Origin of the sequence: Amycolatopsis mongoliensis (assembly GCF_030285665.1) — a bacterium.
Lineage (GTDB): Bacteria > Actinomycetota > Actinomycetes > Mycobacteriales > Pseudonocardiaceae > Amycolatopsis > Amycolatopsis mongoliensis.
Genome location: NZ_CP127295.1, coordinates 282,159 through 338,022 on the forward strand (window position 1 = coordinate 282,159; position 55,864 = coordinate 338,022).

Below are 55,864 nucleotides of genomic sequence, written 5' to 3' on the forward strand. Positions count from 1 at the left end.
CGCCGACGGCAGCAGGTAGTCGGCGAACGTGCCGGTGGTGAGCGTGCCGGTCTCGTCGTGCTCGGTGCCTTCGAACAGCGCCTGCGCGATGCCCTGCGCGAGCCCGCCGTGCACCTGGCCCTCGACGATCAGCGGGTTCACCGCGACCCCGACGTCGTCGACGCAGACGTACGAGCGCAGCTTGATCCGGCCGGTCTCGGTGTCCACTTCGGCCGCGCAGAGGTGCGTGCCGTGCGGGAACGAGAAGTTCTCCGGATCGAACGTCGCGTCCGAATCGAGCGACGGCTCGACGCCGTCGGGCAGGTTGTGCGCGAAGAACGTCGCGAGCGCGACGTCGCCCATGGTCGTGGACGTGTCGGTGCCCTTCACGGTGAACTTGCCGCCGGCGAACTCCAGGTCGTCCTCGGCGCACTCGAGCAGGTGGGCCGCGATCGGCTTGGCCTTCGCGACCACCTTCTCCGCGGCCTTGATGACAGCGATCCCGCCGACCACCAGCGAGCGTGAACCGTAGGTGTCCAGGCCCTTGTGCGACGACTGGGTGTCGCCGTGCAGGATCTCGACGTCCTCGAACGCGACGCCCAGCTGGTCGGCGACGATCTGGCTCCACGCCGTCTCGTGCCCCTGGCCGTGCGCGGACGCGCCGGTCGTGACCTCGACCTTGCCGGTCGGCAGCATCCGGATCGACGCGTACTCCCAGCCGCCGGCACCGTAGTCCAGCGAGCCGAGCACCCGCGACGGCGCCAGCCCGCACATCTCGGTGAACGTCGAGATGCCGATGCCGAGCTGGACCTTGTCGCCCGACTTGCGGCGCTCGGCCTGTTCGGCGCGCAGGCCGTCGTAGTCGAAGAGCTGCTTGGCCTTCTCGGTGGCGGCCTCGTAGTTGCCCGAGTCGTAGGTCAGCCCGCACACCGTGGTGAACGGGAACTCCTCGTGCTTGATCCAGTTCTTCTCGCGCAGCTCCATCGGGTCCATGCCGAGTTCGACGGCGAGCTCGTCCATGATCCGCTCGATCGCGAACGTCGCCTCCGGCCGGCCGGCGCCGCGGTAGGCGTCGGTCAGCGTCGTCGTCGTGTACACGTTGGTGCACGCGAAGTGGTACGCCGGGAACTTGTAGATCGCGTTGAACATGAACGCGCCGAGGATCGGCACACCCGGACCGACGAGGCCGTTGTACGCGCCGAGGTTGGCGAGCAGCTCGACCTTGAGACCGGTCACCTGGCCGTCGCGGGTCGAGGTGATGGTGATGTCCTGGATCTGGTCACGGCCGTGGTGCGCGGCGAGCATCGTCTCCGACCGCGTCTCGTTCCACTTGACCGGTTTGCCGAGCTTCTGCGCGACCAGCAGCGACATCATCTCTTCCGGCAGGACGCCGATCTTGCCGCCGAAGCCGCCGCCGACGTCCGGGGCGATCACGCGCAGCTTGTGCTCGGGGATACCGAGCGTCAGCGCCGACATCACCCGCAGGATGTGCGGGACCTGCGTGGCCGCCCACATGGTGATCTGGGTGCTGGTCGGGTCGACTACGCAGGCGCGCGGCTCCATGAACGCCGGCACGAGGCGCTGCTGCCGGAAGCGGCGCTTGAGCACGACCTCCGCCGAGCTGATCGCCTCCTCGACGTTGCCGCCGGTCCCGGCCTCGGCCGAGTCGAACTTCCAGACCGCGCTCGTGTTGGTGCCCAGGTCCTCGTGGACCAGCGGGGCGCCGTCGGCGATGGCGGCTTCCATGTCGAGGATGACCGGCAGCTCGTCGTACTCGACGTCGATCTCCTCGAGCGCGTCGTGCGCTTCGGCGGACGTCCGCGCGACGACGACCGCGACGCCTTCACCGGCGAAGTTCACCGTGTCGGCGGCGAGCACCGGGCGGCGTGGCGCCTTCATGTCCGGCGTGATCGGCCACGCACAGGGCAGGCCGATCGCGCCCTCCGGGTCGAGGTCCTTCGCGGTGTAGACGGCGACGACGCCGGACGCGCCCTTCGCCGCCGACGTGTCGATCGAGACGATCTTGGCGTGCGCGAACGGGCTGCGCAGGACCGCCATGTGCAGCATCCCGGGCAGCGAGAGGTTGTCGGTCCACCGGGTGCGGCCGGTGATCAGCCGCTCGTCTTCCTTGCGGCGCCGTGACTTTCCGACTTCCGGTTCGATCGTGGCGGTCATCAGTCACCACCCACGCCGGCGTGCTTGGTCTCGGCGATCCGCTCGGCTTCGGGGCCGGCGCCGGGGCTCATGTGCTGGGCGGCGTCGCGGACCGCGCGGACGATGTTCTGGTAGCCGGTGCAGCGGCAGAGGTTGCCTTCGAGCCCTTCGCGGACGGCCTGCTCGTCCGGGTCGGGGTTGTCGGCCAGCAGGTCGATCGACTGCATGATCATGCCGGGCGTGCAGAACCCGCACTGCAGCGCGTGGTTGTCGTTGAAGGCCTTCTGCACGGGGTGCAGCTGGCCGTCGCGGGCGAGACCTTCGATCGTGGTGACCTCGCAGCCGTCGGCCTGCACGGCCAGGACGGAACAGGACTTCACGCTGTGTCCGTCCAGGTGGACGGTGCAGGCACCGCAGTTGCTGGTGTCGCAGCCGACGACGGTGCCGACCTTGCCGAGTTTTTCGCGCAGGTGGTGGACCAGCAAGGTGCGGGGCTCGACTTCGTCGGTGTACTTCGTCCCGTCGACAGTGACGGTGATGCGCATCAGGCCTCCAAAAGCCGGTTCGGGAACGGCCTGCCCGACCGTGATCGGGCTCACAGACTCCCGAGCGTGCTACGCGACCTTCGCGCGGACAAGTCCTGATGTCACACGTTCAACTATCTATTCCGCAAATACGCACTGCTCGCAGATTTGGCGCCGCATCTGCGGAAGTCCGGATGGGTGAACTTTTGTGGGCCACCCGGAGTATTCAGCCGTGGATGCGTCCGGTCAGTTCCGCGAGGCGCTTTCCGCCGCCGCCCCACCGCAACGCGATGATTTCCGCCGCGATCGAAACAGCCGTCTCTTCCGGCGTGCGGGCACCCAGGTCGAGGCCGATCGGCGACGACAGCCGCTCCAGCTCCGCCTCGGTGATCCCGGCTTCGCGAAGGCGGGCGAAGCGGTCGTCGTGCGTCTTGCGGGAACCCATCGCGCCGACGTAGCCGACGTCCAGGCGCAGCGCGACCTCCAGCAGCGGCACGTCGAACTTCGGGTCGTGGGTCAGCACGGCGATGGCCGTGCGCTGGTCGATCCGGCCCGCCGCGGCTTCCGCCTCCAGGTAGCGGTGCGGCCAGTCGACGACGACGTCGTGTGCGTCCGGGAACCGGCTGCTGGTGGCGAACACCGGCCGCGCGTCGCAGACGGTGACCTGGTAACCGAGGTAGGCGCCCATGCGCGCCATCGCGGCGGCGAAGTCGATCGCGCCGAACACCAGCAGCCGGGGCGGCGGCTCGAAGGAGTTGACGAACACCGCCATGCCCTCGCCGCGGCGCTGCCCGTCCGGGCCGTAGTGCAAGGTGCCGGTGCGGCCGCTGGCCAGCAGGCCGCGGGCGTCGTCGGCGACGGCGTCGTCCATCCGCGACGACCCCAGGGAGCCCGCGGTCCGGTCCGGCCAGACGATCATGTGCTCGCCGACCAGGCCTTCGCGCTCGTGTTCGATGACCGTGACGACTGCGACGGGCTCGCCGCTGCGCACCGACGCGACGACGTCACCGAGCTCCGGCATCGACGCGCGGTCGACGTGTTCGACGTAGATGTCGATGATCCCGCCGCAGGTCAGGCCGACCGCGAAGGCGTCGTCGTCGGTGACGCCGTAGCGCTGCAGCACCGGCTTGCGCTCGGCGACGACCTCCTGCGCGAGCTCGTAGACCGCGCCTTCGACGCAGCCGCCGGACACGCTGCCGGCGACGGTGCCGTCAGGGGCGACGACCATCGCGGCGCCGGGCGCGCGCGGAGCGGACGAGAAGGTGGCGACCACGGTGCCGAGCCCGACCGTTTCACCGTCGGACCAGCGGCGGAACACGTCGTCCAGTACGTCACGCATCGGAAATCTCCCCGAGCAGTCGTTCCAAAGTGGCCAGGGTGTGCCCGGCCAGCAGCCGGTCGATGTGGGGCAGCGCGGCCACGATGCCCGACTGGACCGGAGCGTACCCCGCACGGCCGGCGTGCGGATTCACCCAGAATACGGCGTGCGCGAGCCGGCGCAGGCGGGCGAGCTGCTCGCCGAGCAGGCCGGTGTCGCCCCGCTCCCAGCCGTCGGAAAACACCGTGACCACGGCGCGGCGGGCCACGCCGCGCTGGCCCCAGCGGTCGAGGAACGCCTGCAGCGTCTCGCCGAGCCGGGTGCCGCCGGCGAAGTCCGCCACCGCCGAACCCGCCGCGAGCATCGCGCGTTCCGGGTCGCGTTGACGCAGCTGGCGCGACACGCGGGTCAGCCGCGTGCCGAGGGTGAAGACCTCGACGGACTGGGGTGCGCTGCGCGTGAGGACGTGGGCGAACCGGAGCAGGGCGTCGGCGTACGGGCTCATCGAACCCGAGACGTCGATGAGCAGCACGACCCGGCGCGGCCTGCTGCCCCGCCGGACGTGCGCGAGCTTCACGGGTTCGCCGCCGCTGGCGAGCATGGCGCGCAGGGTGCGGGAGGGATCGAGCCGTCCTCGGTGCGACGGCGTCTTTCGCGCGGCCGGTCGCTTCGGGGGCGAGGGCTTCAGGGTGGCCAGGAGTTCGCGGAGGTGTTCGCGCTCGGCGGTGGTCAGCGCGGCGAGGTCGCGGTGGCGCAGGACCTCCTGGGCACTCGCGGCGACTTTCAGCTGCTCAGGCCCGTCGCCACCCGCGGCGTCGGCGCCCTCGGCGTCGACGAGCGGGGCGATCCTGGCCTGCTTCGGCGCGGCGGACTTCGCGCGCTGCGGGGTGGTGGTTTCGATCGAGAACCACTGGCTGAAGGCTTCTTCGTAGCACGGGAGATCGTCAGGGCTCGAGCACAGCGTGAGGCGGCCCGCCCAGTAGAGCTGGGTGGGCTCGGCGGCGTCGATCTCGGCGACGGCGGTCAGGTAGGCCTGCACGCGGCGCGCGTCGCAGGCCACCCCGGCCTCACGCAGGGCAGCGGCGAACCCGGCGTACCCGGCGACGGGATCGGCGGCGGCGGCGGTCATGACTCCATTGTGCGCTCGCCGGGGCCGGAGGGTCGGCCGGCGGCCGGCCGGGGCCGCGGCGCACGGCTGTCCGGCCTGGGCGATGTCTCTCTGGGCGTCCCGGCGAGGAGTCGAACCTCGGACCTCGGCGTTCGTAGCGCCGCGCTCTGTCCTGCTGAGCTACCGGGACGGGGCGGTCTGCGCGCACGCCCCTCCCCGGACGGGCGCAGACCGCGCTCTTCGCCGCGGCCGACCCGAGGTAGCGAGGGGTGGGCGCGAAGAGCCTTCAGGAAGATTCAGCGAACGGCACGGGAGATCGTGCCGCATCGGTGTTGCCGGACTTCGGTCACGATCTCCTCCTCTCGGGGTGTTGCCTGCTGTGCTGGAAAAAGCATGCCGGAGCCCGCCGAGGCGGTCAACGCAATTAACCTCGCGGTCCTTTGTGGACCCTCAGGCGAACAGGGCGTCGAGCTTCGCCCGGACCCGGTCGAGGTCTTCGCTGTATTTCAGGACGGCACCGAGCGTCCGCGCCGCCGATGCCGCGTCCAGCTCGTCGCGGTGCAGAGCCTGCAGGGCCCGGGCCCAGTCGAGTGACTCCGCCACCCCCGGCGGCTTCAGCAGGTCCATCTCGCGGAGGCGGTGCACCGCTTCCGCGACCTGCCGGGCGAGCCGCTCGCCGATATCGGGAATCCGCCGGCGCAGGATGGTGACCTCGCGCGCCAGGTCCGGGTGTTCCAGCCAGTGGTAGAGGCAGCGGCGCTTGAGGGCGTCGTGCACCTCGCGGGTCCGGTTCGAGGTCAGCACCACCAGCGGCGGCTCTTCGGCGCGGATCTCGCCGTATTCGGGGATGGTCACGGCGTGCTCGTCGAGCAGCTGGAGGAGGAAGGCTTCGAACTCGTCGTCGGCGCGGTCGATCTCGTCGACCAGCAGCACGCACGGCGCGGTGATCAGGGCCTGCAGCAGCGGGCGCGCGAGCAGGAAGCGTTCGGTGTAGAGCGAGCGCTCGGCGGTCTCGACGTCGACGCGCCCGTCCCCGGCGGCTTCGAGGGCCCGCAGGTGCAGGAGCTGGCGCGGGAAGTCCCATTCGTACAGTGCCTGGGCGGCGTCGATGCCCTCGTGGCACTGGAGGCGGACGAGCGGCCGGTCGAGCGCGGTGGCCAGCGCGATGGCGAGCGAGGTCTTGCCGGTGCCGGGTTCGCCTTCGCAGAACAGCGGGCGGCCCATGCGGAGGGCGAGGAACCCGGCGGTGGCGAGCCCGTCATCGGCGAGGTAACCGGTGGCGTCCAGCGCGGCGGCGAGTTCTTCAGGCGAGTCGGTCACACTGCCGATCGTAGGCGGCGCGGCGGCCGGGCGCGGGTCACCGGCGGGAGATCGGGTGGCCGGCGTGCACGGAGGGGCGGGGATGGCTCGCGTAACCGGGCGGGCGACACGCGTGCCTCGATGGACGACACGCGTGATCGAGGGGTCGACTCGCCCGGTTGCCGGGGGTGGTCAGGAGGGGGGTGTGCCGGGGAGGTCGGTGCGGTGGTCGACGTCGCGGCCGCTGCCGAGGTCGCCGCACTCGATGAGGTGGAGGTCGGGGCGGCCGGCCAGCCAGTCCCGGGCCCCGCGGTCGCCCTGGGCGGTTTCGGCGATTTCGGTCCACCAGCGGCGGCCGAGGAGGACGGGGTGGCCGGGGACACCGTCGTAGGCCGCGCGGGCGACGGTTTCGGACGTTGCGCCGGCGGCGACCCGGGCGAGGATGTCGGCGCCCACCCAGGGCAGGTCGACGAGGTGCACCAGCGCGGCGACGGGGCCTGTTTCCTGGGACAGCGCGGCGAGCCCGGCTTTGAGGGAGGCGCCCATGCCGGTCTCCCACCCCTCGGCCAGCACGGCCTGGGCCGGATCGGGCAGGAGGGCGCGGACCTGGTCGGCGGCCGCGCCGAGCACGACTCGGACAGGAGTGCAGCCGGCAGCGGCCAGGGTGGCGAGCGCTCGCAGGACGAGGGGTTCGCCCTCGAGTTCGGCAAGGGCCTTCGGCCCGCCGAAGCGACGACCGGCCCCGGCTGCCAGCAGGAGACCGGCGACGGGCGGAGTGCCGGGATCGACCGAGGTCATGGGTGCGCCGGGTTTGCGTGGGGTGCAGTCGCGGACGAGCATCGCGGGGCGGCCGCCGCGGCGCGGCTCCGCGGGCGGGCGACGGCCGGCGGGCGTCGGTCGGCCGGGGGTGCAGCTGAGGGGCCCGTCGGTGGCGGGGTGGTTTCTCGCTCAGCCATGGGCTCGGCCCGGGGCGCCGACTGCCAGGTCGGCCTCGATGGCTCGGGCCGTCTCCAGCAGGGGCGGTACCAGGTCCTTCTCCACCGACTCCGCCGTTGTGCGGCTCGCGTGCGTCGACAGGTTCACCGCGGCCACCACCCGGCCCTTGCGGTCGTGGATCGGGGCCGCCACCGAGCGGAGGCCTTCCTCCAGCTCCTGGTCCACCATCGCCCAGCCCTGGGCCGTCACTTTCGCCAGTTCCGTCCGGAGGCGGTCCGGGGCCGTGACCGTGCGGTCCGTCAGGCGGTCGAGCCTCGCCACCACGAAGTACGCCTCCAGCTCCGCCTTGCTCAGGCCGGCCAGCAGGACGTGGCCCATCGATGTCGCGTACGCCGGGAAGCGGGTTCCCACGTTGATGCTCACCGTCATGATGCGCGAGACCGCCACCCGCGCCACGTAGACGATGTCCGTTCCCTCCAGGACCGACACCGAGCTCGACTCGTGCACCCCCGCCGACAGGTGCTCCAGGTGCGGTTGGGCCACCTCCGGCAGCGTCATGCTCGACAGGTACGAGTAGCCCAGCTCCAGCACGCGGGCGGTGAGGGAGAAGTACTTGCCGTCGGTGCGGACGTAGCCGAGGTCGGTCAGGGTCAGCAGGAAACGGCGGGCCGCGGCGCGGGTCAAGCCCGTCGCGCGGGCGACGTCGCTCAGGGTCAGCTCCGCCGCGTCCGCGTGGAAGGCCTTGATCACGGCCAGCCCGCGCTCCAGCGACTGCACGTGGTGGGCGCCACGGTGCGCCGGCTCGCTGTCCAGCTCGGCTTCGATGGGCCTCCCCGCGTCCATGTCCGGCACCCTATCCGGCGTCGGCCGGCCGGGCGCTCGGCTCGCCGAGCTCGGCCAGGGTGCGCTGCGCGATGGCGAACGCCGCGTTCGCCGCCGGTGCGCCGGCGTAGACCGCCGTGTGCAGCAGGACCTCGCCGATCTCCGCCGCGGTGAGGCCGTTGCGGATCGCGGCCCGGACGTGCATCGCCAGCTCGTTGTGCGCCTGCAGCGCGGTCAGCGCCGCGAGCGTGACGCAGCTGCGCGTCCGGCGGTCGAGGCCGTCCCGCGCCCAGACCGAGCCCCACGCGCCTTCGGTGATGTAGTCCTGGAACGGGCGGCTGAAGTCCGTGGTGCCCGCGACCGCGCGGTCGACGTGCTCGTCGCCGAGCACCTCGCGCCGGACCTTCATGCCCTGCTCGTGACGGTCTCCGGTCACTTCGCCTCCAGGTGCTCGAGGATCAGCCTCGTGAATTCCTCGGGCTGCTCGTAGTTGCCCAGGTGCGCGGCCTCCGGCACGACCTCCAGCCGCGCGCCCGGGATGCCCGCCGCGATCAGGTCGGCGTGGCCTTCCGGCGGCGTGGCCGGGTCGTCGGCGCCCGCGATCACCAGGGTGGGCGCCGTGATCTTCGGCAGCACGTCGAGCAGGTCCATCCGCTCGATCGCGCCGCAGCAGGCCGCGTAGCCCTCGGCCGGGACGGCGGCGATCATCGAGCGCAGGAACGCGGCACGGTCCGGGTGCCGCTCGGCGTAGCCCGGTGTCAGCCAACGGGCGACCCCGGCGGCAGCCACCGCGCCGGTGCCCTTCTCGCGGACCGTGCGGGCCCGGTCGGCCCACATCTGCGGCGGCCCGAGCTTCGCGGACGTGCAGCAGAGCACCAGGCTCGCGATCCGGTCCGGGGCGTGGGCGCCGAGCCACATCCCCGTCATCCCGCCGAGCGAGAGGCCCACCAGGTGCGCCTTCGCGACACCGAGGTCGTCGAGCATCGCGAGGAAGTCGAAGCCGAAGTCTTCGAGGTCGTACGGCGCTGGCGGCACCGGCGAAGCGCCGTGCCCGCGCGTGTCGTAGCGGACCACGCAGAAGCCGCGCTCCAGCAACGGCACGACCTGCGGTTCCCACATCCGGAGGTCGCTGCCGAGCGATCCGCCGAACACCACCACCGGGCCGTCTTCGGGCCCTTCGACGACCCGGTGCAGCCGCACGGCACCCACGCCGTCACCTCCGTTCGCGCTCGTCATACCCGGAAGAAGACCGTCTCGCCGTCGCCTTGGAGGCGCACGTCGAAGCGGTAGCCGTCGCCGGTCTTGGCCGCGATCAGCGTGCCGCGCCGCTCCTCCGGAACCGTCGCCAGCACCGGGTCGTCCGAGTTGTCCTGGTCCTCGAAGTAGATCCGCGTGACGCACCGGTTGAGCAGGCCGCGCGCGAACACCGACACGTCGATGTGGCGCGCCTGCGTGGTGCCGCCCTCGCCCGGCACCACACCGGGGAGCAGGGTGAGGATCCCGTACGTGCCTTCGGGAGTGGTCGGGCAGCGGCCGAAGCCGCGGAAGTCGCCGGACGCCTCACCGCGCGGGTCGTCGGGGTGGCGGAACCCGCCTTCCGGGTCGGCCTGCCACGTCTCGATCATGGCGTCGGGGACCGGGTCGCCGTTGCCGTCGCGGACGGTGCCGCGGATCCAGAACGCGCCGGGCGTGCCTTCGGCCACGACGTACGGGCCGTCCGGCCAGGGCAGCCCGATCGACAGGTACGGGCCGACGGTCTGCGAAGGGGTGGGAAGCAGCTTGGTCATTCGTCGTCCTCTTCCTCTTCGAAGACCGACGCGTCGCGCCCGCGCAGCACGATGTCGAACTGGAACCCCAGCGCCCACTCGGACTGCGTGATCTCGTGGTCGTAGCGCGACACCATCCGCCGGCGGGCCTTCTCGTCCGGGATGGAGTTGAAGATCGGGTCCTGGGAGAAGAGCGGGTCGTCCGGGAAGTACATCTGGGTGACCAGCCGCTGCGTGAACGCCGAGCCGAACACCGAGAAGTGGATGTGCGCGGGGCGCCAGGCGTTGTCGTGGTTCTTCCACGGGTACGCGCCGGGCTTGATGGTGGTGAAGGTGTAGCGGCCGTCGCTGTCGGTCAGCGCGCGCCCGACGCCGTCGAAGTTCGGGTCGAGCGGCGACGGCCAGCGGTCTCCGGTGTGGCGGTAGCGGCCGCCCGCGTTGGCCTGCCAGATCTCGACGAGCGAGTCCCGCACGGGGCGGCCGTCGCCGTCGAGCAGCCGGCCGGTGACGATGATCCGCTGGCCCTGTGGTTCGCCCGCGTGCTGGCGGGTGAGGTCGTTGTCGAACTCGCCGAGGCGGCCGGGACCGAGCAGCGGGCCGGTGACCTCGGTCAGCATCTGCGGCAGCAGCACCAGGTCCTGCTTGGGGTGCCGCAGCGCGGTGGAGCGGTAGCCGGCGTAGTCGAGCGGCGGGTGGGTGCCCTCGGGGTCCTCGCCGTAGTGGGGCAGCCTGAATTCGGTCGGAGTAGCCATGTCTTCTCTCCTTTACCGGCCTTCGAGGACGACGGCCAGGCCCTGGCCGACGCCGATGCAGATGGCGGCCAGTCCCCAGCCACCGCCGCGGCGGTGGAGGTCGTGCGCCAGGGTGCCGAGGATGCGGCCCCCGGACGCGCCCAGCGGGTGACCGATCGCGATCGCGCCGCCGTGGGTGTTCACGATCTCCGGGTCGAGGTCCTTCCAGTCGCGCAGGCAGGCCAGCGACTGGGCGGCGAAGGCTTCGTTGAGCTCCACCGCGGCCAGGTCGTCCCAGCCGATGCCGGCGCGCTCGAGGGCGATCTCCGCCGCGCGCACCGGGCCGATGCCGAAGACGTCCGGGTCGACGCCCGCCGCGCCACGCCCGGCGATGCGGGCCAGCGGGATCGCGTTGAGCCGGCTCGCGCTCGCTTCGTCGCCGAGCAGGAGCGCCGACGCGCCGTCGTTCAGCGGGGAGGCGTTGCCCGCCGTGACGGTGCCGTTCTCCTTGCGGAAGACGGGCTTCAGCTTGGCCAGCTTCTCGGGGCTCGAGTCCGGGCGGATGCCCTCGTCGCGGGCCAGGTCGACCCCTTCGACCGGGACGACCATGTCGTCGTAGAAGCCTTCGTCCCACGCCTTCGCGGCGTTGACGTGGCTGCGGGCGGCGAAGGCGTCCTGCTCGTCGCGGCCGATGCCGTAGCGCTCGGCGAGCTGCTCGGTGGACTCACCGAGGGAGATCGTCCACTGCGACGGCATCTCCGGGTTGACCATGCGCCAGCCGAGCGCGGTGTTGTAGAGGGTCTGGTTGCCGGCCGGGAAGGCCTTTTCCGGCTTCGGCATGACGAGCGGCGAGCGGGTCATGGACTCGACGCCACCGGCGACCACCAGTGCGGCGTCGCCGACCTGGATCGCGCGGCTGGCCTGCATCACCGCGTCGAGGCCGGAGCCGCAGAGGCGGTTGACGGTGCTACCGGGGACGCTCGTGGGCCAGCCGGCCAGGAGGGCGGCCATCCGGGCGACGTTGCGGTTGTCCTCGCCCGCGCCGTTCGCGTCGCCGAGGGTCACCTCGTCCACTGTGGACGGGTCGAGGCCGGTGCGGGCCACGAGGGCCTTGAGCACGCCCGCGGCCAGGTCGTCCGGGCGGACGCCGGCCAGTGCGCCGCCGTAGCGGCCGAACGGGGTGCGGATCGCGTCGAGGACGTAGACGTCGGTCATGCGTTCGCCTTCCGGGTCGGCGGCGCGGGGGTCGCCGGAGGGGTCGGGTGGGGACGGTTCGGTGCGGTCGCGGGAGCTTGCGCCGGGTCGGAGGGTGCCACGGCCCGGTTCGCTCGCGGCGCGGCGCGGGGGCTCGCGGGCGGGGCGACGGTCACCGGCCCACCTTGCCACGGCGGGCGTGGTGGGCGCGCGGGACGAGGGGGAAACCGGAGGGGCGCACGACCGTCACGCCTTCTCCAGTTCTCGCAGGAGGGTCAGCTCCTGCTCGGTCGGGGCGGGGGTGACCTTCAGGTCGTCCGCCACCTTCAGGGTCCACCCCGTCGCCTTGATCGCCTGCTCCAGCTCCACGCCGGGGTGGAGCTCGGTGAGGGTCAGCTCGGCCGTCTCCGGGTCGGGACGCATCAGGCCCAGGTCGGTGACGACCAGCGTCGGGCCCTGCCCCGGGAGGCCGAGCTTTTCGCGGTCGCCCTTGCCCGAGCCGTGGCCGAACGACGTCACGAAGTCGACCTTCTCCACGAACGCCCGGGGGCTCTGGCGCAGCACGATGAACACCTCGCCGCACGACGCCGCGATCTCCGGGGCACCGCCCGCGCCCGGCAGCCGGACCTTCGGGTCGTGGTAGTCCGAGCCGATCACCGTCGTGTTGATGTTGCCGAACTTGTCCAGCTGCGCGGCGCCGAGGAAGCCGACGTCGATCCGGCCCGGCTGGAGCCAGTAGTTGAACACCTCCGGGACGCTGACCACCGCGTCGGCGGTGTCGGCCAGTTCGCCGTCGCCGATCGACAGCGGGAGGTGGGACGGCTTCGCGCCCAGGCAGCCGGACTCGTAGATCAGCGTGAGGTTCGGGGCGTGGGCGCGGCGGGCGAGGTTCGCGGCCTTGCTCGGGAGGCCGATGCCGACGAAGCAGGACGTGCCGTCGGAGAGCGCGCGGGCCGCCGCGATGCTCATCATCTCGTCGGCGGTGTAGTCGGTGCTCATGCCGGGACCTCCGCGGTCTTGCGGGTGCTGGTGGTGCCAGGGCGGGGCGCCGGGGCGTGGCTCCAGCCGGTGGTCGCTGTCTCGGGGAAGGGGGCAGCGGCCACCGGCCTCGGGGGAGAGCCGGGGGCGTGCCGGCGGGGACGACCGAGGTGACTCATGCCTTCACCCCGGTCAGCTCGTTCAGCCACTTCGTGAACTCCTCGCGGTCACGGCCCACCTCGTCCCATGCCTGGTATGCCGAGTTGTCGCGCTCGTAGTACCCGGCCGCGTACGACGGCTTCGCGCCGCCCGGGACCTCGGCCACCGCCGTGACCACCCAGGCCGGGAGGACGACCGCGCCGGGGCGGGGCTCGAGTTCGTCGACGATCTCTTCCACCGTCACGATCGAGCGCTTCGCGGCCAGGACCGCTTCCTTCTGGACGCCGGTGATGCCCCACATCTGGACGTTGCCCTGACGGTCGGCGCGCTGGGCGTGGACGATCGTGACGTCCGGGTTCAGCGCCGGGACCGCGGTGAGCCGCTCGCCGGTGAAGGGGCACGTGATCGGCTTGATCGTGTCGGTCTGCGCGGGCAGGTCCGTGCCCGTGTAGCCGCGCAGCACGGCGAACGGCAGGCCGGACGCGCCGGCGACGTACCGGTTCGCCATCCCCGCGTGGCTGTGCTCCTCGATCTCGAGCGGCACCGGCCAGTCGTGCTGGACCGCGTCACGGAAGCGGTGCAGCGAGCCGACACCGGGGTTGCCACCCCAGGAGAAGATCAGCTTGCTCGCGCAGCCCGCGCCGATCAGCTGGTCGTACACGATGTCCGGGGTCATGCGCACCAGCGTGAGACCCCGCCGGCCCTGCCGGATGATCTCCTGCCCGGCCGCGACCGGGATGAGGTGCGTGAAGCCCTCGAGCGCGACGGTGTCGCCGTCGTGCACCAGCCGGCCCACAGCCTCCTCCAGCGACAGCAGCTCTGCCATCCCACACTCCGAATCCGTTCGCATCACGCACACTCGTTCTGCAACCGAACATAGCACGGCGTCCGGCCCGCCGACCAGACGTCTTCCACCCAATGGATGACGCAGGCACGACGAAGGGGACTTTCCTCGCGTGACCAGCGAGAAAAGTCCCCTTCGGGACGACCGTCAGCCGATCCGGACGAGCCGGGAGCCGTGCGCGGGGACGGCGGAAGCGGTCCACGAGCCCCGGAACCGCCCGAGGTCCTCGCGCGCGACGAGGTCACGCACCGGCCGCGCGCCCGGAACGCCGAGGTCCACCGTGATGTCCGCGGGCGTGGAACCCAGGTTGTAGACGGCCGCGTACCACCGGCCGTCCGGCGCGCGCTTCCGCCACACCTGGTGGTCGCCGCCGGTCACCCGCGTCGGGTGGGAACCCGCGTGATCGACCGCGATGACCTCGGGATTGATCAGGATCGACACGGCGGAAGCGTCCAGGAAGTAGATGTCTCCCCCGACGTACAGCGGCGAGGACGCCATGGACCAGAACGTCATCACGCTCTGCCGCTCGACGTCGGAGATCCCGTCCTGGATGCCGCTGCCGGTGTTGTTGCTGATCGGCATCGAGTCCAGGTCCGGCCGGTACTGCGGGCCGAAGACACCCTGCCAGTTCGGCAGATCCGTCCAGCGCGCCTTCACCGAACCGTCCCACGTGGACACCGTGTCGCAGTAGCACTCGACGTCGGTGTCGATCCGCACGCCGTTGGCATAGGGGGCGAGCGAAGGCCCGATGGACCGCGGCACCGGCCACGCGCTCGCCGTCAGCCACATCGGCCGCCGTGCGTGGTCGATGGCCGCGGACCACGCCTCGATGTCCGCGACGTTGTCTTCGGTCGTCCCGTCGACCTTGATGAAGTCCACGCCCCAGGACGCGAACCGGGAGACGATCGAGTCGTAGTACTTCTGCGCGCAGGGGTTCCCGAAGTCGACCTTCCAGTTGCCGCCCCAGCCGTTGGACGGCGTCAGCGGCCGGTAGGCGATGTCCTGCGCGTGGCACGAGGTCCCGAGGATGGGCGCGTTCTTGTCGTAGACCTCCTTCTCGAGCCCGGTCACGGCGTACAGGCCGAGCTTGAGGCCCAGGCCGTGGACGTAGGAGGCCAACGCGGGGATCCCCGAAGGGAAGCGGCCGGGATCAGGCGCCGGGATCCCGTTGACGTCGGTGTGGAACACCCACGACAGGTCGGCGTTCCAGCCCGAGTCGATGTTGACGTAGGTGTAGCCCGCGGACTTGAGCTTCGAAGCCATGGCCGAAGCCGCGTCACGGACGTGCGACTCGTTAAGCCACGAAGTGCCGTAACCCGCGCGGGTCGACGACTCGAGGCTCCAGCTGCTCCAGCCCATGAACGGCCGCACGAACGGCGTCCGGGCATCGGCGGAGGGCACAAAGAAGACCGAAATACCCAGGATGGCGAGAAAAACGGAAAGGAGGCGCTTCACTGAACACTCCTCGATAGGGGACCTACTCCTTGAGCCCGCTCGCCGCGATTCCGCGGACGATGAACCGCTGGGCGACCAGGAACATCGCGACCAGCGGCGCGATGGTGACCAGAGCGCCGGCGAACAGCGCCGGCAGGTTGACCGACTGCGCGGTCAGGAACGTCGAGAGCGCGATCTGCGCGGTCCACGACGACGGGTCCTGCCCGATCACCAGCGGCCACAGGAACGCGTTCCAGCTTTCGATGAACATCAGCGCGCCGAGCGAGGCGATCATGCTCCCGGAGTTCGGCAGGACCAGCCGCCGGTAGACGCCGAGGTAGCCGAGCCCGTCGAGCCGGCCCGCCTCTTCGATCTCGGCGGGGAACCGCAGGTAGAAGTTGCGGAAGAGGATCACGGTGAACGCGCTGAACAGGTTCGGCGCGATGATGCCCCACTCCGTGTTGACCCCGCCCATCGACCCGACGACGACGAACGTCGGCACGAACGTCACCGACTGCGGGATCATCAGCGTGACCAGCACGTACGTGAACACCGCGCGGCGTCCCGGCACGTTGATCCGGGCCAGCGCGTACCCGGCCATCGAGCCGAACAGCGTGCCCACCGGCGCGGTGACGATCGCGACCAGGAACGAGTTCCAGAGCGAGTGCGCCATCGGCACCGACGCGTCGGCGAACAGGTCGCCGAAGTTGACCCAGGACAGGGGGTCCGGCAGCCACGACCAGTCCGGCGAGCTGACCTGCTGGCGCGTCATGAGCGCGTTGCGCAGCATGATGTAGAAGGGCAGCAGGAAGATCACCGCGAGCGCCGAAGCCAGGACGTACTTCGGCGCCTTCCGAGGCGCGGTCAGGACGGCCATCAGTCCTTCTTCCCGAAGCCGACGAACCGGCCCTGCAGCAGCGTGATCACGACGATGAGCACGGTCAGCAGGAACGCGCCCGCCGAGCCGACGCCGTAGTTCTGATCGCCCAGCGCGGAGTCGTAGAGGTAGACCAGCGGTGGCTTCACCGGCGCGGTCGCGGTGCCCGAAAGCCCGGTGCCGAACAGGTTGTAGAACTCGTCGAAGGCCTGGAACGCGGCGATCAGGATCAGCAGCAGCACCGCCACCGACGTGTTCCGCAGCTGCGGCAACGTGATGTAGCGGAAGGCCTGCCACTTCGTCGTGCCGTCCAGCTCGCCGGCTTCGTACAGCGACGGCGAGATCGCCTGCAGCCCGGCCAGGAACAGGATCATGTACAGCCCGACCTGCAGCCACAACCGCAGCGTCACCACCGCGACCCAGTACACCGGCGGGCTCGTCTCCGACAGCCACGGCACCGGGTCGGCGCCGAACAGGCCGCCGAGGACGTTCGCGACGCCGGACGGCAGGCCGTTGAACAGTGCCATCTTCCAGACCAGCGCCGCGACGACGTACGACACCGCGGCCGGGATGAGGAAGATCGTCCGGAAGAACGCCTTGCCCCGCTTGATGCTGTTGACGAGCACCGCGAGGCCGAGCGACGCCACGAACGTGATCGGCACGATGAACACGGTGAAGATCGCGATCGTCGACAGCGACGTCAGGAAGGCGTCGTCGCCGAGCAGGAACGCGTAGTTGTCGAAGCCGGTCCAGTGCCCGAGCGTGATGGTGCCGCGGGCGTCGTTGAAGCTGAGCAGGAAGCTCCACGCGATCGCGACGTACTTGAACAGCCCCAGCCCGAGCACCACGGGCCCGGTCAGCACCACGAACGCGCCGATCGCACGCCAGTCCCGGCGACGGCGGCGCTTCTTCGCCACCACCGGGACGGCCGGCGCCTCCAGCAGGGCGGTCATCAGGCCAGCTGCTTGTCGACTTCGGCCTGTGCCTTCTTCGCCGCGTCGGCGAGCTCGGCGGCCGGGTCGGCCTGCCCGTTCGCGATCTTGGTCGCGGCCTGCAGGAACAGCGTGGCCGACGCCTTGTTCCACAGCCCCGAGTAGGACTTGCCGTCCTGTTGCGAGATCGTCACGGCGTCCTTCGCCGGGCCGCTGGAGAACTCGGTCGTCTGCGCGGCGACCGGCTTGCGCGCCGGGATGTGGAAGCCGTACTTGACGCACCAGTCCTTCTGCAGGTCGGCGTTCTTGATCCACAGCCAGTCGATGAACTTCTTGACGGCCTCGAGGTTCTGGGACTTCGCGTTGGCCAGCTGGTACCAGCCGCCGACCCGGGCGACCTGCTTGCCGGCGTCGCCGAACTTCGGCCACGCGACGACGCCGAAGTCGTCGCCGAGCGCCTTCTTGATGTCCGGCAGCGACCACAGCCCGCCCCACTGCATCGCGGTGGCGCCGTTGGCGAACGCGCCCGGGTCGGACCAGTCCGTCGGGTAACCCTGGAGCAGGCCGCCGGTGTCGTGCAGCTGCTTGAGCCCGCCGATCGCGGCGATCGCCTCGGGTGAGGCGAAGGCGACCTTCTTGCCGCTGCTGTCGAAGAAGTCCCCGCCGGACGACCACAGCAGGAGCGTCGCGGCCTCGCCGACGCCGTCCGTGCCGACGTACAGGCCCTTCTGCTTGCCGGTGTCGAGCTTGCGAGTCGCGTCGAGCAGCTCGGCGAACGTCCGCGGCGGCTGCACGCCCGCGGCCTGCAGCGCGGACTTGCGGTAGTACAGCATCATGACGTCGTCGATCATCTTGACGCCGTAGATCTTGCCGTCGACGGTCACGGTGCCCAGCGCGGCCGGGCTGAAGTCGGCCTTGGCCGGCGCGATGACGTCGTCGAGCGGCGCGAGCAGGCCGTTCTTGACGTTCTGGTACCGGAAGTCGCCGAGCTCGAACAGGTCCGGCGCCTGCGCGGTGAGCATCGCGGAGTTGAGCTTCGTCTCGTAGTCGCCGGCGATCCAGCTGACGTTGATCGCGATGTCCGGGTTGGCCTTGGTGAACTCCTGGGCGTAGCGCTGGACGGCCTGCTGCGTCCCGGATTCGCCGTACGCGTGGTACCACTGCTGCAGCGTGACCTTCGCACCGGAAGCGGCGCCCGCGTTCTTGTTCAGCGGGTCCGAGGTGCAGCCCGCGAGGGCCGCTCCCCCGGCGAACAGCACGGAACCGACCAGGAAGCTTCGACGATTCATGGGGCTCACAAGGACTCCTTAGACGCTCTCGGCGACGAAAAGGCTTTGGATGGCGACGGCGGCCGCGCCCCGCGCCCACTCCTCGAACGGCAGCGGCCGGATCACCAGGCCGCAGCGGGCGGCGCTGCCGAACGCCTGGACCGCGAAGGTCCGGCGGATCTGCTCTTCGAACAGGTCGTAGGTGGCGACGCCTTCCCCGGAGACGACGACCCGTTCCGGGCCGAACAGGTTGACCAGCGCGGCCAGCCCGAGCCCGATCGCGTGCCCGGCGGCGGCGAACACCTCGCGCAGCGGCTCGTCACCGCCGCGAGCGCGCGTCACCGCTTCGTCCATCGAGAGCCCGGGTTCGCCGGAGACTTCACGCGCGCGCAGAAGGATCGCCTCGGTGGACGCGATCGCCTCGACACAGCCACGGCCGCCGCAGTGGCAGGGCGGGCCGCCGTCGGCGACCGGGACGTGCCCGATCTCGCCCGCGACGCCGTGCGCGCCGCGGACCAGGTCGCCGTTCACCACGAGCGCACTGCCGATGCCCGTACCCACCGTGACCAGCGCGAACGACGACGCGCCGACGCCTTCGCCGAACCACTGCTCGGCGACGGCGAGGGCCTTGACGTCGTTCTCCAGCGTCACGGTCAGCCCCGTCGCCTCCCCCAGCAGCTCCGCCAGCGGCACGTCCCGCCAGCCGAGGAACGGCGAGTACCGGACGACGCCGGACGCGCGGTCGACGTCGCCGGAGACCGCGACGCCCAGGCAGTAGGCCCGCTCGCGGAGGTTGCTGGTGCCGTCCGGGGTCGGCCCGGCCAGCAGCTCGCCGACGAGGTCGGCCAGCGCGCGGACGACGTGCTCGACGTCGTGGCCCGCCAGCGCGTGGTGGGCGCTGGCGCGGACGTCGGCGCGCAGGTCGGTGACCACGCCGATGAGATCGTCGCCGGTGATCTTGACGCCGACGAAGTACTCGCGGTCGGGCCGGATGGCGAGGGGGTTCGCGGGCCGCCCGGCACCGGGGCCCGTGCGGCCTTCGGAGGCGAGCTCTTCGAGGTAGCCGGCTTCGATGAACGGCCGGGCCGCCTTGGTGACCGCGGCCGACGACAGGCCGGTGCGCCGGGCGACGTCGACGCGGGAGACCGGCCCCTCGGTCAGGACCGTGGTGAACACGGTCGCTGCCGCGGGACTGGTGATCGGCGCCCTTGCCGGTGCACTGCGAGGCATGGCCGGAAGGGTAGGCAGGATTAATTAACTTCGTCAAGAATTTATTTTTTCGCTGGTCATGCCTACGCTCGGGATCATGTCGCTCGTCGAACACGACCCCGCGAACCGGCTTTGGCTGCTGCGCACCCCCGAGAGCTCGTACGCCTTCCGGCTCGACGCCGGCGACCGGCCGCGGCACGTCCACTGGGGCCCGCCCCTGACCCTCTCCCAGGCCACGCAGGTCGCCGCGCGCCGCAACCCGGCCGACAGCAGCTTCGACGAGCCCGGCGACGAGCGGCAGGAACTGCCGGCCGAAGGCGGCGCCTTCTTCGGCGTCGCGGCGCTGGCCGTGCGGTACGAGGACGGGACGTCGGCGCTCGAGTGGCGCTACGACGGCTTCGCGATCGAGGACGGCACGCTGGTCGTGCGGCTCGTCGACCGGCACTACCCCCTCGAACTCTCGCTGCACTACCGCCTCCGCGGTGACGTCGTCGAACGCTGGACCTCCCTGCGCGCGGACCAGCCGGTCTCCCTGCTGCGCACGGATTCCGCGGCGTGGACGCTCCCCCGGCGCGAGGGCGCGCGGCTCACCCGGACGTCGGGTGCGTGGAGCGCCGAGTACGGCGTGCTGCGCGAACCGCTGCCGGTCGGCGAAACCACGCTCACCAGCCGCCGCGGCGTGTCCAGCCACCAGGTCAATCCCTGGGTGATGCTGGACGCGGGCGACGCGACCGAGACGTCCGGCGAAGTGTGGTCGACGGCGCTCGCCTGGAGCGGCAGCTGGCGGATCACCGTCGAGCACACGCACACCGGGCGAGTGACGTGGACCGGCGGCTTCGGCCACGAGAACGTCGCCTGGCAGCTGCGCCCCGGCGAAACCTGGGAGACGCCGGTGTTCGCCGGGCTCTACGCGGCCGACGGCTTCGGCGGAACGAGCCGACGTTGGCACGCCTACGTCCGCGAGTTCGTCCAGCCGCACCCGGAAGAGCTGCGGCCGATCGTCTACAACTCCTGGGAGGCCACCGGCTGGGACGTCGACGAGCGGACCGAAACCGAGCTGGCCGCGGCCGCGGCGAAACTCGGGGCCGAGCTGTTCGTCATGGACGACGGCTGGTTCGGTGCCCGCACCGGCGACACCGCCGGGCTCGGCGACTGGACCGCCAACGAACAGCGCTTCCCGGCCGGGTTGCGGCCCCTGGTCGACGCGGTCCACGCGCACGGGATGAAGTTCGGGCTGTGGATCGAGCCGGAGATGGTCAACCCGGACAGCGACCTCTACCGCGCGCACCCGGACTGGGTGCTGCACATGGCGAACCGCGAACGCACGACGCTGCGGAACCAGCTCGTGCTGAACTTCGCGCGCCCGGACGTCGCGGACTGGGCGCACCAGTGGCTCGACCGGCTCGTCGGCGAGCACGGCATCGACTACTTGAAGTGGGACATGAACCGCGCCTTCACCGAAGCCGGCTGGCCGGGCGGGGAGGCCGGCCGCGTGTGGGTGGACCACGTCCGCGCGGTGCACCGGATCCTCGGCCGGCTGCGCGCGGACCACCCGACGTTGCGGATCCAGGGCTGCGCAGGCGGCGGCGGGCGCACCGACCTCGGGATCCTCGCCCGCACCGACGAGATCTGGGCGTCCGACAACACCGACGCCGCCGACCGGATCACCATCCAGCACGGCTACGGCCAGGTCTACCCGGCCGGCACGATGTCCGCCTGGGTCACCGACAGCCCGAACCCGACCACCGGCCGCGAGGCGCCGCTGAGCTTCCGGTTCCACGTCGCGATGGCGGGCGTGCTCGGCCTGGGCGGTGACCTGCCGCGCTGGAGTGCCGCCGAACTCGGCGAAGCGGCGTCGCTCGTCGCGCTGTACAAGGAAATCCGGCCCGTGGTGCAGCACGGCGAGCTGTACCGGCTGGCGGACCCGGCGAAGTCGGCGCTCACCGCGGTGCAGTACGTGCTGGCGGGCGAGGTGGTCGTGTTCTTCTGGCGGCGGCCCACGGAGTTCGCGCGCCCGGTCACGCCGCCGCGCCTGGTTGGGCTGGCTCCGGCGGGGCGGTACCGCGACCAGGACGGCGTCGTGCACGACGGCGCGGTGCTGCTGAGCCACGGTCTCGACGTCGACCTGCCCGGGAGCGGCTACGCGAGCGCGGTGGTGCGGCTGACCAGGGTCTGAATACCCACGTCGACCGGCGTCACCAGGACGGGTGAGGCGGATTGACTTTTCACCGGGCACGGCCTGAATGTGAAAGTCCTTCACTTCGCCGCTCGCCAACGGAGGCAGCATGCGCAGGCGCCTGACCACCCTGCTGGCCGTGCCCGTGATCGCCGCGCTCGCTGCCGCCGCCCCGGCGTCGGCGAGCGCGCGCTACCACGAGTACGTCGCGCTCGGAGATTCGTGGACCGCCGACGTCTTCGTGACCTTCCCGCCCACCACCGAGTTCACCCCGCTCGACTGCGCACAGTCCACTTCGGACTACCCGCACGAGGTCGCCGGCGCGCTCGGCGTCGAGACCTTCCGCGACGCGAGCTGCGGAGGCGCGACGACGACCGACTTCACGCAGCCGCAGAAGCTGCCGCTGGGCGGGACGAACCCGCCGCAGTTCGACCGGCTCACACCGTCGACCGACCTGGTCACCGTGGGCATCGGCGGCAACGACATCGGGCTCGCGGCGGCCGTGACGAAGTGCCTCACCGTCCTGCCGGTGAGCACCTGCAAGGCGAAGTTCACCGCGGGCGGCGTCGACCAGCTGGAAAACGCGGTCGCGGCGGCCGAGCCCAAGGTCGCGAACGCGCTGCAGCAGATCCGCGAACGCTCGCCGCAGGCGCGGGTCCTGCTGGTGAACTACCTCGCCGGGCTGCCCGCGAGCGGGAAGGGGTGCTGGCCGGTGATCCCCATCGCCGACGGCGACGTCGCCTACCTGCAGGCGAAGTTCCTCCAGATGAACGCCATGCTCGCGCGGGTCGCCGCGGGCAACGGCGCCGAACTCGTCGACACCTACACCCCGACCGTCGGGCACGACGCGTGCCAGGCGCCCACCGTGCGCTACGCCGAGGGCCTGATCCCGATCTCGGCGAGCAACCCGCTGCTGCTCGCGTTCCCCTTCCACCCCAACGGCGCCGGGGCCGCCGCGCAGTCGGAGATCGTTCTCGAGGCGGTTCAGGGGGACTAGGCTGTCGGGGTGCCCAAGATCGCGGTGACCCGCTGGATTCCCGACGACGCGGTGAAGCTGCTGGCCCAAGCGGGCGAGGTGGCGGTGTCCGAGCTGGACCGGCCGCTCACGCCCGCCGAGCTGCACGAGTTCGTGGCCGGCGCGGACGCCGTGGTCGGCATGCTGCACGACCGGCTCGACGGCGCGCTCGCCGACGCCGCCGGCCCGGGACTGAAGGTGGTCGCGAACGTCGCGGTCGGCTACGACAACGTCGACGTCCCGGCCCTGGCCGGACGCGGCGTCGTCGTCACCAACACCCCGGGCGTGCTCACCGACGCCACCGCCGACCTCGCCTTCGGCCTGCTGCTCGCCGTCACGCGGCGCCTCGGCGAAGGCGAACGGCTGCTGCGCTCGCGCACGCCGTGGTCGTTCCACCTCGGTTTCCTGCTCGGCTCGGGGCTGCAGGGCAAGACGCTCGGCATCGTCGGGTTCGGCCAGATCGGCCGCGCGATGGCGAAGCGGGCCGAGGCCTTCGGCATGTCGATCGTCTACACCGGACGGTCGAAGCAGGACACGGACGCCGAGTTCGTTTCGCTCGAAGAACTTTTCGACCGCTCGGACGTCGTCTCGCTGCACTGCCCGCTGACCCCGGAGACGCGCCACCTCATCGACGCCGCGGCGTTGCGCGCGATGAAACCGGGCGCGTACCTGGTGAACACGACGCGTGGCCCGGTCGTCGACGAGGCCGCGCTGGCGGACGCCCTGGAAGCCGGGGGGATCGCGGGCGCCGCGCTCGACGTGTTCGAGAAGGAACCCGAGGTCGAACCGCGGCTGCTCGGCCGCGACGACGTCGTGCTGAGCCCGCACCTCGGGTCCGCCACGGTCGAGACCCGCACCGCGATGGCCGTGCTGGCGGCCCGCAACGTCGCGGCGGTGCTCGCCGGGCGTCCCCCGCTGACGGAGGTGAAGCCGTGACCCGTGTCGTCATCGCGCCCGACAAGTTCAAGGGCAGTCTCACCGCGGTCGAGGCCGCGGAGGCCATCGCGCTCGGCGTGCGGGACGCGTTGCCGGACGCCGAGATCGTCACCTGCCCGGTCGCCGATGGCGGCGAAGGAACCCTCGACGTCCTCGAAGCGGCGGGGGCGCGGATCGTCCGGCTGACCGTCCGCGGGCCGCTCGAAGACCCGGTCCAGGCGCGGTACGCCGTGCTGGACGGCACCGCCTACGTCGAATCGGCGCGTGCGTGCGGGATCGAGTTCGTCGAACCGAGCCCGGAAACCGCGCTGGGCGCGCACACCTGGGGCGTCGGGGAGCTGCTCGCGGACGCGCTGATCCACGGGGCGAAACGGCTCGTGCTCACGGTCGGCGGCACGGCCAGCACCGACGGCGGAGCGGGGATGCTCGGCGCGCTCGGCGCCGGCGTGCTGGACGCGTTCGGCGCGCCCGTCGGCCTGGGCGGCGGCACTCTTTCCCGGGTGGCGTCGACCGAGCTGGCACCGGTGCGGGAACGCCTCGAGGGCGTGCGTGTCGCGGTCGCGACCGACGTCACGAACCCGTTGCTGGGGCCGGAAGGCGCCGCGGCGGTGTTCGGGCCCCAGAAGGGCGCGGGGCCGTCGGAGGTGAAGCTGCTCGACGAGGCGCTGGGCCGGTGGGCACACGCGCTCCAGGTGGGTGGCGCTCCGGACGTCTCGCGGATCCCCGGCGCGGGTGCCGGCGGCGGGGTCGCGGCGGGCGCGATCGCCGGGCTGGGGGCGACCGTGGAGTCGGGGTTCGCCCTCATCGCCGGGCTGACCGGGGTCGACCGGGCCCTCGACGGCGCCGATCTCGTCATCACCGGTGAGGGTTCGCTCGACGAGCAGAGCCTGAACGGCAAGGCGCCGGCCGGGATCGCGGACCGGGCGCGGCCGCGGGGGGTGCCGGTGCTGGCGCTGGCCGGGCGGATCCAGCTCGACGACGCCGGGCTGGCCCGGCTCGGAGTGGTGGGGAGCAGCGCCCTGATCGACCACGCGCCGTCGCTCGACCATGCGCGGGAGCACGCGGCGGAGCTGCTGCGGGCGCGCGCCGCGGAGCTCGTCCGCGACTGGGCAGCCCGCTAGCGAACGGACCTTCCGCGCCGCTGCGAAAGGCCCGTCCGCCGCGGTCAGCTCGTGTGCTGCGGAAGCACGGCGAAGGCGACTCCGCCGGCTTCGTCCTCTTGGACGTCGAGCACCTTGTCGTCGAGCAACGCAGCGGCCTGGGGCTCCAGGAAGACCTTCGGGCCTTCCTCGGCGCCCAGTACGCTGTCGCCGTCCGCGGGTTCGGGGGCGACGGACAGCGCCAGCTGGGCACTTTCCCCGTCGGCGTTCTGGACTGCCAGGCGGAGCCCGGCTTCGCCCTCCCCCTGACTGGTCAGTGCGGTGATCGCCTCGGCGGCGGCTTCGGTCACGGTCAGCATCTTCGGCCTTCCCTTCGTCGCGGTCGGATGCACTGTGGTGCCCCACGCTAGGGGCGTCCGTTCGGACGTGCAGTCTGAGCGGATCAGCCCTGCCGCGCCTCACGGATGGCGTCCGCCACGGAGCCACCCGCGTAGTCCGCCTGTTCGCGCGCATCGGAGTCGGCGTGGCGGTGCGGCATTTCGTCGGCCGGGGTCACCTGCTCGAAGTCCGCCGGCGCGTCCTCGACGGTCTCGTCGAGCTGGTCGGCCGGGGTCGCCGCGAGCGGGCGCTCCGGGACCGGCTCCGGCTCGGTGTCCGGCACCTCTTCGGCGAGGCGCTGGTCCATCGGCTCGCCTTCGCGGACTTCTCGGGGCGTGGTGCCGAAGCGGTCGGCGGCACTCCAGTGCTCGGGTGGGTCGATGCCCTCTTCGAGGGGGTCCACGCGCAGCTCGTCCTCGTCCAGCGCCTCGCTGGGGTCCAAGCTTTCCGGTTCACTCACAGCTTTCTCCCGGCGCGTAGGCAGTACTCCGTCTCCGGGGACCTACCCGAGGCGGGAGAGGCCGAAACTCCGGCGGTGTCACCGGGATCACATTTCTTCAACGGGTTTAACATATTCACAATTTTGTGAACGCGGAGTACTTTCCCACCATGGCCACCACCAGGTGCGCACCGGGACACCGGCTGCTCGCCACCGACCCGGAACGGCACCACGAGCTCGGCACGCACGCCGCGTGGTACGCCGTGGCCGGCGTGGTGACGACCGGCGTGCAGGCGGCCCTGTTCCTCCTGCTGCGCGACGAGCTCGGCTCCCAGGTGGCGAACCTGGTCGCGATCGCGCTGACGACGATCGGGAACACGGAGTTCCACCGCCGCGTCACCTTCGCCGGGCGGCCGAGCAACGCCGGGAAGCGGCACCTGCAGGACCTGCTGACGTTCGCCTTCTACGCCGGGTACGGCTCGGCCGTGCTGGCGATCCTCGACGCCGTCGTGGACCGGCCGACGTCGTGGGAGGAGACCGGCACGCTGCTGCTGGCCAGCCTGGTCGGCGGGTTCGTGCGGTTCGCGGTGCTGCGCTGGTGGGTGTTCGCGCACCACTCCGAAGGGGCTGCCGCCGCCCAGAGCGGCTAGTGTCGCGCGTCGAAAGTTGTTCGACGTTCGGGGCGGCGGGAACCTGCGCCAGGAGAGCCCAGCCCCGTGCAGCCCCGGCCGCGATGCAGTGAATGACCCATTCACCTCGTCCGACGACATGAATGACTCATTCATGTCGCCGGACCAGCCACCGCGACCCTCGACAGCTCCAGGTCCGATGCACCCGACACCACGTTGGCGCGCAGGGCCGGGCCGCTGTCAACGAACCTCAGACGCGCGACACCAGCACCTGGAGGCGTGGCCCGGACGGCATCACACCCCACGGGGTCGGCAGCGAACCGGATTGCCGCTTCACACCGGCCAACGAACGGACGTTCCTCGCGTGGCTCCGGACGGCGCCGGGACTCTTGGCCGGCGAGGTCGCGGCGCACCAGTTCGCGCCGACCCCGGCGGCGGCCGGCGCGGTGCTCGCCGGGCCGGCCGAACCCGGCCCGCGCACCCGGACACGGACCGCACACGCCGCCCCGCCGTCCGGACACCCGGGCCGGACCTCGCCGGGAGCCGTTCGGGCCATTCGGCGCAACCTCCCCCGAAGCAAAGTCGCGCCCGAATACCGCACTTTCACGATTATCGCGACGTCAGAAATACCGTCATCCGCCTGCGGGTCATGCCGTGACCACCCCCGACGGCGCCCAGGCCGAGCACACCGGACTCGCCTGGCGGCGGACCGCCCTCGCTTCCGCCGCCTGCACCGTACTTCTCCTGCACTCCGCCGCCCAGCGCCATTGGGGTGTCTCTCTGGCCCCTGTCCTGTTCGCCGCGGTCACATCTGCCCTGCTCGCGAGGGCGGCCGTGCGCCGCGGGCGGGCGCTGCGGACCGCCCGGCCGGTGGTGATGAGCCCCGTACTGCCCGCCGTCGCGTCGCTCGCCGTGACCATGACTGCCGCCTCCGTGGCCGTTCTCCACTGACGGGTGAACTCCGCACATCCTGAAACCGATTAATCGCAATGTGCGCGGGCTGGTCGCGGGAACATCACGGTCGCTGCTGCTAACGGGGTATTGGTCGTTGAAATCTGGACTGATGCGGCGTGAGGTGCTTACGATTACCCAGCGTCGCACGGACCGCAGGTGAGTCGGGATCTCCCGGAGTATCTGCGATCGGAAAGTCACAGAGAGTTGACCCCCCGGCAGCGACGGTCGAGGGTCGGCCGGGGAGACGACTCATGACAGCACCGCCGAGGATCACCGAGCAGCCCGCGAGCGACGTTCGCGATTATCGCACTCCGGAGTCATTACCGCGGCCCAGCGGACGGCTCACCAAGGAGGACCTCGACCCGCTCGTCAAGGACGCGGGCGAGGGCAACCCCGCCGCCATCCACAACCTGCTCCAGATGATCGAGCCGGTCGTGGTGCGCTACTGCCGGGCCCGGATGGGCGGCCGCGACCTCTCCTACCTGTCGGCGGACGACGTCGCGCAGGAGGTTTGCCTCGCGGTGTTGAAGGCCCTTCCGGATTATCAGGACCGCGGCGGCTCGTTCCTCTACCTCGTCCACGCGATCGCGGCCAACAAGGTCGCCGACGCCTACCGCGCCGTCGCCCGCGACCGCTCCGAGCCCGTCCCCGAGCTCCCGGAGCGCCCGCTGGTCGCCGGCAACGAGCCCGAGAGCCACGCGCTGCACCTCGACCTCGGCGCCCGCCTCGGCCGGCTGCTCGCCTCGCTGCCGCGCGTCCAGCAGGAGATCCTGACCCTGCGCATCGCGGTCGGCTTTTCGGCGCAGGAGACCGCCGAAGCGCTCGGCATCTCCGCGGGCAACGTGCGCGTGACGCAGCACCGCGCGCTGACCCGGCTGCGCGGCATGATCCGCGACGACGAGTTCTAGGCCACCCCAGCGGCGGGCGGGGAAACCCCTTTTACCCCCTGGAGGGGGTTTCCCCGCTCGCATCCAAGCCGTAGACGCGGCGGGCGTTGTGCTCGAACACGCCCAGCCGCTCGGCATCCGAAAGCCCGCCGGTCAGCGCGATCGCCGCGTCCAGGACCACCTCGTAGGACGCCGCCAGCTCGCAGACCGGCCAGTCCGAGCCGAACAGCAGCCGCTCCGGGCCGAAGACGTCCAGCACGTGGTCGACGTACCGGCGCAGGTGGCCGACCTCCCAGCCCGTCCAGTCCGCCTCCGTGACCAGCCCGGAGAGCTTGCACACCACGTTCTCCCGCGCGGCCAGCGCCGCCACCCCGGACGCCCAGGGCTCCCACTCCCCCGCCGCGATCGGGGGCTTCGCCGCGTGGTCCAGCACCAGCCGCAGCTCCGGCAGCCGCAACGCCACCTCGGCCGCCGCGGGCAGCTGCGCCGAGCGCACCAGCAGGTCGTACGCCAGCCCGGCCGAGGCCAGGGAACTCAGCCCGGCCACGATCTCCGGGCGCAGCAGCCAGTCGTCGTCCGGTTCGTTCTCCACCTGGTGCCGGACCCCGACGAGCGGGCCCTGTTCCCGCGCCGCGGCCAGCCGGTCAACGACGTCCGGCGCGGCCAGGTCCACCCAGCCGACGACGCCCGCGATCACCGGTTCGGCCGCCGCCGTCGCGAGGAACTCCGCGGTCTCCGCTGCGGACGAGACCGTCTGGACCAGCACCGTCGCGTGGACGCCGGCCGCCTTGGTCACCGCGCGCAGGTCGTCCACCGTGTACGGACGGCGGATCGGGTCGAGGGCCTCCCCCGCCATCCACGGGTACTCGCGCCGCGACGGATCCCACAGGTGGTGGTGGGCGTCGATCACGAGACTCCTTCGGCGATCACGGCGTCGGCGCGCAGCAAGCCCGCGTCGACCAGCTCGGTCCACAGTTCCGGCGGCACCGCGGCCCGCGCGCGCCGCGCGTTCACGCTCACCTGGTCCGGATCATGCGCGCCGACGACGACCGACGCCACCGCGGGGTGCGCCATCGGCAGCGCCAGCGCGGCTTCCGGCAGCTCGACGCCGTGCCGCGCGCAGATCTTCGCGATCCGCCCGGCCCGCTCGACCAGCTCCGGCGGGGCTTCGGCGTAGTCGTAGACGCGGCCCGGCTCCGCGGTGGCCAGGATGCCGCCGTTGAACGCACCGCCGGCGACCACCCGGACGCCGCGGTCGAGGCAGAGGGGCAGCAGCTCGTCGAGGGCCGGCTGGTCGAGCAGCGTGTACCGGCCGGCCACCAGCACGACGTCGAGGTCGGTGCGGCGGACGAACTCGCCGAGCATCGGCGCCTGGTTCATCCCGGCGCCGAACCCGCCGATCACGCCCTGGTCGCGCAGCTCGCGCAGGGCGGGGAAGGCGCCGCGCAGGGCTTCCTCGAAGTGGTCGTCGGGGTCGTGGACGTAGACGATGTCGACGCGGTCGAGCCCCAGCCTGGTGAGACTGTCCTCGAAGGACCGCAGGACGCCGTCGCGGCTGAAGTCCCACCGGCGCTTGTAGGCGGCCGGGACGGCGAAGCCCTGGTCGTCGCGCGCGCCGGCCCCGTCCGGGTTCGGCTCCAGCACGCGGCCGACCTTCGTCGAGAGCACGTACTCGCCGCGGGGAAACGACCGCAGGGCCGCGCCGAGGCGGGTCTCCGAGAGGCCGAGGCCGTAGTGCGGCGCCGTGTCGAAGTACCGGACGCCCTCCTCCCACGCGCGGCGCACGGTCGCGACCGCGGTCTCGTCGCTGATCGCGTGGTAGAGGTTGCCCAGCTGCGCGCAGCCGAGACCCAGCGGGGACAGGGAGAGTTCCAACGCCGTCACTCCTTCACCGGCAGTTCCCAGACCAGCCCGATGCCGGTGTCGTCGCCGGAGTAGTCGTCTTCGACGGCCAGCAGCTCGGCCATCCTGGCCTGCCACGGGACGTTCGCGGGGTGGTCCCGCAACGCCGCCCGCATCGCCGCGTAGTCGTCGACTTCGACGACGTGAAAGAGGTCGAGACCGTTACGCCAGATCCGCCAGGTCCGGACACCGGCTTCGCGCAACGCGGTGTCCAGCTCGGGCGGGATGACCGCGTGGACGGACTCGTACTCGGCCTCCTTGCCGGGCTTGAGCCGGGTGTGCAGAGCCACTCTTTGAGGTGCGGGCTGGTGGGTCATCACCACTCCTTGGCCGGAACATGGCACGCTGGGGAAGAACACCGAAACATCCGAGGTCTGTTGCAGGGAAGGGCGGACACGATGCCCGTCACCGATGTCGCGATCGACAAGATCAAGGACATGATCATCTCCGGCGAGCTGGCGCCGGGCGACCGGCTGCCGAAGGAGGCCGAGCTGGCCCAGCGGCTCGGGCTCTCGCGCAGCTCCCTGCGGGAGGCCGTCAAGGCGTTGTGCCTGATCAGGGTGCTCGACGTCCGCCAGGGCGACGGCACGTACGTCACCAGCCTCGAGCCGAACCTGCTGCTCGACGCGATGACGTTCGTGGTCGACTTCCACCGCGACGACACCGTGCTCGACTTCCTCGCCGTGCGGCGGATCCTCGAGCCGGCCGCGACCGCGCTGGCCGCGTTGCACATGAGCGACGACGACATTACCGAGCTGGGCCAGCTCCTCGGGGAGCTGGAGGACTCGCCGACCGTCGAGGCGCTGGTCGCGAACGACCTGCAGTTCCACCGCAAGATCGCCGACGGCTCCGGCAACCCCGTGCTCTGCTCGCTGCTCGACAGCCTCTCCGGGCCGACGGCCCGCGCCCGGATCTGGCGCGGCCTCACCCAGGAGGGCGCGGTCGCGAAGACCCGGGAACAGCACTCGGCGATCTACGAGGCGATCGCGGCACGCGAGCCGGAACTGGCGCGCTCGTGGGCGACCGTGCACGTCGCGGGCGTGGAGCAGTGGCTGCGCAACGCCCTGGGCACCGCGGACGACCCGACGACGCCCGACCTGACCGCCGAAGCTTCCTAGCCCCACACGCACCTCCTCGGGAAGTCCGTGAATGGCACATTGAGGGACTTAGAGTCCCTCAATGTGCCATTCACGGACTTGGGAACGTCGGATGATCACGGGGCTGAGGTCAGGTTTGGGGCTTTCCGCCCGCGTACCGGGCGATGATCAGCGCGACCAGGATGATGGCGCCGTAGATCGCGCCCTGCCACTCCGCCGTCACGTGCGCGTAGTTGAGCAGGCTCGACACCGACGACAGCAGCAGGACGCCGGTCAACGCGCCGACCAGCGTGCCCTTGCCGCCGTCGAGGGAGACGCCGCCGATCACCGCCGCCGCGAACACCTGCAGGATCATCCCCGAGCCCTGGTTCGCGCCCAGCGCGCCGACGTAGCCCGTGTACGCGAGCCCGCCGATCGCCGCGAGGATCCCGGCGACGACGAACACCGCCCACGCGATCCGGTCGACGCGCACGCCGGCCGCCCGCGCGGCTTCGCGGTTGCCGCCGATCGCGTACAGCGCGCGGCCGACGCGGTGGTAGCGCAGCACCCAGCCGGCGACCGCGAACAGCACCGCCGCCAGCCACACCGACATCGGCAGCCCGGCGAACGTAGTCGTCGCGAGGTTGGTGAACGAGTCCGGCAGGTTGAACAGCGTCTTGCCCTTGGTCGACCCGACCTGCACACCGCGCAGCACGGTGAGCATCGCCAGGGTGACGATGAAGGCGTTCAGCTTCAGCTTCACGATCAGGAAGCCGTTGACGAACCCGACGAGCGCGCCGCACAACGGGATCACCAGCAGGCCGATCGCGGCGGGCAGCTCGACGCCGAAGCCGGCCGACGCCGCCGGGATCACGACCATGGCGCCGAGCGCGGGCGCGAGGCCCATCGTCGACTCCAGCGACAGGTCGAACTTCCCGGTGATCAGCACCAGCGACTCGCCGAGCACGACCAGCGACAGCGCCGCCGACGCGGTCAGGATGCTGACGATGTTGCTCCAGCCGACGAACGTGTCGTCGACCAGGCCGCCGATGACGAACACCACGACCAGCGCGGGCAGCAGCGCGAGTTCGCGCAGCCAGACGGCTTTGCGGCGCCGCGGGGGTGCGGGCAGCTCCGTCTGCGGAGAGGTCATCACGTCGGTCACGAGAGCTCGACTCCTTCGATGTCGGCCACGAGGTCGCCGTCGGACCACCCGGCCTGGTGTTCGGCGACGACGGCCCCGGCGCGCAGCACCAGGACCCGGTCGCTCAGGCGCAGGTCGTCGAGCTCGTCGCTGACGATCAGCACCGCCTTGCCCTCGGCGCGCACCCGGTCGACGACCGCGAGCAGCGCCTCCTTCGACTTCACGTCCACGCCCGCGGTCGGGTTGATCAGCACGACCACCCGCGGGTCGCCGATCAGCGCCCGCGCCAGCACGACTTTCTGCTGGTTGCCGCCGGAAAGGTCCGACACGGGCTGCTCGGCGCTCGCGGCCACGATGTCGTAGTCCGCCAAAGCCTGCGAAGCCCTCGCGAACCGGGTACGCGGCGACGCGATCCCGCCACGCCCCAGCTTGTCCAAAATGGACAGTGTCGCGTTGTCCGCGATCGAGTGCCCGAGGACCAGTCCCTCGTGGTGGCGGTCGCGCGGCACGCAGCCGATGCCCGCCTTCAGCGCCGCCGGGATGTCGCCCGGCCGCAGCGGCGAGCCGTCGACGCGGACCGTGCCCGCGGACGGCGTCCGCAGTCCGTAGACCGTCTCGGCGACCTGGTGCTTCCCGCTGGCGTTGCTGCCCGCGAGCCCGACGACTTCGCCGCGGCGCAACCGGAAGGAGACGTCACGGAAGCCGTCGCCGGACAATCCGTCCACCGAAAGGATCTCCGCCGCGTCCGCGTCGAGCGATTCCCGGGAAGCGGCGTCGCGGACGGACAGGCCGCCGGGTTCACCGGTCATCGCGTCGACCAGCTCGGCCCGGCCGACCTCGGACACCGGCGCGGTGAGCACGTGCTTCGCGTCGCGCAGCACCGTGACGGCCTGGCAGACCTCGTACACCTCGTGCAGGTGGTGCGAGATGAACAGGAACGTCACCCCGCCCGCCTGCATCTGGCGCATCCGCTCGAAGAGCCGCTCGATGGCCTGGCTGTCCAGCTGCGCGGTCGGTTCGTCGAGGACGATGAACCGGGCGCCGTAGGACAGCGCGCGGGCGATCTCGACGAACTGCCGGTCCTCGACCGACAGCTCGCCGGCCGGGGTGTCGACGTCGACGTGCACGTCCCACGAGTCGAGCAGCTCGCGGGCCTTGCGCCGCAACGACTTCCAGCCGATCGAGAACCCGCCGCCCGCCTGCCGGTTGAGGAACAGGTTCTCGGCGACGGTGAGCTGCGGGACGACCATCGCGTGCTGGTACACGCAGGCGACGCGCGCCTTCCAGTCGTCCTGCTTGGTCAGCGCGGGGGCCGGCTCGCCGCCGAACTCGACGTGCCCGGTGTCCGTGGGGGACAGACCGGTGAGGATGGAGACGAGCGTCGACTTGCCGGCCCCGTTGCGCCCGACGAGCGCGTGCGACTCGCCGGGGTGCACGGTGAGGCTGACGTCGTGCAGCGCCACGGTCGGGCCGTAGCGCTTTCCGACACCGATCGCGCTGACCACCGGGACGGCGGTTTCGCCGGCGGGCAGCGCGGTCACAGGTTGTTCCCCCAGAGGGCCTTGTCGTCCACGTTGTCCTTGGTGATGACGGGCGCGGGCAGCTGGTCCTCGAGGATGCCGGGGCTGATCTCGACGATGGTGCTGTCGTGGTCGGTCGGCCCGGCCTTGAACGTCTCGCCCGCCATGGCCTTCTTCAGCCAGTACAGGCCGTACTTCGCGTACGCATCGGCCGGCTGGGACACGGTGGCGTCCAGTTCGCCGGCGCGGATCGCGGCCAGCTCCTGCGGGATGCCGTCGTTGGAGACGAGCACGATGTGCTTCGGGTCGCCGACCGGGAAGAACAGGTTCTTGCGCTTGAGCGCCTGCTCGGTCGGGGCCAGGTAGACGCCGCCGGCCTGCATGTAGACGCCCTTGATGTCCGGGTTCGCGGTCAGCATGCTGTCCAGCCCGGAGGACGCCTTGTCGGCCTTCCACTCGGCCGGGATCTCCAGCACCTGGACGCCGGGGTACTTCTGCTTCATGCAGTCGCGGAAGGCTTCCGAGCGGTCGCGGCCGTTGACCGACGCGAGGTCGCCCATGATCTGCACGACCTTGCCGGACTTGACCTTCGCGCCGATCGCGTCGCACGCCTTGGTGCCGTAGGCCTTGTTGTCGGCCCGCACCACCATCGCGACCTTGCCGCTCTCGGGGGCGACGTCGACGGCGACGACCGGCACGCCCTTGTTCTCCGCCTGCTTGAGCCCGGCGACGATGGCGGCCGAGTCCAGCGGGGTCACGACCAGGCCCTTGACGCCCTGGTTGAGGAAGGTGCCGATGTCGGTGATCAGCTTCGCCGGGTCGCTGTCCGCGTTGACCGTCGGGAGGACGTCGACGCCCTCGGACTTGGCCATCTGCGGCACGTAGTTGTTGTAGGCCTGCCAGAACGGCGAGGTCAGCAGGGGCAGCGTGGCCCCGACCTTGCCGCCGGGGCTGCCGCCGGCCGCGGGCGCCGACGCGTTGTCCTTAGTGGACCCGCAGGCGGCCAGCACCAGGCCGCAGACGGCGGCCGTGGCGGCCACCTGGATCACCCTGTTACGCACCGCATCCTCCTTGATGACAGCGGAAATCAAGTCTTCTAGTCGTGGTGCACGGGCCCGCGGGGACGCAGGCCGTACATGCCGCCGTCGACCGCGAGCGCGGTGCCGGTGGTCGAGGCGGAGAGCGGGCTGGCGAGGTAGACGATGGCGTTCGCGACCTCGTCGGCGGTGACCAGCCGGCCCATCGGCTGGCGGGCGGCGAGCGCGGCGCGTTCGGCCGCCGGGTCGTCGGCGGCGTCGAGCAGCCGGCCCACCCAAGGGGTGTCCGCCGTCCCGGGGCACACGCAGTTGACGCGGATCCGGTCGGGCAGGTGGTCGGTCGCCATGGCCAGGGTCAGCGAGAGCACCGCGCCCTTGCTGGCCGAGTAGAGCGCGCGGCTGGGCAGGCCGGCCCAGGCCGCGATGGAGCAGGTGTTGACGATCGCCGCGGACGGCGAGTTCTTCAGGTGCGGCAGCGCGGCGCGCGCGAGCCGGACCATGCCGACGACGTTGACGTCGAACACGCGGTGCCATTCGTCGTCGTCGTTGGCGGTGACGTCGCCCTGCGCGCCGATCCCGGCGTTGTTGACGAGGACGTCGAGGCGTCCGAAGCGTTCCACGACGGCGTCGATCGCCGAGCGCACTTCGTCGTCCGAGGAGACGTCACAGCGGAAGCCCGCGAACGGCGTGCCGTCCGGCTTCAGGTCCAGCACCGCCACCTGAGCGCCGCGGTCGGCCAGCAGGGTGGCAGCCGCGAGACCGATCCCCGAGGCGCCTCCGGTGACGGCGACCACCAGGCCCTCGAATTCACTCACTTGCGGTCTCCGTCCACTCGGGACCGTCCGGGAAGCGGAACCGGCGCAGCGTGGCGTCGTGCATGCGCGCGGAGAACCCGGGGGCGGTCGGGGCGAGGTACCGGCCGCGCTCGACGACGGCCGGGTCGGTGAAGTGCTCGTGCAGGTGGTCCACCCACTCGATCGAGCGGTCCGCGTCGGTGCCGGACACCGCCACGAAGTCGAACATCGACAGGTGCCGGACGAGCTCGCAGAGCCCGACCCCGCCGGCGTGCGGGCACACCGGGACGCCGAACTTGGCGGCCAGCAGCAGGATGGCCAGGTTCTCGTTGAACCCGCCGACGCGGGCGGCGTCCAGCTGCAGCACCGAAATCGCGTTCGCCTGCAGCAGCTGCTTGAACACGACGCGGTTCTGCACGTGCTCGCCGGTGGCGACGCGGATCGGCGCAAGCGCTTTCGCGATGGCGGCGTGCCCGAGGACGTCGTCCGGGGACGTCGGCTCTTCGATCCAGTACGGGTCGTACGGCGCGAGCTCGGTCATCCAGTCGACCGCGGCCTGGACGTCCCAGCGCTGGTTGGCGTCGACGGCGATCCGGACGTCCGGGCCGACGGTCTCGCGGGCCAGCTTCATGCGCCGGACGTCGTCCTCGACGTTGCCCCCGACCTTCAGCTTGATCATCTCGAAGCCGTCGGCGACGGCTTGTTCGGCCAGCCGCACCAGCTTCGCGTCGGCGTACCCGAGCCAGCCAGGGGACGTGCTGTAAGCGCGGTAGCCGTTCGCTTCCAGCTGCTTCGTGCGCTCGGCCCGGCCGGGCTCGGCCGCGCGCAGGATGTCCAGGGCCTCGGCTTCGGTGAGCGCGTCGCTCAGGTACCGGAAGTCGACGAGGGAGACGAGCTCTTCGGGCGTCATGCGCGCCGCGAACTGCCAGACCGGGAAGCCGGCGCGGCGCGCGGCGAGGTCCCACGCGGCGTTGACCACCGCCCCGACCGCCATGTGCGCGACGCCCTTTTCCGGGCCCAGCCAGCGGAACTGCGAGTCGCCGACGAGCGTGCGCGACAGGTCGCCGAGCGCGGCCGCGTCCTCGGGGACCTCGCGGCCGACGACGTGCGGGGCGAGCGCGCGGATCGCGGCGGCCTGGACGTCGTTGCCGCGGCCGATGGTGAACGCGAGCCCGTAGCCGTCCGGGCCGCCGTCGGCGTGCAGCACGACGTAGGCGGCGGAGTAGTCCGGGTCGGGGTTCATCGCGTCCGAGCCGTCCAGCTCCCGGGAGGTCGGGAACCGGACGTCCAGCACCTCCATGCCGATGATCTTCGCCATGGTCAGGCCTGCCTCGCGGTCTGGCGCTGCCGGCCGAGGCCGTCGATCTCCAGCTCGATCACGTCGCCGTCGCGCAGGTAGGGCTTGGGGTCGGGCTGCCCGAGCGCGACGCCCTCCGGCGTGCCGGTGTTGATCAGGTCGCCGGGGCGCAGCACCATGACCTGGCTGAGGTGGTGGATGATCTCGGCCACGGAGAAGATCATGTCCTTGGTCGAGGAGTCCTGCTTCTTCTCGCCGTTGACCCACAGGCGCAGGCCGAGCTCCTGCGGGTCGGGCACCTCGGCCGCGGGGACCAGCGCCGGGCCGAGGGGGTTGAAGTTCTCGCACGACTTGCCCTTGTCCCACTGGGCGGTGCGGAACTGCAGCGCACGTTCGGAAACGTCGTTCGAGACGACGTAGCCGGCGACGTACTCCAGGGCGTCGTCGACGCTGTCGAGGTAGCGCGCGGTCCGGCCGATGACGACGCCGAGCTCGACCTCCCAGTCGGTGCTGACCGACCCGCGCGGGATCAGGACGTCGTCGCCCGGGCCGACCACGACGTCCGGCGCCTTCATGAAGACGACGGGCTCGGTGGGCGGCGTCGCGCCGGTCTCCTCGGCGTGGCGGCGGTAGTTCATGCCGATGCAGACGACCTTGCCGGGCTGGGCGATGGGCGAGCCCGCGCGCAGGCCGGTGACGTCTTCTTCCGGCAGTTCCCCGGCGGCGAGCGCGGCGGCCACGCGGGTGACGCCGTCCGCGGCGAGGAAACCGCCGTCGATGTCGGCGGTCAGGCCGCTCAGCCCGTAGGTCGTGCCGTCGTCGGCACGCACGAACGGACGCTCACTTCCCGGCTCCCCGAGGCGCACAAGCTGCACGGATTTTCCCTTCACCCGCTCGACCAGACATCCGATGTATATCGCAGTCAGGGCCGTCGATCCAGAGTCGCCGCCCAATCGGCCGGAAAATTGATCGGATCAGTACCGGTACAGTGCTCGTTTGAGCACGGGGTGTCACCACGCCCAGCAGGAATAGCGCAGGTCATCGCGTCGCTGGTCGGAGTCAGGGACCCGAGGAGGCACATGACCACCACGGCGGAACGTACCGCGACGAGCAGGCGGGCGCAGCTGAAGCTCGTCCTCATCCTCGGCGGTCTCTCGGCGTTCGGGCCACTGTCGATCGACATGTACCTGCCCGCGCTGCCGCGGATGGCGGCCGACCTGCACGCGGCGGACACGACGGTCCAGCTGACGCTCAGCGCGTTCATCGCCGGCCTGGCCCTGGGCCAGCTGGTGCTCGGACCGCTGTCGGACGCCCTGGGGCGCCGTCGCCCGCTCCTGGTGGGCCTGGTGCTGTACGTCGTGGGCTCGGTGTTGTGCGCGGTGAGCCCGGACGCGTGGCTGCTGGTCGCGGCGCGGGGCGTGCAGTCCCTCGGCGCGGCGGCCGGCATCGTGATCGCGCGGGCCACGGTGCGGGATCTGTTCTCCGGCACCGCGATGACGAAGTTCTTCTCGACGCTGATGCTGGTGAGCGGGCTGGCCCCGATCCTGGCGCCGCTGATCGGCGGGCAGCTGCTGAACTGGACGTCGTGGCGCGGGGTGTTCGTCGTGCTGACGGCGTTCGGCGCGCTGCTGCTGGCCGTGGTGGCGTTCTTCTTCCCGGAGCCGTCCTCGAACCGCTCCCCCGCGCGGCTCGGCCAGGTGATGCGGACGTACGGCCGGCTGGCGCTGGACCGCACGTTCGCGGGCTACGCGCTGGCGTCGGGACTGCTGTTCGCGTCGATGTTCGCCTACATCTCCGGGTCGTCGTTCGCGCTGCAGGGGGTGTACGGGCTCAGCCCGCAGGCCTACAGCGTGGTGTTCGGCGTGAACGGCGTCGGCATCGTGCTGGCGGGCCGGCTCAACGGGTGGCTCGTGGGACGGATCCACGAGCGGGCGCTGCTGTTTTCCGGCTTGCTGCTGGGCGTTTTCGGCGGGGTTTCGACACTGGTCACCGCCCTGACCCGCGCGCCCTTGGCCCTGCTGCTGGTGGCACTGTTCCTGCTGGTGTCGAGCATCGGCCTGGTGATGCCGAACACGAGCTCGCTGGCACTGGCGTCCCACGCGCGGTCGGCGGGCGCGGCATCGGCGTTGCTGGGAGTGCTGCAGTTCGTCGTGGGCGCCGCGGCGACGCCGCTGGTCGGGCTCGGCGGGCCGGGGACGGCGGTGCCGATGGCCGCGACGATGGCGGGATTCGCCCTGCTGGCCCTGGCGGCGTTCCTGGTCCTGGCTCGCCCGGCGCAAGTTGTCGTGAGTGTTTAGGAGGGTTCTAACCCTCCTAAACACTCACGACGGCTTGGCCAGGAGGCGCTCCAGCTCCGCAGCGGCCGGCTCGTGGCCGGCGTCGGCGATCCGCTGCAGTTCCAGGAGGTCGCCCGCGGCGACCGCGCGCCGGGTGAGCAGGGCGCCGGCGTGGTCGCAGCCCTCGTCCAGCAGCTCGCTGAGCTCTTCGACGTCCCCGCGCGCGTCGGCGAGGTCGGCGAGCCGGTCGAGCGCCGTCTCGTTGCCTTCGTCGGCCAGCGCGCGCAATGTCTCGTAGTCCGCCATGCCACTCATCCTGCAACCTTGCCCTTGGGGCAAGGTCAAGGGGGATGATGGTCCGGTGCTCACCATCGGACAGCTCGCCGGGTACGTCGGGGTGACGGCCAAGACGATCCGCGTCTACCACGCCAAGGGTCTCCTCCCCGAGCCGCCGCGCGACGCGTCCGGCTACCGGCGCTACAGCGCGGCCGACGCCGTCGAGCTGATCAAGATCCGCACGCTCGCCGAGGCCGGAGTCCCCTTGGCGCGCATCCGCGAGCTCCGCGCCGGCGGCGGGCTCCGCGAGGCCCTGCGGCAGATCGACGACGACCTGTCCGCGCGCATCGACGGCCTCCGCGCCACCCAGGAACGGCTCCGGCAGCTGGCCGGCGGGCAGCTGTCCGCACTGCCGACCGACGTCGTGGAGTTCCTTTCCGGCCTGCCCGGTCTCGGGTTCAGCGAGCGGTGGGTGGCCCTGCAGCACGACCTGTGGCTGCTGGTGTTCGCCACCCATCCCGAAACCGCCCGCGCGAACTTCCGGGACCAGTCGTCGATGCTGGCCGACCCGGAGCTGCTGTCGATCGTTCTCGAGTACGACCGCGTGCACGACCTCGACCCCCGGGACCCCCGCGTCGACGCGCTCGCCGACAAGCTCATCTCGGCGACGCACGCCCGCTACGGCGCAGAACTTCCTTCGTACGACCAGGGTTCCGCGATCCCGGCACTGGTGCAGGGCGCGGTCAACGCGTCCTCGCCCGCTTGGCGACGCCTCGACTCCCTGCTCCGCGAACGCCTCAGGTGAGCGACGCCAGGTCCGCCGTCTTGAGCTGCTCCGCCGTCACCTTCGCCCGGCCGTCGACCAAAGCCCCCAGGGCGTCCCCGTCGTCCCACATGTTCACGTTCATCGCCGCGGCCACTTCGCCGTCGCGCAGCCAGAACGCCGTGAACTCGCGCGCGCCCAGGTCGCCGCGGACCACCAGCTCGTCCGCCACCGGGTCCGCCAGCCCCCGGTACTCGCAGCCCAGCTCGTACTGGTCCGTGAAGAAGTACGGCGACCCGAGGAACGGTTCGTTCTCCCCCAGCAGGTTCTGCGCCACGTGCGCGCCCTGGTCCTTCGCGTTCGCCCAGTGCTCCACGCGGATCCGGTGGCCGTAGCGCGGGTGGAAGTGGGCCGCGATGTCGCCCACCGCGTACACGTCCGGGGCCGCCGTGCGCAGGCCCGCGTCCACGCACACCCCGCCGTCGTCGGACAGCTCGAGGCCCGCCGCGTGGGCCAGCTCCACCCGGGGTGCCGCGCCGACCGCGATCAGCACCACGTCCGCCGTCAGCTCGTCGCCGCCGCTCAGCCGGACGCCGCGGACGCCGTCCGGGCCGCCGGTGATCTCCGCGACCTGCTCGCCCAGCCGCCAGTGGACGCCCTTTTCCGCGTGCAGGTCCCGGAACACCCCGCCGACCGTCTCGCCGACGACGTTCGCCAGCGGCACCGGAACCGGGTCCACGACCGTCACGTCGGCGTTGTGCGCACGGGCCGCGGCGGCGGCTTCCGAGCCGATCCAGCCGGCGCCGACGATCACCACGCGCTCCGCCGCGGCGAACGCGGACCGCAGCTTGAGCGAGTCGTCGAGGCTGCGCAACGTGTACAGGCCCGGCAGGTCGCCGCCGGGCGCCGGGAGCGAGCGGGGCCGCGAACCGGTCGCCAGCACGAGCCGGTCGTAGCGGTGCTCGCCGCCCGCGTCGTCCAGCACCAGCCGCGCGCCCAGCTCGAGCCGGGTCGCGGTGACGCCGGGGCTGAACCGGATGTCGTGCTCCGTGTAGTACTTCTCTTCGTGCACCCAGTCGGGTTCGTCGGTGGTGCCGAGCAGGACGCCCTTCGACAGCGGCGGCAGTGCGTACGGCCGGTGCGGGTCGGCGCCCATCAGCAGGACTTCGCCGCCGTAGCCGCGTTCGCGCAACGCGGCCGCGGCCGACGCACCACCCAGGCCCGCCCCGACGATGACGATCTTCCGCGGCTCCGGCATCAGTGACCTCCCACGTCGACGAGTCGGTGCGGACGGTACTCCCGAACGGGCCCGGCCACGACCGGGGGATACGCCGGAAATCCGCGAAGCGCAAGAGAAAACCCGCGAGTAGGCAGATCGGGTGAACCGGCGTCATACCGCCTCGGCGCCTGCCTCCCACCCTCGCACGAAGCACGACCACGAGGAGAAATCGGAGGGCGGCGACCATGAGTCGGGGCGAATGGTCGGTGGGCTGCCGGGATCTGGCCGGCAGGCGCAGGGACGTGACGGTGTTCGTCAGCCAGGACAAGGTGGTGCTGGTCGCGCCGCCGGGTGAGGCCGCGGTGCTCGGACCGCTCGACGTCGGACGGCTGCGCGCCGCCCTGCGCGACGCCGTCGTCGCGACGGCGGACGACAGGGCCGAAACCTGAGCCGGAGACACTGACAACTACCGTTCCTACTTTCCAGTAGGTTAGAGTCGGCCCGACTACGGAAGGGACCGGCCATGACGACCTACTTCGTGACGGGCGCGACGGGCTTCATCGGGAAACGCCTGGTCGCCCGCCTGCTGCGGCGGCCGGAGACGTCCGCCGTGTACGCACTGGTCCGCGAGACCTCCCGGGAGCGCCTGGCCGCACTGGCCCAGGACCGGCCGGGCGCGGACAAGCTCCATCCCGTGGTCGGCGACCTCGCCGAGCCCCGGCTCGGCGTCGACCCCGCCGCGATGGGGCACCTCGACCACGTCGTCCACCTCGGAGCGGTCTACGACCTCACCGCCGGCGAGGACGCCAACCGGCGCGCCAACGTCGACGGCACCCGGCACCTGCTCGCCTTCGCCTCGGCCGCGGAGGCGGGGCTGGTGCACCACGTGTCCTCGATCGCCGTCGCGGGCGACCACGCCGGGCGGTTCACCGAGGCCGACTTCGACCTCGGCCAGCACTTCGGCTCGCCGTACCACGCGACGAAGTTCCAGGCCGAAAAGCTCGTCCGCGAGCAGTCCCTGCCCTTCCGCGTCTACCGGCCCTCGGCCGTCGTCGGCGACTCGCGCACCGGCGAGATGGACAAGGTCGACGGCCCGTACTACTTCCTGCCCGCCATCTCGCGGCTGGCGGCGCTGCCCGCGCGGCTCCCGCTCGCCGCCCCCGGCCTCGGCGCGACGAACCTGGTGCCCGTCGACTACGTCGTCGAAGCGATGGAGTACCTGATGCACCGGGACGCGCCGTCCGGGGCGACCTACCACCTCGCCGCCGCGCGGCCGCAGTCGCTCAACTCCGTCTACAACGCCTTCGCGCGCGCCGCCGGCGGGCCGACGATCCGGGCCGTGCTACCGCCGCGGCCGTCCGGCGTGGTGCGGCGCGTGGGCACCCGGCTGGCGCACGCGGCGGCGAACGGCGTCGACCGCGTGCCCGGCGGCCGGGCCACCCGCGCCGCCGTCCTGGACGAGCTGGGCATCCCCCTGGACGTGCTGCCGCACCTGAGCATGGACGTCGTCTTCGACACCGCGCGCACCACGACCGCGTTGTTCGGCAGCGGGATCGAGCTGCCGGAGCTGCGGGACTACGCCGCGCCGCTCTACCGGTACTGGCAGGCCCACCTCGACCCCGACCGCGCGCGCCGTCACCCCGGCCTGGCCGGGCGCACGGTGCTGATCACCGGCGCGTCGTCCGGGATCGGCCGGGCGTCGGCGCTCGCCGTGGCCCGCAAGGGCGCGAAGGTGATCCTCGTGGCCCGCCGCGCTTCGGAGCTGGAGGAAGTCCGGGACGAGATCACCGCGGCCGGCGGTGCCGCGGCGGCGTACCCGTGCGACCTCACCGACGGCGACGCCGTCGACGCGCTGGTCAAGGACGTGCTCGGCGAGCACGGCGCGGTCGACATGCTGGTGAACAACGCCGGCCGGTCGATCCGGCGCTCGGTCGCGCTGTCCACGGAACGCTTCCACGACTACGAGCGCACGATGGCCATCAACTACTTCGGGCCGGTGCGGCTGATCCTCGGCTTCCTGCCGTCGATGGCGCAGCGCCGGTTCGGCCACGTCGTCAACGTCACGACCCAGGGCCTGCAGACCGACACCCCGCGCTTTTCGGCCTACCTGGCGTCGAAAGCGGCGCTGGAGGAGTTCGGGCTGACGGCCGGGCGCGAGACGCTGTCGGACGGCGTCACGTTCACGTCGGTGCGGATGCCGCTGGTGCGGACGCCGATGATCGCGCCGACCGGCTACCGCGGCATCCCGTCGAGCAGCCCGGAACGCGCGGCCGCGCTGGTGGTGAAGGCGCTGGAGGAGCGGCCGGAGATCCTCAGCCTGCCCGAAGGCCGGGCCGCCGAGCTGGCGACGCTCACCGCGCCGAAGCTCGCCCGGTTCGCCGCGCACCTCGCCTACCGGGCGATGCCGGAGTCGGCGCCCGAGGCCCGCGGCCTCGATCGCCGGCCCGCGCCGGCGGCGTTCGCGGCGGCGGTCACCCGCCTGTTCTGGCGCCGCCGCGCTTGATCCCCTCGAATTCCGCCGAAACCCTGGCACTCCGACGACGGTACTTCTACCCTCGCGCGAGTCCCGTACATCGGTACGGGCGTGAACTGGGGAGTTCGGAATGCCGGAAAACAGCACTGGGGAACGATCCGCCGTGGCCGACCAGACTGCCGCCATCGGCACCGCCCGGCGCACCATCGGGTGATCCGCCGACCGGGGCCGGGCGCGCGCCCGGCCCCGGCCTCCGGCGCAGGTCGGCGGTCGTGAGTGGGAAACAGTGTTCCAACCCTGTTTCCCACTCACGACCAGTGCGGCAGACCGCGGTCCGGCGGCGACGGGCCAGGCCGGACCGCGCGGGCCCGGTGGTGCTGTCCATGCCGGTGCCGGGCCAGGCCGCTACCATCGCTTTCCGGGCGTGATCGGGGAGCGGAAGGCGGGCAGGCGTGGACGTGGCGAGTCCGGCGCGCGCCGCCGCCGCGGAACCCGCACCCGCGAAACCCGCCCGGCCGCTGCTGCGCTGGGGCATCCACGCCGGCTGGGTGATCCTGCTGGCGCTGGCCACCGAACTGCGCGTCGGCCGCTTCGGGTTCCACCCCTCCGACCAGGGCTTCATCCTCGCGCAGGCGTGGCGGGTGCTGCACGGCGAAGTCCCGCACGCCGAGATCATCTCCGCCCGCCCGCTCGGGTCCGCGGTGCTGCACGTCGTCGACTACGCCCTCCCGATGCCGCTGTTCTTCGGGTCGAGCTTCCTTTCGATGATCGAGATCATCGTCGCCACCATCGCCTTCGCCACGCTCGTCACCCGCCGCCGGGTGCTCGACTGGGGTCCGGGCATGACCGCGATGGTCGCGGCGGCGTCGCTGATCAACCTCAACGCCTTCCCGCTGATGGCCTGGCACACGGTCGACGGCATCGCGCTCACCGCGTGCGGCGCGTGGGCGCTCGACACCGGCCTGAGCGGCGACCGCGCGTTCGCCCGGCGCGGCGGGCTGGTCCTGCTCGGCTGCGCGGTGTTCGTCAAGCAGAGCTTCGCGCTCGCCGCGGTGATCGGCGTCCTGTGGCTGCTGCTGCACCCGGCCACCCGCGCGGGGGCGCTGCGGACGGCGCGCTGGTGGCGACGGCTCGTCCTCGACCTCCTCGCGCTCGGCGCGCCCGGGCTCGTGTACGTGGCGTGGGTGAGCCTCGGCGGCGGGTTCGCCGAAATGGTCGAGCAGCTGACCGGGGGCGTGCCCGCGTACGGCCAGCGGCTGCTCGGGCTCTGGCTCGAAGACCCCGAGGTGCTGACCCGCGCACCGATGCGGGAGCTGAGCTTCTTCGCCGCGATCGCCGTCGTGCTGCTGGCCGTCCGGCTGCCCGGTGACCGGCTCGGCGCGGCCGGTCGTGCCGCGTCCTGGGTGCTCGTGCTCGCCGGTGCGGCGGCGGTCGTCTGGACGGTCGTCGACGGCCGGTTCACCGGCTCCTCGCGCTGGGCGGACGTGCTGTGGTGGATCGTCGCGGTCAGCGTGCCGGTCAACGCGGCCGTCACGCGGAAGGTGCCGTGGGCCGGTCTGCTCGTGCTCGCCACCGGGTTCATGACCAGCCTGTCGTGGGGCAACGACACGCCGACGCTGCTCACCGGCACCCTCGCGCTGACGGCGTTGCTGCTGCTGAGCCACGTCGTCCCGCCGCGGCCGCGGCTCGCGCGCCGCTGGGTGACCGCGACGGCGGGCCTGACGGCGGTGGCGGTGTGCGGCTGGGTCGTCGTCGCGCGCCACGACCAGGCGGCCTACCTCGACCTCGGGCACGACCGGCTGACCGCGGACCTCGGCGACGTCAGCCCGAAGATGGCCGGCATCCGCACCAACCCCTCGACGCACACGTTCGTCCGGCAGATCCGCGACTGCCTCGAGCAGTTCCCGGCCGCGAAGACGGCGATCCTGCCGGACAGCACGTTCGCCTACCCCGCGTTCGGCCTGCGCAACCCGTTCCCGCTGGAGTGGCCGCTGCCGCTGGAGATCGTCGGCGACGCACCCCAGCGGATGCTCGCGAAAGCCGACGAGCTGAACCGCGAAGGCGGCTACCTGGTGCTGTTCGAGACGGATTCGATCCGGATGCTCGCGACCGGCGGCCCGGTGCCGGAGTCGATCCCCGTCGACACCCCGGTGTTCGACTACCTGGGCCTGGAGAAGGCGATCCAGGCCCGGCTCACGGGCCGCGCGGTCACCTGCGGCAGCTTCGTCGGGAAGTACGCGCCTTAGCCCTGCTCGCCCCGGACCAGCTCGAGCAGGCTCTCCGGGACGTCGTCGCCGAACAGGCTCTCGAGGAGGACGGCGTCGTCGACGGGCGTCGCGGCGCGGACGAACATGGCCTCCTCGTACTGCGCGATGGCGGCTTCGACATCGCCCGGGTGCGCGGCGAGAGCCTGGCCGAGCTCCGCGCCGTCGAGCATCGCCAGGTTGACGCCTTCGCCGTTCGGCGCCGCGAGGTGCGCCGCGTCGCCGACGAGCGTCACCCCCGGCACGCGATCCCACCGGAGCCCGGCCGGCAACGCGTAGTGCGGGCGCAGGACCGGGGCGGTGTCCCCGTCGGTGATCAACGCGGTGAGCTCCGGCGCCCAGCCCTCGAACTCCGCCGCGACGCGCGCGGCGGCCGCGGCCGGATCGGTGAAGTCGATGGCGGCGAACCACTCCAGCGGCCGGGTGAGCGCCACGTAGGTGTGCAGCGTGTCGCCGCTTTCCCGGTGGGCGTTGATCCCCTCGTCCGGCGAGCCGCCGTGCGCGACCATCGACCCGCCGCCGACCGCCTCGGCCGTCTCGGGGTGACGGGAGTCGGCGAGGAACAGGTAGGTCTCGACGAACGCCGTGCCTTCGTAGTCCGGAGTGGCGTCGGTCAGCAGCGACCGGACCTTCGACCAGGCGCCGTCCGCGCCGACGAGCAGGTCCGTGCCGACAGCGGTGCCGTCCTCGAAAGTGACTTCGTGGCGGCCGTCGCCGAGGGTGCGGACCCCCTCGACCTTGTGCCCCCAGCGGACTGTGCCCTCCGGGAGCGCGTCCAGCAGCATGCGGCGCAGCTCGCCGCGCTGCACTTCGGGACGGCCTCCCGTGCCGTCGTCGGTCTTCTCGTACAGCAGGTTCCCGTCCCGGTCGAGGATCCGCATCGCCTGGCGGCCTTCGAGGACGAGCTCGCGGAACTCCGCCACCAGGCCGGCGGCTTCGACGGCGAGCTGCCCGTTGTAGTCGTGGATGTCGAGCATCCCGCCCTGCGTGCGCGCCATCGGCGACGGCTCGGCCTCGTAGACCGTGGCGGGGATGCCGTGGACGTGCAGGACCCGCGCGAGGGTGAGGCCGCCGAGGCCGGCGCCGATGATCGTGACGTTCATGGATGCTCCTTCGGTTCGTTCGCGACCACCGAAGACTGGCGCGATCCCCTGGTGCGGGCCGCACACCGCGCTGGCACGCCACTGGCACCCGCTGTCAGTCGGCCAGCAGGTCGTCCGGGCTGCCGCTCGCCAGCACGGCCAGGACGTCCAGCGCCGCGGCCAGCGTCTCCACCGGCGGCGCCGACACCGCGATCCGCACGGCGTTCGGCGCGTGCCCCGGCAGCACCGCGAACGCCGCGGCCGGCAGCAGGGCGATCCCGCGCCGGGCCGCCGCCGCGACGAACGTCTCCGCCCGCCACTGGTCCGGCAGCTCCCACCAGCGGTGGTAGGACGCCGCGTCACCGCGCAGTCCCGGCAGCTTCTCCGCGACCACCGCCGCCCGCGCGGCGGCATCCGCCCGTTTCGCGGCTTCGACGTCGGCGAGGGTGCCCGTCACGATCCACTGAGTCGCCGCTTCGACGGCGAAGCGCGACGCGGCCCAGGCGCCCGACCGCACCGACGCCGCCAGCCGCGCGGTCCAGGCCGGCGGCGCCACCAGGAATCCCACCGTCAGGCCCGGCGCGACGCGCTTGGACAGGCTGTCGACGAACACCGTCCGCTCCGGCGCGTACGCGGCGAACGGCCGGACGTCGTCGCGCAGGAAGGTGTAGATGCCGTCCTCGATGACGGGCAGGTCCAGCCGGGCGACGAGGCCGGCCAGCTCCTCGCGGCGCGGCACGGGCATCGTCGTGCCGAGCGGGTTGTGCAGGGTCGGCTGGACGTACAGCGCGCGCACCGGCCCGGCCGCGGCCAGTGCCTCCGGGACGAGCCCGTGCTCGTCGGTCTCGATCGGCACCAGCTCCACGCCGAGCCTGGCCGCGACGGCCTTCACGACGGGGTAGGTCAGCGACTCCACCGCGAGCCGCTCCCCCACCGGCACGAACGCGGCGATCGCCGCCGCGATGGCCTGCCTGCCGTTGCCGGTGAACAGGATGTTCCCCCGGTCCGGCCGCCAGTCGCCGCGGGTGAGCAGCGTCGCCGCGGCTTCCCGCGCGGCAGGTGTGCCCGCGGCGCCGATCGGGTGCAGGGCCGCGGTGAGGACGTCGTCGCGCAGCAAGGGCTGCAGTGCGCGGGCCAGCAGCGCGGTCCGGTCGGGCAGGACGGCGAAGTTGAGCTCGAGGTCGACGCGGGCGTCCCCGGGTTCGGCGAGCGCGGGTTCGGGCGGCGGCTTCGCGGCCCGGACGAACGTGCCGCGCCCGACCTCGCCGACGGCCAGGCCCCGCCGGACGAGCTCCCCGTAGACGCGGGCGGCGGTGGAGTTCGCGATCCCGCGCTGCCGCGCGAAGCGGCGCTGCGGCGGGAGCCGGTCGCCGGGCCGGAGGCGGCCGGCCTCGATGTCGGCGGCGAGGGCGTCCGCGACGACGCGGTAGTCGTCCATGTCCACCATCCCGCCTTCGATCGCTCCTGAGCATGATCCCAGCCCGCTAGATTGGCCGTGGAGGTGCCATGACCGACCAGACCTGGGCCGAAGTCGACGACTACTTCACCGGCGCGCTGCTCTCCCCCGATCCGGTGCTCGACGGCGCGCTCGCCGACTCGGCCGCCGCCGGGCTGCCGCGCATCGCCGTCGCCCCCAACCAGGGCAAGCTGCTGAACCTGCTGGCCCGCCAGGCCGGAGCCCGCTCGATCCTGGAGATCGGCACGCTCGGCGGGTACAGCACGATCTGGCTGGCCCGCGCGCTGCCGGCCGGCGGCAAGCTGGTGACCTGCGAGTACGAGCCCAAGCACGCCGAAGTCGCCCGGGCCAACCTGGCACGCGCGGGCTTCGGCGAGGACGTCGTCACCATCGAGGTCGGCGCCGCGCTCGACACGCTGCCGAGGCTGACCGGGCCGTTCGACTTCGTCTTCATCGACGCCGACAAGCGCAACCTCGCGAACTACGTGCGCGCGACGCTGGCGCTGTCGCGGCCGGGCACGACGATCGTCGTCGACAACGTCGTCCGGCAGGGACGGGTCACCGACCCGGCGAGCACCGACCCGAACGTCGTGGGCGTCCGGGAGATGGTCAACTTCCTCGCCACCGAGCCGCGGCTGGACGCGACCGCCGTCCAGACCGTGGGCGGCAAGGGGCACGACGGGTTCGTGCTGGCCCTGGTCCGCTGACTCAGCGCGGCGGCCGCACCACCGGCGGCGGGCCCGCGGCCGGTGGCCGGGCCGTCGCGTCCTGGTGCGCCGCCGCCATGACCCCGCGCCAGATGTCGGCCGGGACGACGTCGCCGGTGAGCTTCGCGCCGCTGGCGTCCTTCAGCCGGCGATCGTCGTCCGAGCCGATCCAGACCGCGGTCGCCAGCTGCGGGGTGTAGCCGACGGCCCAGGCGTCCTGGTTGTCCGGGCTGCTGCCGTGCTCGGCCTCGCCGGTGCGCAGCGCGGCCCCGCCGCCGTCGGTCAGCGTGCCGGTGACGTCCTGGGCGATGCGGCGGCTTTCGTCGCCGTCTTCGTCGAACGCCGGGCGCGCGGTGTCGGTGTGCTCCCAGACGACCGCGCCGCTCTCGTCGCGCACCTTCGCCACCAGGTGCGGAGTGGTGCGGCGGCCCTCGGCAGCGAAGGTCGCGTAGGCGCCGGCCATGTCCAGCGGCCGCAGCGGGTACCGGCCGATCGCGATGCCCGGCCCGATGAGGAAGCCGTCTTTCTCCCGCATGGTCGGCGTGCCGTCGACGGTCTCGGGGATGCCCGCCTGCCGTGCGGTGTCGCTCAGCGCGTCCGGGCCGAGCTTCTTCGCCAGGGCGATGAAGGGACCGTCGGCGTGCGCCCGCATCGCCGTGCGCGGCGTGCACTTGAGGCCGCAGACGTCCGGGTACTTGAACTTCTCGCCCAGGAACTCCTGTTCCTCGGGCGCCGGGACCGGCACGTCCGGGCCGTAGCCGCGGCGCAGGGCGGCGGCGAGGGTGAACGGGTAGAACGCCGAGCCTGCCGCGTGCGGGGTGCTCGCGTAGTCGCGGACGCCCTGGTCGCCGCCCTGGTAGACGCGGACGGCGCCGGTCTTCGGGTCGACGGCGACCACCGCGCCGCGGAACTCCTTCGGCTCGCTCTTCAGCCTCTCCTGCAACGCCTTCTTCGCGGCGTCCTGCATGCCGTGGTCCAGCGTCGTCTCGACGGTCATGGTGCCCTGCTGGAGCCGGCCGAGCGGGAAGCCGTCCTGTTCGAGCTCGGCCAGGACCTGCTGCTTGATGTGGAACTCGTCGTAGGTGACGCGGCCCGCGCGGGTCTCCGACGGCGCCTGGACCTCGGCGCCGGGGTAGGCCATCTTCTCGTCGCTCTGCACGTAGCCGCGGTCCTTGAGCTTGTCGCGCACGTACTCCCAGCGCCGGGCGGCGTGGGCGTCGCCCGAGGCGGCCGGGTCGTGCACCGACGGCGACTGGATCATCCCGGCGAGGAAGGCGGCTTCGCTCCAGGTGATCGAGTCGTCGAGCTTCTTGCCGAAGTAGGCGTTCATCGCCGCGGCGGGCCCGAACGTGCCGCGGCCGAAGGAGATGATGTTGACGTAGCTCTCGAAGATCTGTTCCTTGCTCTGCTCCTGCGTGATCTTCGTGGCCAGCACGAGCTCGGCGAACTTGCGCCCGAGCGTGGCGTCGTCGTCGCCGGTGGACTTCTTGATGTACTGCTGCGTGATCCCGGACCCGCCGCCGACGCCGGTGAGGAACGCGCGACCGATGCCGGTCGGGTCGAAGCCCTGGTTGTCCCAGAACGTCGGGTCCTCGGTGGCGATGATCGCGTCACGCAGCTTGGCGGGCACCTGCGAGTAGGGCACGAACGTCCGGTCGCCGTCGGCCGGGATGACCTTGAGCAGCGTCGACCCGTCCGAGTACTTGAGGACGACGGTCTTGTCGAGCCCGGCGAGGACCTCCTGGGGACTGCGGACGTCGAGCACGAGGTAGGCGACCCAGAAGGCGATCAGCGGGACGCCGACCAGCAGCCCGAAGGTCCAGTACCCGATCCGCCGGATCCGCCGCCACCGCCGGCGGCGCGGGGTGTCCGGCTTCGCGTCTTCTTCCTCATTTTCCTCGGTCGCCAAGGTCACGAATGGATGACGGCCGAACGGGTGAGAAGGTTCTGTGGAGAACTAACGAGGTTGTTCGAATCCTGTCAAGACGGGTCCGGCGTGCTCAGGCGAGGAACGCGCGCAGGAGTGACGCCGTGCCTTCGATGTGCTCCGCCATGGCCTGGCGTGCCGCGGGGGCGTCGCCGGCCAGGATCGCGTCGACGATCGCCTCGTGCTGGGCGTTCGAGTGCTCGAGGTTGGGCGGGAGCAGCGGGATCCGGTCGAGCAGCTGGTTGACGCGGGTGCGGGCGTCGGCCATCGCCGTGGTCAGGGAGCCGGACGCCGTCACCTCCGCGATCGCCAGGTGCAGGCGGGAGTCCTTGCGGCGGTAGTCGTCCAGGTCCGCACCGGCGGCTTCGGCGAGCGTGCCGGTGAGGTGCTGCCGGTCGGCCGGGCTCAGCGAACGGGCGGCGGCCATCTCCGCGGCGCCCGTCTCGAGGACGTAGCGGAGGCTCAGCGCGTCCTCCAGCGCGACGGGTTCGACCTTGCCTCCGGGTGACCGTTCCGGCGGTCCGGGCAGGGTGTCGTTCACGAAAGTGCCGCCGTAGCGGCCTCGACGTGACTCGACGTAACCGGCGTCGGAGAGCGCGCGGATGGCTTCGCGGAGCGTGACACGGCTGACCCCGAGCCGCTCGGCGAGCTCGCGCTCCGACGGCAGCCGCTCCCCCACGCCGACCACGCCGAGGCGGATGGCCTGGAGCAGCCGCTCGACGGTCTCCTCGAAGGCGTTGCCCGCGCGGACCGGCCGGAACAGCGCTTCACCGGCATTCACCACCGAGGTCGGTTCCATCCCGCGAGTTTAGGCCGCGGCGCGGGGTGCCTCCCCGGCGCGGCGCACCTTCGGAGTGGCCGCGGACGGTCGCTGTCGGTGACAATCGTGTTCGCGGGCGGAAAAACCGGTGGAACCGGATGGCCACGGTCGGCGACGATGGCACCACCGACACCGAACATCGACGCAGGGGGCGATCCGGTGCACTTCCTGATGGCCGAAGATCTGGTTCACGAGCGCGAGAACGAGCTGCACCACGGCGTGCGCAGCCGTCCTCCGAGCCACGAGACACCGAGCCGCAGACCGGGAACGCGAAAACAGCAGTTCGGCTGGCGCCTGGTCGAGGTCGGGTTGAAGCTGGCAGTGGAGGACGAGGACCGGCGGAACTGACCTCGCCCCGTCAGCACTCGATGACGTTCACCGCCAGGCCGCCGCGGGCGGTCTCCTTGTACTTCACGCTCATGTCCGCGCCCGTCTCGCGCATCGTCTTGATCGCCTTGTCCAGCGTCACCACGTGGCTGCCGTCGCCGCGCATCGCCATCCGGGCCGCGTGGATCGCCTTCGACGCGCCCACCGCGTTGCGCTCGATGCACGGGATCTGCACCAGCCCGCCGACCGGGTCGCACGTCAGGCCGAGGTGGTGCTCCACCCCGATCTCCGCCGCGTTCTCCACCTGGGCCGGCGAGCCGCCGAGGACCTCGGTCAGCCCCGCCGCCGCCATCGCCGAAGCCGAGCCGACCTCGCCCTGGCAGCCGACCTCGGCACCCGAAATCGAGCCCGTCTGCTTGAGGATCGAGCCGATCGCGGCCGCGGTGAGCATGAACGTCACGATGCCGTCGTCCGACGAGTGCCGGATGAACCGCTGGTAGTAGTGCAGCACGGCCGGGATGATGCCGGCGGCGCCGTTGGTCGGCGCGGTGACCACGCGGCCGCCCGCGGCGTTCTCCTCGTTCACCGCCAGCGCGTAGAGGCTGACCCAGTCCATCGCGTACAGCGGGTCGTCCGCGCCGTCCTCGGCCAGGAGCTTCTCGTGCAACGCCTTCGCGCGCCGCGGCACCTTCAGGCCGCCCGGCAGCACGCCTTCGTGGGTGCAGCCGTTGCGGACGCACTCCGCCATGACCGCCCAGATGTCCAGCAGCCCGGACCGCACCTCTTCACGCGACCGCCAGGACAGCTCGTTGGCCAGCATGATCTCGCTGATCGGCAGTCCGGTCGAAGCGCAGTGCCCGAGCAGGTCCGCGCCCGTGCGGAACGGGTACGGCACCGGCGTCGAGTCCTCGACGAACACCGCGTCCGTCTCGTACGACTCGTCGCGGACGAAGCCGCCGCCGACCGAGTAGTACGTCCGCTCGCTCAGCACCGAGCCCGACGCGTCGAACGCGCGGAAGACCATGCCGTTCGGGTGCGCCGGCAGGGACTTGCGGCGGTGCATGGTGAGGTCGGTGTCCTCGTCGAACGCGATCTCGTGCGTGCCGAGCACCCGCAGCCGGCCGGCCTCGCGGATCTCCGCGATCTTGCCCGGCACGGTGTCGGTGTCGATCTCCTCGGGACGCTCGCCGGAAAGCCCGAGCAGGACGGCTTTGTCGCTGCCGTGGCCGAACCCGGTCGCGCCGAGCGAGCCGAACAGCTCGGCCTGCACGCGCGCGGTCTTCCCGAGATCCGCGCCGAGTCCGTTCGCAAAGGTCAGTGCCGCCCGCATCGGCCCGACGGTGTGGGAGCTCGACGGGCCGATGCCGATGGAAAACAGGTCGAAGACGCTGATCGCCATTGATCCGCCCCTTCCTATCGCGCCAGCAGAGAGCTGGCTTCTTGCGCGGCCGGGCCCTGGTCGGCGAGGTGCTGCAGGTTCTCGGGCAGCTCCTCACCACGGTAGCCCTTGGTCTGCGCGTAGAGCCGTCCCGCGCGGTACGACGACCGCACCAACGGACCCGCCATCACACCCGCGAAGCCCATCGCCTCGGCAGCCTTCGAATGCTCGACGAACTCCTCCGGCTTCACCCACCGATCCACCGGGTGATGCCGCGGTGACGGCCGCAGATACTGCGTGATCGTCAAAATCTCGCACCCCGCGTCGACCAGATCCTGCATCGCCGGAGCCACCTCGTCCGGCGTCTCCCCCATGCCCAGGATCAGGTTCGACTTCGTCACAAGCCCGGCCTCACGCGCCTTGGTAATGACTTCCAGGGACCGCGCGTACCGGAAACCGGGACGGATCCGCTTGAAAATCCGCGGCACCGTCTCCACGTTGTGCGCCAGCACCTCCGGCCGCGACCCGAACACCTCCGCCAGCTGCGCCGGATCAGCGTTGAAGTCCGGAATCAGCAACTCCACACCGGTACCCGGGTTCAGAGCGTGGATCTGACGCACGGTCTCCGCGTACAGCCACGCGCCACCGTCGTCCAGGTCGTCACGCGCGACACCGGTCACCGTCGAGTACCGCAACCCCATCGCCTGCACCGACTCCGCGACCTTCCGCGGCTCCGTGCGATCCAAGGCAGCCGGCTTACCCGTGTCGATCTGACAGAAATCACACCGACGCGTGCACTGATCCCCACCGATCAGGAACGTGGCCTCCCGGTCTTCCCAGCACTCGTAAATGTTGGGACAACCAGCCTCTTCACACACCGTGTGCAGACCCTCGCGGCGCACGAGACCCTTGAGTTCGGTGAACTCCGGCCCCATCCGCACCCGCGTCTTGATCCACGGCGGCTTCTTCTCGATCGGCGTCTCACTGTTGCGGACCTCGAGCCGCAGCAGCTTCCGGCCCTCGGGCAGCGCGCTCATCGGGACAGGCCCGCGTACAACGGGTGCTTCGCGGCCAGGGCTTCGACGCGGTCGCGGAGCTTCGAACGCAGGGCGTCGTCGAAGTCCGGCTTGAGCGCCTCGGCGATGACGTCGGCGACCTCGGCGAAGTCGTCCGCCTGGAAGCCGCGGGTCGCGAGCGCCGGGGTGCCGATCCGCAGGCCGGAGGTGATCATCGGCGGGCGCGGGTCGAACGGGACGGCGTTGCGGTTGACCGTGATGCCGACCTCGTGCAGCCGGTCCTCGGCCTGCTGACCGTCCAGAGTGGACTGGACGAGGTCGACCAGCACCAGGTGGACGTCGGTGCCGCCGGTCAGGACGCGCACACCGGCGTCGGCGCAGTCGGACTGGGACAGCCGCGAAGCCAGAATGCGCGAGCCCTCCAGGGTGCGCTGCTGGCGCTCCTTGAACTCCTCGCTCGCGGCGATCTTCAGCGCGACGGCCTTGGCCGCGATGACGTGCTCCAGCGGCCCGCCCTGCTGACCCGGGAACACCGCCGAGTTGATCTTCTTCGCCAGCTCCTGGCGGCACAGGATCAGGCCGCCGCGCGGGCCGCCGAGGGTCTTGTGCGTGGTCGTGGTGACGATGTCGGCGTGCGGCACCGGCGACGGGTGCAGCCCGGCGGCGACCAGCCCGGCGAAGTGGGCCATGTCGACCATCAGCTTGGCGTCGACCTTGTCGGCGATCCGGCGGAACTCGGCGAAGTCGAGCTGACGCGGGTAGGCGGACCAGCCGGCGATGATCAGCTTCGGCCGGTGCTCGACGGCGAGCCGCTCGATCTCGGCCAGGTCGACGATGCCGGTCTCTTTGTCGACGTGGTAGGCGACGACGTTGTAGAGCTTGCCCGAGAAATTGATCTTCATCCCGTGCGTCAGGTGGCCGCCGTGCGCCAGGTCGAGGCCGAGGATGGTGTCGCCGGGCTTGAGCACGGCGAACATCGCGGCCGCGTTGGCCTGTGCGCCCGAGTGCGGCTGGACGTTGGCGTGCTCGGCGCCGAAGAGGGCCTTCGCGCGGTCGATGGCGAG

General features: G+C 71.7%; 54 protein-coding genes, 1 tRNA gene and 1 pseudogene (2 of these 56 only partly in view). 16 read left to right on the forward strand and 40 right to left on the reverse strand.

Features of this window, described 5'->3' with window-relative positions; translation table 11 throughout:
- The 20 genes from QRX60_RS01350 to QRX60_RS01445 all read right to left on the reverse strand — a co-directional run.
- Positions 1 to 2,154, reverse strand: the 5' portion of a protein-coding gene (locus QRX60_RS01350; protein WP_285998963.1) for a xanthine dehydrogenase family protein molybdopterin-binding subunit. It extends 288 nt beyond the left edge of the window; the window shows 2,154 of its 2,442 coding nt (coding positions 1-2,154); its start codon is at positions 2,152 to 2,154; the stop codon falls past the left edge of the window.
- Positions 2,154 to 2,678 (reverse strand): (2Fe-2S)-binding protein, encoded by a 525-nt coding sequence (locus QRX60_RS01355; RefSeq protein WP_285998964.1) that lies wholly within the window; start codon positions 2,676 to 2,678, stop codon positions 2,154 to 2,156. Before QRX60_RS01355 ends, QRX60_RS01350 begins: the two co-directional genes overlap by 1 nt.
- A 205-nt stretch (positions 2,679 to 2,883) precedes the next feature.
- Positions 2,884 to 3,996 carry an XdhC family protein gene (locus QRX60_RS01360; RefSeq protein ID WP_285998965.1) on the reverse strand — a complete coding sequence of 371 codons (1,113 nt, stop codon included), beginning with the start codon at positions 3,994 to 3,996 and terminating at the stop codon, positions 2,884 to 2,886.
- On the reverse strand, positions 3,989 to 5,104 hold the full coding sequence (locus QRX60_RS01365) for a vWA domain-containing protein (protein ID WP_285998966.1): 1,116 nt from the start codon (positions 5,102 to 5,104) through the stop codon (positions 3,989 to 3,991). The genes QRX60_RS01360 and QRX60_RS01365 overlap by 8 nt, the downstream gene beginning before the upstream one ends.
- Positions 5,105 to 5,199: 95 nt before the next feature.
- Positions 5,200 to 5,273 (reverse strand) — tRNA-Arg (locus tag QRX60_RS01370).
- A 260-nt stretch (positions 5,274 to 5,533) separates the two neighbouring features.
- Entirely contained in the window at positions 5,534 to 6,403 is an 870-nt protein-coding gene (locus QRX60_RS01375; RefSeq protein ID WP_285998967.1) for an AAA family ATPase, read from the reverse strand.
- A 171-nt stretch (positions 6,404 to 6,574) separates the two neighbouring features.
- Positions 6,575 to 7,180 carry a nucleotidyltransferase family protein gene (locus QRX60_RS01380; protein ID WP_285998968.1) on the reverse strand — a complete coding sequence of 202 codons (606 nt, stop codon included), beginning with the start codon at positions 7,178 to 7,180 and terminating at the stop codon, positions 6,575 to 6,577.
- Positions 7,181 to 7,330: 150 nt separating this feature from the next.
- Entirely contained in the window at positions 7,331 to 8,161 is an 831-nt protein-coding gene (locus QRX60_RS01385; protein ID WP_285998969.1) for an IclR family transcriptional regulator domain-containing protein, read from the reverse strand.
- A gap of 10 nt (positions 8,162 to 8,171) precedes the next feature.
- Entirely contained in the window at positions 8,172 to 8,576 is a 405-nt protein-coding gene (gene pcaC, locus QRX60_RS01390; RefSeq protein WP_285998970.1) for a 4-carboxymuconolactone decarboxylase, read from the reverse strand.
- Positions 8,573 to 9,376, reverse strand: coding sequence for a 3-oxoadipate enol-lactonase (gene pcaD, locus QRX60_RS01395; RefSeq protein ID WP_285998971.1), 804 nt, complete (start codon positions 9,374 to 9,376; stop codon positions 8,573 to 8,575). Before pcaD ends, pcaC begins: the two co-directional genes overlap by 4 nt.
- Positions 9,373 to 9,927 carry a protocatechuate 3,4-dioxygenase subunit alpha gene (gene pcaG / locus QRX60_RS01400; protein WP_285998972.1) on the reverse strand — a complete coding sequence of 185 codons (555 nt, stop codon included), beginning with the start codon at positions 9,925 to 9,927 and terminating at the stop codon, positions 9,373 to 9,375. The genes pcaD and pcaG overlap by 4 nt, the downstream gene beginning before the upstream one ends.
- On the reverse strand, positions 9,924 to 10,658 hold the full coding sequence (pcaH, locus tag QRX60_RS01405; protein WP_285998973.1) for a protocatechuate 3,4-dioxygenase subunit beta: 735 nt from the start codon (positions 10,656 to 10,658) through the stop codon (positions 9,924 to 9,926). The genes pcaG and pcaH overlap by 4 nt, the downstream gene beginning before the upstream one ends.
- A 12-nt stretch (positions 10,659 to 10,670) precedes the next feature.
- On the reverse strand, positions 10,671 to 11,852 hold the full coding sequence (locus tag QRX60_RS01410) for a thiolase family protein (protein WP_285998974.1): 1,182 nt from the start codon (positions 11,850 to 11,852) through the stop codon (positions 10,671 to 10,673).
- 225 nt (positions 11,853 to 12,077) lie between these two features.
- Positions 12,078 to 12,830: a CoA-transferase subunit beta gene (locus tag QRX60_RS01415; RefSeq protein WP_285998975.1), complete on the reverse strand. Its 753-nt coding sequence runs from the start codon at positions 12,828 to 12,830 to the stop codon at positions 12,078 to 12,080.
- 154 nt (positions 12,831 to 12,984) lie between these two features.
- A complete protein-coding gene (locus QRX60_RS01420) occupies positions 12,985 to 13,794 on the reverse strand; it encodes a CoA transferase subunit A (protein ID WP_285998976.1) in 810 nt (269 codons plus the stop codon).
- 165 nt (positions 13,795 to 13,959) lie between these two features.
- A complete protein-coding gene (locus QRX60_RS01425) occupies positions 13,960 to 15,267 on the reverse strand; it encodes a glycoside hydrolase family 27 protein (protein ID WP_285998977.1) in 1,308 nt (435 codons plus the stop codon).
- 22 nt (positions 15,268 to 15,289) lie between these two features.
- Positions 15,290 to 16,123 carry a carbohydrate ABC transporter permease gene (locus QRX60_RS01430; RefSeq protein WP_285998978.1) on the reverse strand — a complete coding sequence of 278 codons (834 nt, stop codon included), beginning with the start codon at positions 16,121 to 16,123 and terminating at the stop codon, positions 15,290 to 15,292.
- Positions 16,123 to 17,076 carry a carbohydrate ABC transporter permease gene (locus QRX60_RS01435; protein ID WP_285998979.1) on the reverse strand — a complete coding sequence of 318 codons (954 nt, stop codon included), beginning with the start codon at positions 17,074 to 17,076 and terminating at the stop codon, positions 16,123 to 16,125. The genes QRX60_RS01430 and QRX60_RS01435 overlap by 1 nt, the downstream gene beginning before the upstream one ends.
- A complete protein-coding gene (locus QRX60_RS01440) occupies positions 17,076 to 18,344 on the reverse strand; it encodes an ABC transporter substrate-binding protein (protein ID WP_285998980.1) in 1,269 nt (422 codons plus the stop codon). Before QRX60_RS01440 ends, QRX60_RS01435 begins: the two co-directional genes overlap by 1 nt.
- Before the next feature lie 18 nt (positions 18,345 to 18,362).
- Positions 18,363 to 19,553: an ROK family protein gene (locus tag QRX60_RS01445; RefSeq protein WP_285998981.1), complete on the reverse strand. Its 1,191-nt coding sequence runs from the start codon at positions 19,551 to 19,553 to the stop codon at positions 18,363 to 18,365.
- Between the two features lie 76 nt (positions 19,554 to 19,629).
- Between QRX60_RS01445 and QRX60_RS01450 the strand changes: the two genes are divergently transcribed.
- The 4 genes from QRX60_RS01450 to QRX60_RS01465 all read left to right on the forward strand — a co-directional run bounded on the left by QRX60_RS01450 (position 19,630) and on the right by QRX60_RS01465 (position 24,780).
- Complete coding sequence (locus QRX60_RS01450) at positions 19,630 to 21,708, forward strand: alpha-galactosidase (RefSeq protein ID WP_285998982.1); 2,079 nt, start codon at positions 19,630 to 19,632, stop codon at positions 21,706 to 21,708.
- 109 nt (positions 21,709 to 21,817) lie between these two features.
- Positions 21,818 to 22,705: an SGNH/GDSL hydrolase family protein gene (locus QRX60_RS01455; protein WP_285998983.1), complete on the forward strand. Its 888-nt coding sequence runs from the start codon at positions 21,818 to 21,820 to the stop codon at positions 22,703 to 22,705.
- 9 nt (positions 22,706 to 22,714) lie between these two features.
- Positions 22,715 to 23,659, forward strand: coding sequence for a 2-hydroxyacid dehydrogenase (locus QRX60_RS01460; protein ID WP_285998984.1), 945 nt, complete (start codon positions 22,715 to 22,717; stop codon positions 23,657 to 23,659).
- Positions 23,656 to 24,780, forward strand: a complete 1,125-nt coding sequence (locus tag QRX60_RS01465) for a glycerate kinase (RefSeq protein WP_285998985.1) — start codon at positions 23,656 to 23,658, stop codon at positions 24,778 to 24,780. The genes QRX60_RS01460 and QRX60_RS01465 overlap by 4 nt, the downstream gene beginning before the upstream one ends.
- A 44-nt stretch (positions 24,781 to 24,824) precedes the next feature.
- Here the strand turns inward: QRX60_RS01465 and QRX60_RS01470 are convergent, their stop codons facing one another.
- Together QRX60_RS01470 and QRX60_RS01475 are read right to left on the reverse strand one after the other, a co-directional pair.
- Positions 24,825 to 25,118 carry an iron-sulfur cluster biosynthesis family protein gene (locus QRX60_RS01470; protein WP_285998986.1) on the reverse strand — a complete coding sequence of 98 codons (294 nt, stop codon included), beginning with the start codon at positions 25,116 to 25,118 and terminating at the stop codon, positions 24,825 to 24,827.
- A gap of 83 nt (positions 25,119 to 25,201) precedes the next feature.
- Complete coding sequence (locus QRX60_RS01475; protein ID WP_285998987.1) at positions 25,202 to 25,597, reverse strand: hypothetical protein; 396 nt, start codon at positions 25,595 to 25,597, stop codon at positions 25,202 to 25,204.
- 149 nt (positions 25,598 to 25,746) lie between these two features.
- On the opposite strand from QRX60_RS01475, the gene QRX60_RS01480 reads away from it, so the two are divergent.
- The 4 genes and pseudogenes from QRX60_RS01480 (at position 25,747) to shbA (ending at position 28,067) form a co-directional block, all read left to right on the forward strand.
- Positions 25,747 to 26,226, forward strand: a complete 480-nt coding sequence (locus QRX60_RS01480; RefSeq protein ID WP_285998988.1) for a GtrA family protein — start codon at positions 25,747 to 25,749, stop codon at positions 26,224 to 26,226.
- A gap of 272 nt (positions 26,227 to 26,498) precedes the next feature.
- Positions 26,499 to 26,663: pseudogene (locus QRX60_RS01485) on the forward strand (DUF202 domain-containing protein); the annotation flags it as partial.
- 196 nt (positions 26,664 to 26,859) lie between these two features.
- Positions 26,860 to 27,156 (forward strand): DUF202 domain-containing protein, encoded by a 297-nt coding sequence (locus tag QRX60_RS01490; protein WP_285998989.1) that lies wholly within the window; start codon positions 26,860 to 26,862, stop codon positions 27,154 to 27,156.
- 254 nt (positions 27,157 to 27,410) lie between these two features.
- Complete coding sequence (shbA, locus tag QRX60_RS01495; RefSeq protein ID WP_285998990.1) at positions 27,411 to 28,067, forward strand: RNA polymerase sigma factor ShbA; 657 nt, start codon at positions 27,411 to 27,413, stop codon at positions 28,065 to 28,067.
- A 31-nt stretch (positions 28,068 to 28,098) separates the two neighbouring features.
- Here the strand turns inward: shbA and QRX60_RS01500 are convergent, their stop codons facing one another.
- From QRX60_RS01500 to QRX60_RS01510, 3 genes are read right to left on the reverse strand one after another with little or no spacing between them, the layout of a single operon-like run.
- Positions 28,099 to 28,956 carry an amidohydrolase family protein gene (locus QRX60_RS01500; protein WP_285998991.1) on the reverse strand — a complete coding sequence of 286 codons (858 nt, stop codon included), beginning with the start codon at positions 28,954 to 28,956 and terminating at the stop codon, positions 28,099 to 28,101.
- Entirely contained in the window at positions 28,953 to 29,921 is a 969-nt protein-coding gene (locus QRX60_RS01505; RefSeq protein ID WP_285998992.1) for an aldo/keto reductase, read from the reverse strand. Before QRX60_RS01505 ends, QRX60_RS01500 begins: the two co-directional genes overlap by 4 nt.
- A 5-nt stretch (positions 29,922 to 29,926) precedes the next feature.
- On the reverse strand, positions 29,927 to 30,265 hold the full coding sequence (locus tag QRX60_RS01510) for an L-rhamnose mutarotase (RefSeq protein WP_285998993.1): 339 nt from the start codon (positions 30,263 to 30,265) through the stop codon (positions 29,927 to 29,929).
- Positions 30,266 to 30,346: 81 nt separating this feature from the next.
- Between QRX60_RS01510 and QRX60_RS01515 the strand changes: the two genes are divergently transcribed.
- Complete coding sequence (locus tag QRX60_RS01515) at positions 30,347 to 31,066, forward strand: FadR/GntR family transcriptional regulator (protein WP_247013213.1); 720 nt, start codon at positions 30,347 to 30,349, stop codon at positions 31,064 to 31,066.
- 109 nt (positions 31,067 to 31,175) lie between these two features.
- Here the strand turns inward: QRX60_RS01515 and QRX60_RS01520 are convergent, their stop codons facing one another.
- Genes QRX60_RS01520 through QRX60_RS01545 form a run of 6 tightly spaced genes read right to left on the reverse strand, consistent with a single transcriptional unit; the run spans position 31,176 to position 37,691 of the window.
- On the reverse strand, positions 31,176 to 32,189 hold the full coding sequence (locus QRX60_RS01520; RefSeq protein WP_285998994.1) for an ABC transporter permease: 1,014 nt from the start codon (positions 32,187 to 32,189) through the stop codon (positions 31,176 to 31,178).
- Positions 32,186 to 33,709, reverse strand: coding sequence for a sugar ABC transporter ATP-binding protein (locus QRX60_RS01525; RefSeq protein ID WP_285998995.1), 1,524 nt, complete (start codon positions 33,707 to 33,709; stop codon positions 32,186 to 32,188). The genes QRX60_RS01520 and QRX60_RS01525 overlap by 4 nt, the downstream gene beginning before the upstream one ends.
- Positions 33,706 to 34,737: a sugar ABC transporter substrate-binding protein gene (locus QRX60_RS01530; protein WP_286003470.1), complete on the reverse strand. Its 1,032-nt coding sequence runs from the start codon at positions 34,735 to 34,737 to the stop codon at positions 33,706 to 33,708. Before QRX60_RS01530 ends, QRX60_RS01525 begins: the two co-directional genes overlap by 4 nt.
- A 47-nt stretch (positions 34,738 to 34,784) precedes the next feature.
- The gene (locus QRX60_RS01535; RefSeq protein ID WP_285998996.1) at positions 34,785 to 35,540 is read right to left on the reverse strand and encodes an SDR family NAD(P)-dependent oxidoreductase; all 756 of its coding nucleotides are present in this window, start codon (positions 35,538 to 35,540) and stop codon (positions 34,785 to 34,787) included.
- Positions 35,533 to 36,837 carry an enolase C-terminal domain-like protein gene (locus QRX60_RS01540; RefSeq protein WP_285998997.1) on the reverse strand — a complete coding sequence of 435 codons (1,305 nt, stop codon included), beginning with the start codon at positions 36,835 to 36,837 and terminating at the stop codon, positions 35,533 to 35,535. The genes QRX60_RS01535 and QRX60_RS01540 overlap by 8 nt, the downstream gene beginning before the upstream one ends.
- A gap of 2 nt (positions 36,838 to 36,839) precedes the next feature.
- On the reverse strand, positions 36,840 to 37,691 hold the full coding sequence (locus QRX60_RS01545) for a fumarylacetoacetate hydrolase family protein (RefSeq protein WP_285998998.1): 852 nt from the start codon (positions 37,689 to 37,691) through the stop codon (positions 36,840 to 36,842).
- A gap of 204 nt (positions 37,692 to 37,895) precedes the next feature.
- On the opposite strand from QRX60_RS01545, the gene QRX60_RS01550 reads away from it, so the two are divergent.
- Entirely contained in the window at positions 37,896 to 39,113 is a 1,218-nt protein-coding gene (locus tag QRX60_RS01550) for a multidrug effflux MFS transporter (RefSeq protein WP_285998999.1), read from the forward strand.
- Between the two features lie 24 nt (positions 39,114 to 39,137).
- Here QRX60_RS01550 and QRX60_RS01555 read toward each other — a convergent pair whose 3' ends face one another.
- Positions 39,138 to 39,407, reverse strand: coding sequence for a hypothetical protein (locus QRX60_RS01555; RefSeq protein WP_285999000.1), 270 nt, complete (start codon positions 39,405 to 39,407; stop codon positions 39,138 to 39,140).
- Positions 39,408 to 39,453: 46 nt separating this feature from the next.
- Between QRX60_RS01555 and QRX60_RS01560 the strand changes: the two genes are divergently transcribed.
- A complete protein-coding gene (locus QRX60_RS01560) occupies positions 39,454 to 40,173 on the forward strand; it encodes a MerR family transcriptional regulator (RefSeq protein WP_285999001.1) in 720 nt (239 codons plus the stop codon).
- Here QRX60_RS01560 and QRX60_RS01565 read toward each other — a convergent pair.
- The gene (locus QRX60_RS01565) at positions 40,166 to 41,389 is read right to left on the reverse strand and encodes an NAD(P)/FAD-dependent oxidoreductase (RefSeq protein WP_285999002.1); all 1,224 of its coding nucleotides are present in this window, start codon (positions 41,387 to 41,389) and stop codon (positions 40,166 to 40,168) included. The two genes, QRX60_RS01560 and QRX60_RS01565, sit on opposite strands and share 8 nt — an antisense overlap.
- A 206-nt stretch (positions 41,390 to 41,595) precedes the next feature.
- On the opposite strand from QRX60_RS01565, the gene QRX60_RS01570 reads away from it, so the two are divergent.
- From QRX60_RS01570 to QRX60_RS01580, 3 genes are all read left to right on the forward strand, one after another.
- Positions 41,596 to 41,799, forward strand: coding sequence for a hypothetical protein (locus QRX60_RS01570; RefSeq protein ID WP_285999003.1), 204 nt, complete (start codon positions 41,596 to 41,598; stop codon positions 41,797 to 41,799).
- A 74-nt stretch (positions 41,800 to 41,873) separates the two neighbouring features.
- Complete coding sequence (locus QRX60_RS01575; protein ID WP_285999004.1) at positions 41,874 to 43,853, forward strand: SDR family oxidoreductase; 1,980 nt, start codon at positions 41,874 to 41,876, stop codon at positions 43,851 to 43,853.
- A 422-nt stretch (positions 43,854 to 44,275) separates the two neighbouring features.
- The gene (locus QRX60_RS01580) at positions 44,276 to 46,069 is read left to right on the forward strand and encodes a hypothetical protein (RefSeq protein ID WP_285999005.1); all 1,794 of its coding nucleotides are present in this window, start codon (positions 44,276 to 44,278) and stop codon (positions 46,067 to 46,069) included.
- Here QRX60_RS01580 and QRX60_RS01585 read toward each other — a convergent pair.
- Together QRX60_RS01585 and QRX60_RS01590 are read right to left on the reverse strand one after the other, a co-directional pair.
- Positions 46,066 to 47,190 carry an FAD-dependent oxidoreductase gene (locus QRX60_RS01585; protein ID WP_285999006.1) on the reverse strand — a complete coding sequence of 375 codons (1,125 nt, stop codon included), beginning with the start codon at positions 47,188 to 47,190 and terminating at the stop codon, positions 46,066 to 46,068. The two genes, QRX60_RS01580 and QRX60_RS01585, sit on opposite strands and share 4 nt — an antisense overlap.
- Positions 47,191 to 47,284: 94 nt before the next feature.
- On the reverse strand, positions 47,285 to 48,607 hold the full coding sequence (locus tag QRX60_RS01590) for an aminotransferase-like domain-containing protein (RefSeq protein ID WP_285999007.1): 1,323 nt from the start codon (positions 48,605 to 48,607) through the stop codon (positions 47,285 to 47,287).
- Between the two features lie 68 nt (positions 48,608 to 48,675).
- Between QRX60_RS01590 and QRX60_RS01595 the strand changes: the two genes are divergently transcribed.
- On the forward strand, positions 48,676 to 49,332 hold the full coding sequence (locus tag QRX60_RS01595) for an O-methyltransferase (RefSeq protein WP_285999008.1): 657 nt from the start codon (positions 48,676 to 48,678) through the stop codon (positions 49,330 to 49,332).
- A 1-nt stretch (position 49,333) separates the two neighbouring features.
- Here QRX60_RS01595 and QRX60_RS01600 read toward each other — a convergent pair whose 3' ends face one another.
- Positions 49,334 to 51,247: a transglycosylase domain-containing protein gene (locus QRX60_RS01600; RefSeq protein WP_408630198.1), complete on the reverse strand. Its 1,914-nt coding sequence runs from the start codon at positions 51,245 to 51,247 to the stop codon at positions 49,334 to 49,336.
- Between the two features lie 85 nt (positions 51,248 to 51,332).
- Positions 51,333 to 52,058, reverse strand: coding sequence for a FadR/GntR family transcriptional regulator (locus tag QRX60_RS01605; RefSeq protein ID WP_285999009.1), 726 nt, complete (start codon positions 52,056 to 52,058; stop codon positions 51,333 to 51,335).
- A 78-nt stretch (positions 52,059 to 52,136) separates the two neighbouring features.
- Here QRX60_RS01605 and QRX60_RS01610 point away from each other — a divergent pair, with 78 nt between their 5' ends.
- Positions 52,137 to 52,427 carry a hypothetical protein gene (locus tag QRX60_RS01610; RefSeq protein WP_285999010.1) on the forward strand — a complete coding sequence of 97 codons (291 nt, stop codon included), beginning with the start codon at positions 52,137 to 52,139 and terminating at the stop codon, positions 52,425 to 52,427.
- Between the two features lie 10 nt (positions 52,428 to 52,437).
- On the opposite strand, the gene QRX60_RS01615 is transcribed toward QRX60_RS01610, so the two are convergent.
- The 3 genes in view from QRX60_RS01615 to glyA are tightly spaced (at most 14 nt apart) and all read right to left on the reverse strand, a layout consistent with a single transcriptional unit that may run on beyond the window.
- Positions 52,438 to 53,805: an L-serine ammonia-lyase gene (locus QRX60_RS01615; protein ID WP_285999011.1), complete on the reverse strand. Its 1,368-nt coding sequence runs from the start codon at positions 53,803 to 53,805 to the stop codon at positions 52,438 to 52,440.
- A 14-nt stretch (positions 53,806 to 53,819) separates the two neighbouring features.
- The gene (lipA, locus tag QRX60_RS01620; protein ID WP_285999012.1) at positions 53,820 to 54,821 is read right to left on the reverse strand and encodes a lipoyl synthase; all 1,002 of its coding nucleotides are present in this window, start codon (positions 54,819 to 54,821) and stop codon (positions 53,820 to 53,822) included.
- Positions 54,818 to 55,864: the 3' portion of a serine hydroxymethyltransferase gene (glyA, locus tag QRX60_RS01625; RefSeq protein ID WP_285999013.1), read on the reverse strand. The gene runs 228 nt beyond the window's last position; only the last 1,047 of its 1,275 coding nucleotides appear in the window; its start codon lies off the right edge, out of view; the stop codon is at positions 54,818 to 54,820. Before glyA ends, lipA begins: the two co-directional genes overlap by 4 nt.

Coding starts and splice junctions, on each gene's coding strand:
- pcaD (WP_285998971.1), bottom strand. CDS start 9,376: ATGACGAGCGCGAACGGAGGTGACGGCGTGGGTGCCGTGCGGCTGCAC.
- QRX60_RS01410 (WP_285998974.1), bottom strand. CDS start 11,852: ATGACCGACGTCTACGTCCTCGACGCGATCCGCACCCCGTTCGGCCGC.
- QRX60_RS01510 (WP_285998993.1), bottom strand. CDS start 30,265: ATGACCCACCAGCCCGCACCTCAAAGAGTGGCTCTGCACACCCGGCTC.
- QRX60_RS01455 (WP_285998983.1), top strand. CDS start 21,818: ATGCGCAGGCGCCTGACCACCCTGCTGGCCGTGCCCGTGATCGCCGCG.
- QRX60_RS01575 (WP_285999004.1), top strand. CDS start 41,874: ATGACGACCTACTTCGTGACGGGCGCGACGGGCTTCATCGGGAAACGC.
- QRX60_RS01540 (WP_285998997.1), bottom strand. CDS start 36,837: ATGGCGAAGATCATCGGCATGGAGGTGCTGGACGTCCGGTTCCCGACC.
- QRX60_RS01470 (WP_285998986.1), bottom strand. CDS start 25,118: ATGCTGACCGTGACCGAAGCCGCCGCCGAGGCGATCACCGCACTGACC.
- lipA (WP_285999012.1), bottom strand. CDS start 54,821: ATGAGCGCGCTGCCCGAGGGCCGGAAGCTGCTGCGGCTCGAGGTCCGC.
- QRX60_RS01445 (WP_285998981.1), bottom strand. CDS start 19,553: ATGCCTCGCAGTGCACCGGCAAGGGCGCCGATCACCAGTCCCGCGGCA.
- QRX60_RS01480 (WP_285998988.1), top strand. CDS start 25,747: ATGGCCACCACCAGGTGCGCACCGGGACACCGGCTGCTCGCCACCGAC.
- shbA (WP_285998990.1), top strand. CDS start 27,411: ATGACAGCACCGCCGAGGATCACCGAGCAGCCCGCGAGCGACGTTCGC.
- QRX60_RS01385 (WP_285998969.1), bottom strand. CDS start 8,161: ATGGACGCGGGGAGGCCCATCGAAGCCGAGCTGGACAGCGAGCCGGCG.
- QRX60_RS01440 (WP_285998980.1), bottom strand. CDS start 18,344: ATGAATCGTCGAAGCTTCCTGGTCGGTTCCGTGCTGTTCGCCGGGGGA.
- QRX60_RS01590 (WP_285999007.1), bottom strand. CDS start 48,607: ATGGACGACTACCGCGTCGTCGCGGACGCCCTCGCCGCCGACATCGAG.
- QRX60_RS01365 (WP_285998966.1), bottom strand. CDS start 5,104: ATGACCGCCGCCGCCGCCGATCCCGTCGCCGGGTACGCCGGGTTCGCC.
- QRX60_RS01380 (WP_285998968.1), bottom strand. CDS start 7,180: ATGACCTCGGTCGATCCCGGCACTCCGCCCGTCGCCGGTCTCCTGCTG.
- QRX60_RS01555 (WP_285999000.1), bottom strand. CDS start 39,407: ATGAGTGGCATGGCGGACTACGAGACATTGCGCGCGCTGGCCGACGAA.
- QRX60_RS01435 (WP_285998979.1), bottom strand. CDS start 17,076: ATGACCGCCCTGCTGGAGGCGCCGGCCGTCCCGGTGGTGGCGAAGAAG.
- pcaH (WP_285998973.1), bottom strand. CDS start 10,658: ATGGCTACTCCGACCGAATTCAGGCTGCCCCACTACGGCGAGGACCCC.
- QRX60_RS01415 (WP_285998975.1), bottom strand. CDS start 12,830: ATGAGCACCGACTACACCGCCGACGAGATGATGAGCATCGCGGCGGCC.
- QRX60_RS01450 (WP_285998982.1), top strand. CDS start 19,630: ATGTCGCTCGTCGAACACGACCCCGCGAACCGGCTTTGGCTGCTGCGC.
- QRX60_RS01430 (WP_285998978.1), bottom strand. CDS start 16,123: ATGGCCGTCCTGACCGCGCCTCGGAAGGCGCCGAAGTACGTCCTGGCT.
- QRX60_RS01595 (WP_285999008.1), top strand. CDS start 48,676: ATGACCGACCAGACCTGGGCCGAAGTCGACGACTACTTCACCGGCGCG.
- QRX60_RS01550 (WP_285998999.1), top strand. CDS start 37,896: ATGACCACCACGGCGGAACGTACCGCGACGAGCAGGCGGGCGCAGCTG.
- QRX60_RS01565 (WP_285999002.1), bottom strand. CDS start 41,389: ATGCCGGAGCCGCGGAAGATCGTCATCGTCGGGGCGGGCCTGGGTGGT.
- QRX60_RS01615 (WP_285999011.1), bottom strand. CDS start 53,805: ATGGCGATCAGCGTCTTCGACCTGTTTTCCATCGGCATCGGCCCGTCG.
- QRX60_RS01515 (WP_247013213.1), top strand. CDS start 30,347: ATGCCCGTCACCGATGTCGCGATCGACAAGATCAAGGACATGATCATC.
- QRX60_RS01605 (WP_285999009.1), bottom strand. CDS start 52,058: ATGGAACCGACCTCGGTGGTGAATGCCGGTGAAGCGCTGTTCCGGCCG.
- pcaG (WP_285998972.1), bottom strand. CDS start 9,927: ATGACCAAGCTGCTTCCCACCCCTTCGCAGACCGTCGGCCCGTACCTG.
- QRX60_RS01360 (WP_285998965.1), bottom strand. CDS start 3,996: ATGCGTGACGTACTGGACGACGTGTTCCGCCGCTGGTCCGACGGTGAA.
- QRX60_RS01420 (WP_285998976.1), bottom strand. CDS start 13,794: ATGGCAGAGCTGCTGTCGCTGGAGGAGGCTGTGGGCCGGCTGGTGCAC.
- QRX60_RS01355 (WP_285998964.1), bottom strand. CDS start 2,678: ATGCGCATCACCGTCACTGTCGACGGGACGAAGTACACCGACGAAGTC.
- QRX60_RS01570 (WP_285999003.1), top strand. CDS start 41,596: ATGAGTCGGGGCGAATGGTCGGTGGGCTGCCGGGATCTGGCCGGCAGG.
- QRX60_RS01585 (WP_285999006.1), bottom strand. CDS start 47,190: ATGAACGTCACGATCATCGGCGCCGGCCTCGGCGGCCTCACCCTCGCG.